The sequence below is a fragment of the Streptomyces sp. NPDC054757 genome (genome assembly GCF_053612185.1).
Map to the genome: position 1 here is coordinate 1 of NZ_JBSHBW010000029.1, position 57,671 is coordinate 57,671.

The 57,671-nt window shown below is 70.0% G+C and carries 41 protein-coding genes and 5 pseudogenes (1 of these 46 running past the window's edge); 22 read left to right on the forward strand and 24 right to left on the reverse strand.

Features of this window, described 5'->3' with window-relative positions; translation table 11 throughout:
* Positions 1–120: 120 nt before the first annotated feature.
* Positions 121–360 (forward strand): annotated as a pseudogene (locus ACWGKJ_RS27850) (transposase); the annotation flags it as partial.
* A 67-nt stretch (positions 361–427) separates the two neighbouring features.
* Here the strand turns inward: ACWGKJ_RS27850 and ACWGKJ_RS27855 are convergent.
* The gene (locus ACWGKJ_RS27855) at positions 428–790 is read right to left on the reverse strand and encodes a VOC family protein (protein WP_385023285.1); all 363 of its coding nucleotides are present in this window, start codon (positions 788–790) and stop codon (positions 428–430) included.
* A gap of 79 nt (positions 791–869) precedes the next feature.
* Here ACWGKJ_RS27855 and ACWGKJ_RS27860 point away from each other — a divergent pair.
* Positions 870–1,124, forward strand: a pseudogene (locus tag ACWGKJ_RS27860) (WbqC family protein); the annotation flags it as partial.
* Between the two features lie 48 nt (positions 1,125–1,172).
* On the opposite strand, the gene ACWGKJ_RS27865 reads toward ACWGKJ_RS27860, so the two are convergent.
* From ACWGKJ_RS27865 to ACWGKJ_RS27880, 4 genes and pseudogenes are all read right to left on the reverse strand, one after another.
* Positions 1,173–1,382: a DUF397 domain-containing protein gene (locus ACWGKJ_RS27865; protein WP_385023287.1), complete on the reverse strand. Its 210-nt coding sequence runs from the start codon at positions 1,380–1,382 to the stop codon at positions 1,173–1,175.
* A gap of 27 nt (positions 1,383–1,409) precedes the next feature.
* Complete coding sequence (locus tag ACWGKJ_RS27870) at positions 1,410–1,619, reverse strand: DUF397 domain-containing protein (RefSeq protein ID WP_385023289.1); 210 nt, start codon at positions 1,617–1,619, stop codon at positions 1,410–1,412.
* A pseudogene (locus ACWGKJ_RS27875) lies at positions 1,601–2,441 on the reverse strand (helix-turn-helix domain-containing protein). Before ACWGKJ_RS27875 ends, ACWGKJ_RS27870 begins: the two are co-directional and overlap by 19 nt.
* A 126-nt stretch (positions 2,442–2,567) precedes the next feature.
* Complete coding sequence (locus ACWGKJ_RS27880) at positions 2,568–3,914, reverse strand: MFS transporter (RefSeq protein WP_385023291.1); 1,347 nt, start codon at positions 3,912–3,914, stop codon at positions 2,568–2,570.
* 150 nt (positions 3,915–4,064) lie between these two features.
* Between ACWGKJ_RS27880 and ACWGKJ_RS27885 the strand changes: the two genes are divergently transcribed.
* A complete protein-coding gene (locus tag ACWGKJ_RS27885; protein ID WP_385023293.1) occupies positions 4,065–4,955 on the forward strand; it encodes a LysR family transcriptional regulator in 891 nt (296 codons plus the stop codon).
* A gap of 105 nt (positions 4,956–5,060) precedes the next feature.
* Here ACWGKJ_RS27885 and ACWGKJ_RS27890 read toward each other — a convergent pair whose 3' ends face one another.
* From ACWGKJ_RS27890 to ACWGKJ_RS27925, 8 genes are all read right to left on the reverse strand, one after another.
* Positions 5,061–7,574, reverse strand: a complete 2,514-nt coding sequence (locus ACWGKJ_RS27890; RefSeq protein ID WP_385023295.1) for a SpoIIE family protein phosphatase — start codon at positions 7,572–7,574, stop codon at positions 5,061–5,063.
* Between the two features lie 154 nt (positions 7,575–7,728).
* A complete protein-coding gene (locus ACWGKJ_RS27895; protein ID WP_385023297.1) occupies positions 7,729–8,133 on the reverse strand; it encodes an ATP-binding protein in 405 nt (134 codons plus the stop codon).
* 302 nt (positions 8,134–8,435) lie between these two features.
* Positions 8,436–8,843: a (deoxy)nucleoside triphosphate pyrophosphohydrolase gene (locus ACWGKJ_RS27900; protein ID WP_385023299.1), complete on the reverse strand. Its 408-nt coding sequence runs from the start codon at positions 8,841–8,843 to the stop codon at positions 8,436–8,438.
* Positions 8,844–8,919: 76 nt separating this feature from the next.
* Positions 8,920–9,102, reverse strand: coding sequence for an SPOR domain-containing protein (locus ACWGKJ_RS27905; RefSeq protein ID WP_385023301.1), 183 nt, complete (start codon positions 9,100–9,102; stop codon positions 8,920–8,922).
* Positions 9,103–9,424: 322 nt separating this feature from the next.
* Positions 9,425–10,177, reverse strand: coding sequence for a GntR family transcriptional regulator (locus ACWGKJ_RS27910; protein ID WP_385023303.1), 753 nt, complete (start codon positions 10,175–10,177; stop codon positions 9,425–9,427).
* Positions 10,178–10,369: 192 nt separating this feature from the next.
* Positions 10,370–10,921, reverse strand: coding sequence for an isochorismatase family protein (locus ACWGKJ_RS27915; protein ID WP_385023305.1), 552 nt, complete (start codon positions 10,919–10,921; stop codon positions 10,370–10,372).
* 8 nt (positions 10,922–10,929) lie between these two features.
* A complete protein-coding gene (locus ACWGKJ_RS27920; protein WP_385023307.1) occupies positions 10,930–12,381 on the reverse strand; it encodes an MFS transporter in 1,452 nt (483 codons plus the stop codon).
* A gap of 188 nt (positions 12,382–12,569) precedes the next feature.
* Positions 12,570–13,016, reverse strand: coding sequence for a MarR family winged helix-turn-helix transcriptional regulator (locus ACWGKJ_RS27925; protein WP_385023309.1), 447 nt, complete (start codon positions 13,014–13,016; stop codon positions 12,570–12,572).
* 123 nt (positions 13,017–13,139) lie between these two features.
* Between ACWGKJ_RS27925 and ACWGKJ_RS27930 the strand changes: the two genes are divergently transcribed.
* Both ACWGKJ_RS27930 and ACWGKJ_RS27935 read left to right on the forward strand, forming a co-directional pair.
* Positions 13,140–13,472 carry a YkvA family protein gene (locus ACWGKJ_RS27930; RefSeq protein ID WP_385023311.1) on the forward strand — a complete coding sequence of 111 codons (333 nt, stop codon included), beginning with the start codon at positions 13,140–13,142 and terminating at the stop codon, positions 13,470–13,472.
* A 34-nt stretch (positions 13,473–13,506) separates the two neighbouring features.
* Entirely contained in the window at positions 13,507–14,535 is a 1,029-nt protein-coding gene (locus ACWGKJ_RS27935) for a transglutaminase domain-containing protein (protein ID WP_385023313.1), read from the forward strand.
* A 63-nt stretch (positions 14,536–14,598) separates the two neighbouring features.
* On the opposite strand, the gene ACWGKJ_RS27940 is transcribed toward ACWGKJ_RS27935, so the two are convergent.
* Positions 14,599–15,219 (reverse strand): TetR/AcrR family transcriptional regulator, encoded by a 621-nt coding sequence (locus ACWGKJ_RS27940; RefSeq protein WP_385023315.1) that lies wholly within the window; start codon positions 15,217–15,219, stop codon positions 14,599–14,601.
* 358 nt (positions 15,220–15,577) lie between these two features.
* On the opposite strand from ACWGKJ_RS27940, the gene ACWGKJ_RS27945 reads away from it, so the two are divergent.
* On the forward strand, positions 15,578–16,531 hold the full coding sequence (locus tag ACWGKJ_RS27945; protein ID WP_385023317.1) for a cyclase family protein: 954 nt from the start codon (positions 15,578–15,580) through the stop codon (positions 16,529–16,531).
* A gap of 44 nt (positions 16,532–16,575) precedes the next feature.
* Here the strand turns inward: ACWGKJ_RS27945 and ACWGKJ_RS27950 are convergent, their stop codons facing one another.
* The 4 genes from ACWGKJ_RS27950 to ACWGKJ_RS27965 form a co-directional block, all read right to left on the reverse strand.
* Positions 16,576–17,460 (reverse strand): class I SAM-dependent methyltransferase, encoded by an 885-nt coding sequence (locus ACWGKJ_RS27950; RefSeq protein ID WP_385023319.1) that lies wholly within the window; start codon positions 17,458–17,460, stop codon positions 16,576–16,578.
* 322 nt (positions 17,461–17,782) lie between these two features.
* Positions 17,783–18,403 carry a helix-turn-helix domain-containing protein gene (locus tag ACWGKJ_RS27955; RefSeq protein WP_385023321.1) on the reverse strand — a complete coding sequence of 207 codons (621 nt, stop codon included), beginning with the start codon at positions 18,401–18,403 and terminating at the stop codon, positions 17,783–17,785.
* Between the two features lie 63 nt (positions 18,404–18,466).
* A complete protein-coding gene (locus ACWGKJ_RS27960; RefSeq protein WP_385023323.1) occupies positions 18,467–19,090 on the reverse strand; it encodes a TetR/AcrR family transcriptional regulator in 624 nt (207 codons plus the stop codon).
* A 187-nt stretch (positions 19,091–19,277) separates the two neighbouring features.
* A complete protein-coding gene (locus ACWGKJ_RS27965; protein ID WP_385023325.1) occupies positions 19,278–19,973 on the reverse strand; it encodes a DUF3159 domain-containing protein in 696 nt (231 codons plus the stop codon).
* Positions 19,974–20,205: 232 nt separating this feature from the next.
* On the opposite strand from ACWGKJ_RS27965, the gene ACWGKJ_RS27970 reads away from it, so the two are divergent.
* Together ACWGKJ_RS27970 and ACWGKJ_RS27975 are read left to right on the forward strand one after the other, a co-directional pair.
* Positions 20,206–22,104 carry a S9 family peptidase gene (locus tag ACWGKJ_RS27970; protein ID WP_385023327.1) on the forward strand — a complete coding sequence of 633 codons (1,899 nt, stop codon included), beginning with the start codon at positions 20,206–20,208 and terminating at the stop codon, positions 22,102–22,104.
* Between the two features lie 94 nt (positions 22,105–22,198).
* Positions 22,199–22,852, forward strand: a complete 654-nt coding sequence (locus ACWGKJ_RS27975; RefSeq protein WP_385023329.1) for a GOLPH3/VPS74 family protein — start codon at positions 22,199–22,201, stop codon at positions 22,850–22,852.
* 71 nt (positions 22,853–22,923) lie between these two features.
* On the opposite strand, the gene ACWGKJ_RS27980 is transcribed toward ACWGKJ_RS27975, so the two are convergent.
* Entirely contained in the window at positions 22,924–24,006 is a 1,083-nt protein-coding gene (locus ACWGKJ_RS27980; protein WP_385023331.1) for an Lrp/AsnC family transcriptional regulator, read from the reverse strand.
* A 172-nt stretch (positions 24,007–24,178) separates the two neighbouring features.
* Between ACWGKJ_RS27980 and ACWGKJ_RS27985 the strand changes: the two genes are divergently transcribed.
* The 4 genes from ACWGKJ_RS27985 to ACWGKJ_RS28000 all read left to right on the forward strand — a co-directional run bounded on the left by ACWGKJ_RS27985 (position 24,179) and on the right by ACWGKJ_RS28000 (position 30,100).
* On the forward strand, positions 24,179–25,081 hold the full coding sequence (locus ACWGKJ_RS27985; RefSeq protein ID WP_385023333.1) for a polysaccharide deacetylase family protein: 903 nt from the start codon (positions 24,179–24,181) through the stop codon (positions 25,079–25,081).
* Between the two features lie 512 nt (positions 25,082–25,593).
* Complete coding sequence (locus tag ACWGKJ_RS27990; RefSeq protein ID WP_385023335.1) at positions 25,594–26,898, forward strand: MFS transporter; 1,305 nt, start codon at positions 25,594–25,596, stop codon at positions 26,896–26,898.
* Positions 26,898–27,749, forward strand: a complete 852-nt coding sequence (locus ACWGKJ_RS27995; RefSeq protein WP_385023337.1) for an SDR family NAD(P)-dependent oxidoreductase — start codon at positions 26,898–26,900, stop codon at positions 27,747–27,749. The genes ACWGKJ_RS27990 and ACWGKJ_RS27995 overlap by 1 nt, the downstream gene beginning before the upstream one ends.
* Positions 27,746–30,100, forward strand: coding sequence for a 2-dehydropantoate 2-reductase (locus tag ACWGKJ_RS28000; RefSeq protein WP_385023339.1), 2,355 nt, complete (start codon positions 27,746–27,748; stop codon positions 30,098–30,100). Before ACWGKJ_RS27995 ends, ACWGKJ_RS28000 begins: the two co-directional genes overlap by 4 nt.
* An 80-nt stretch (positions 30,101–30,180) precedes the next feature.
* Here the strand turns inward: ACWGKJ_RS28000 and ACWGKJ_RS28005 are convergent, their stop codons facing one another.
* A complete protein-coding gene (locus ACWGKJ_RS28005) occupies positions 30,181–31,599 on the reverse strand; it encodes an ATP-binding protein (protein ID WP_385023341.1) in 1,419 nt (472 codons plus the stop codon).
* A gap of 507 nt (positions 31,600–32,106) precedes the next feature.
* Here ACWGKJ_RS28005 and pglW point away from each other — a divergent pair.
* The 5 genes from pglW (at position 32,107) to pglX (ending at position 44,257) form a co-directional block, all read left to right on the forward strand.
* Entirely contained in the window at positions 32,107–36,783 is a 4,677-nt protein-coding gene (pglW, locus tag ACWGKJ_RS28010) for a BREX system serine/threonine kinase PglW (RefSeq protein ID WP_385023343.1), read from the forward strand.
* A gap of 77 nt (positions 36,784–36,860) precedes the next feature.
* Entirely contained in the window at positions 36,861–37,388 is a 528-nt protein-coding gene (locus ACWGKJ_RS28015) for a hypothetical protein (protein ID WP_385023345.1), read from the forward strand.
* On the forward strand, positions 37,385–38,788 hold the full coding sequence (locus tag ACWGKJ_RS28020) for a KGGVGR-motif variant AAA ATPase (protein ID WP_385023347.1): 1,404 nt from the start codon (positions 37,385–37,387) through the stop codon (positions 38,786–38,788). The genes ACWGKJ_RS28015 and ACWGKJ_RS28020 overlap by 4 nt, the downstream gene beginning before the upstream one ends.
* A complete protein-coding gene (locus ACWGKJ_RS28025; protein WP_385023349.1) occupies positions 38,785–40,317 on the forward strand; it encodes a hypothetical protein in 1,533 nt (510 codons plus the stop codon). Before ACWGKJ_RS28020 ends, ACWGKJ_RS28025 begins: the two co-directional genes overlap by 4 nt.
* Before the next feature lie 103 nt (positions 40,318–40,420).
* Positions 40,421–44,257, forward strand: a complete 3,837-nt coding sequence (pglX, locus tag ACWGKJ_RS28030) for a BREX-2 system adenine-specific DNA-methyltransferase PglX (RefSeq protein ID WP_385023351.1) — start codon at positions 40,421–40,423, stop codon at positions 44,255–44,257.
* A gap of 65 nt (positions 44,258–44,322) precedes the next feature.
* Here the strand turns inward: pglX and ACWGKJ_RS28035 are convergent, their stop codons facing one another.
* Both ACWGKJ_RS28035 and ACWGKJ_RS28040 read right to left on the reverse strand, forming a co-directional pair.
* Complete coding sequence (locus ACWGKJ_RS28035) at positions 44,323–44,526, reverse strand: DUF397 domain-containing protein (RefSeq protein WP_385023353.1); 204 nt, start codon at positions 44,524–44,526, stop codon at positions 44,323–44,325.
* Positions 44,523–45,375 (reverse strand): annotated as a pseudogene (locus ACWGKJ_RS28040) (helix-turn-helix domain-containing protein). The gene ACWGKJ_RS28035 and the pseudogene ACWGKJ_RS28040 overlap by 4 nt, the downstream one beginning before the upstream one ends.
* A gap of 276 nt (positions 45,376–45,651) precedes the next feature.
* Here ACWGKJ_RS28040 and ACWGKJ_RS28045 point away from each other — a divergent pair.
* From ACWGKJ_RS28045 to ACWGKJ_RS28065, 5 genes are all read left to right on the forward strand, one after another.
* Positions 45,652–46,140, forward strand: coding sequence for an ATP-binding protein (locus ACWGKJ_RS28045; protein WP_385023355.1), 489 nt, complete (start codon positions 45,652–45,654; stop codon positions 46,138–46,140).
* A 76-nt stretch (positions 46,141–46,216) separates the two neighbouring features.
* Entirely contained in the window at positions 46,217–50,125 is a 3,909-nt protein-coding gene (locus tag ACWGKJ_RS28050) for a hypothetical protein (protein WP_385023357.1), read from the forward strand.
* Positions 50,122–52,854 (forward strand): BREX-2 system phosphatase PglZ, encoded by a 2,733-nt coding sequence (gene pglZ / locus ACWGKJ_RS28055; protein WP_385023359.1) that lies wholly within the window; start codon positions 50,122–50,124, stop codon positions 52,852–52,854. Before ACWGKJ_RS28050 ends, pglZ begins: the two co-directional genes overlap by 4 nt.
* Positions 52,851–54,182 (forward strand): BREX system ATP-binding protein BrxD, encoded by a 1,332-nt coding sequence (gene brxD / locus ACWGKJ_RS28060; protein WP_385023361.1) that lies wholly within the window; start codon positions 52,851–52,853, stop codon positions 54,180–54,182. Before pglZ ends, brxD begins: the two co-directional genes overlap by 4 nt.
* Positions 54,179–56,344 carry a DEAD/DEAH box helicase gene (locus ACWGKJ_RS28065; RefSeq protein WP_385023363.1) on the forward strand — a complete coding sequence of 722 codons (2,166 nt, stop codon included), beginning with the start codon at positions 54,179–54,181 and terminating at the stop codon, positions 56,342–56,344. Before brxD ends, ACWGKJ_RS28065 begins: the two co-directional genes overlap by 4 nt.
* A gap of 6 nt (positions 56,345–56,350) precedes the next feature.
* Here the strand turns inward: ACWGKJ_RS28065 and ACWGKJ_RS28070 are convergent.
* Both ACWGKJ_RS28070 and ACWGKJ_RS28075 read right to left on the reverse strand, forming a co-directional pair.
* Positions 56,351–57,099, reverse strand: a pseudogene (locus ACWGKJ_RS28070) (transposase).
* A gap of 492 nt (positions 57,100–57,591) precedes the next feature.
* Positions 57,592–57,671, reverse strand: partial view of a tyrosine-type recombinase/integrase gene (locus ACWGKJ_RS28075; RefSeq protein WP_453315848.1) — the end only. It continues 1,129 nt past the right edge of the window; only the last 80 of its 1,209 coding nucleotides appear in the window; its start codon lies off the right edge, out of view — the gene reads right to left on this strand; the stop codon is at positions 57,592–57,594.

Consider the following 57,671-nt stretch of genomic DNA (forward strand, 5'->3'; position numbering starts at 1 on the left):
ATGACCAAGAAGGACATCGTCCGCTGCCTGAAACGGTTCGTCGCCCGCGAGGTCTACCGACACCTGCCCCACCCCCAGATCACCACCGAACAGCTCACCCAAGCTGCTTGACGATCTATAGGAGCTTCCACGAAGATCCACCTCGCCGCCGACGACCGCTGCCGCCCACTGGCCTTGCACCTCACCGCCGGACAGGCCGGTGACGCGCCCGCCTTCACCGACGTCATGGCCCGCCTGCGCGTTCCTCGTCGGCGAGGACGGCCCCGCACCAGGTCGGACCTGGTCCTGGCCGACAAGGCGTACTCCTCCCGCGCGATCCGCGAGCACCTGCGCAAGCGCGGCATCCGGGCAGTGATCCCCGCCACCGTCTGTCTGGCCGGACGCTACATCGCCGGTACCTTCCCCTGGTCTGCCCGATCCTTCATCCTCAGACGTGACTGTGGACGTTGATGACACTTCCGTCGGGTGCCTGAACAAAAAAACGTCGGATTCCCCATGGTTCCGTGGTCAAGGGATAGACCACCTGGTACGCCTGGCGCTCGGCTGCGGCGTACGCGGCGTCAACGTCCTCGACTTCGACCGCCAGTGTCGAATAGGCGGTGTGCGGGTCCCATGAATCTGCGGCAGGGGAGACCACGGTCATCTGTGCCGTCGGGTTACCGGGCGAGGCCAACATCAAGAAGCCGGGCTCGTCCATGCGCACGTCCATGCCCAGGAAATCGCTGTAGAAGCTTCGGCTCTCTTCGATGTCCTGGGTGACGACGTTGGGCATGATGCGACGGATCGTCATACTCGCACTGTAGCGGAGGACGCTCCCACAGCTTGATCCGAACGAGAGGCTCCAGTTCCGCCGCGACGGCAGAAGCCCGCACTGGTCCACGCCCGCTGCCGTGATCGCACCCGTCCTGGAACTGCCGGCGGTTACCGATCGCACGGCTGTGATCGCGGAAGCCTCCACCCGACTTCTGCTCGACCTGCTCGGCTGGCGAGGCTCCGTCGTCCACAGCAACGCACACCCCGTCCGCGACGGCCGCTCGGAGAGAGTCGTCGACCTGGCGAGGGCGGTCAGCGCCGACTCGTACCTGTGCGGAACCGGTGGGGCTCGCTACCTACGCACTCGCTGAACGTCGAGTAGAAGGCGGAGCTGGGAACACCGGCGGGGGAATGTGCGGTCAAGCCCTCAACTCGCCGTCCCGCAGCGCGGAGACGAACGACGACCAGCGGTCCGCGGCGAAGGCGAGCGCAGGACCGTCCGGGTTCTTGCTGTCACGGACCGGTACGACTGCGCCACAGCCGTCGGCAACCTCAAGGCAATCGCCTCCCGTCGAATTGCTGAAACTGCTCTTACGCCACCTGATGACGCTCAGATCGAGGGGTCGCACGGCACTTCCTCCTAGACGCGCAGAGGGTCAAGCCCTCAACGCTCCGTCCCGCAGCGCGGAGACGAACGACGACCAGCGGTCCGCGGCGAAGGCGAGCACAGGGCCGTTCGGGTTCTTGCTGTCACGGACCGGTACGACTGCATCACAGCCGTCGGCAACCTCAACACACTCGCCGCCATCCTGATTGCTGTAGCTGCTCCTACGCCATGCGGCGGCGCTCAGCTCGATGGATCGCACGGCAGTTCCTCCAACATGCGCAGGATGAGTTTCCGCGACTCGGCTGGTGTCAGGGCCAGGTCACGAACGGAATCGTACCTGAGCTGCAAGTTCTCAACAGTGCTGATTTCTTCGATGAGTTCGCCACCCAGCCCGTTCTCGACGTACGCAACCGTACGCCCCTCCGGCAGCCGGAGAAATATCAAGGTCACGTTCGCCAGACCGTGCAGCCCGGCACTCATCGGCAGTACCTGGAGCGCCACTTTAGGGCGCTCGGCCATCTCGGCCAGGTGCTCCAGCTGCTCCCTCCATGCCTTCACATCGCGGCAGGGTGTGCGCAGCACCGCCTCGGAGAGAATGGCGCGGAAGGGAGGTGCAGCTGCACCCTCCAGGAGATCCTGTCGCCCCATTCGGGCCGCCACCTGCTGTTCCAGTTCGCTGCCCTCGGAGCCGCCGCTCTCCAGAAGCTCGATGGCGTACCCCGGGGTCTGCAGAAGTCCCGGCACTACGCCTGGCGCGAAGTGCCACAGGCTGGTCGCGTCCGACTCCAGGGACATGTACTGCCGGTACCGCTCACGGAACTGCGTACGGTCCCCCGAAGCCAGCTCCCAGGACCAGCAACAGCCCCTGCGTACCGTAGTAATGGTCCAATGCCTGGACGACTTCGGGCCCGCCCAGCGTCTCGCCCTTCTCCATCTTCCCGAACAGCGAGTAGTCCCAGCCGAGCCGTTCGCCCAGCTGCCGCAGATTGACGCCCCGCTCGGCGCGCAGTTTCCGTAACTCCTCCGCGAACCGCTGACGCGGCTCCTTGCTGCGGCTCGTGACAAGGCGTCGCTGTGGCATGGCGCTCCTTCCGGGGCGCCCTTCCCACCCGGACGGTTTCCACCGTAACGCCCCCACTACGCACCGTAATTCATCGAAGGCGGGCCCGTCAGCGGAACCGGCGCCGGCTCACGCGCCGGGGTGACGTCAGCCGGGAAGGCGGACCACCAAGGCGACGAGTACGAGCACGGCCACCCCCATGCACGCGGACCCGGCGACCGTCGCCAGCGCGCGCAGCCGGGGCCGGTCGCGCCACCAGGTGCGTACCGGGGCCGTGTCGCACGCCCACACCAGGCACAGCAGGGCCGCCAGCACGGCGCCCAGTGCGCACACCCCGTTCCAGCCGGCGTGCGCGTGGACCACGCCGACCAGGGCCGAGCCGATCGCGCCGCCCGCGAAGTAGCAGGTCATGTACGCGGAGGTGATACGGCCACGGGAATCGGGCCGCAGGGCGTAGATCAGTGACTGGTTGGTGATGTGTACGCCCTGGTGCGCCAGGTCGAGCAGGACGATCCCGGCGATCAGCGCGGCCAGGCTGTGCGCCCCCAGCGCGAGCACGCCCCAGGAGACGAGCAGCAGCAGGGCGCTCGCCACCGTGGTCAGGCCGGTCCGGCCGCGGTCGGCCAGCCGGCCGGCCAGCTGGGCGGCGATCGCCCCCGCGGCGCCGGCCAGGCCGAGCAGCCCGATCTCGGCGTCCGGCCAGCCGTAGCCGGGCCCGGAGAGCAGGAAGGCGAGGGAGGTCCACAGCGCGCTGAAGCAGGCGAAGGCCAGCAGGCCGATCAACGCCCTTACCCGCAGCACCGGTTCCTCCACCAGCAGCCGGGCGGTGGAACGCAGCAGCCGCGGGTAGGTGAGCCCGGCGGATCCGCGGTAGCGCGGGAGCGCCCGGTGGAGGGCGGCGGTCAGGAGGAGCATCGCGACGGCTGCGGCCCAGTACACCGTGCGCCAGCCGCCGACCGTGGCCAGCGCCCCGGACGCGGTGCGGGCGAGCAGCATGCCGAGTACCAGCCCGCTCATCACCGTACCGACGGCCCGGCCGCGCTGTCCGGGGGCGGCCAGATCGGCGGCGAACGGCACCAGGACCTGCGCCGTCACCGACAGCAGCCCGGTGAGCGCGGTACCGGCCAGGAGCATCCCGGTGTTCGGGGCGGTCGCGGTCAGCGCCAGCGAGCACGCCGTGGCCAGGGTCAGCCCGCAGATCAGACGGCGGCGCTCCAGCAGATCGCCCAGCGGCAGCAGCAGGACGAGACCGACCGCGTAGCCGATCTGAGCGACTGTCACCACGAGCGAGGCGCCGGTGGACGACAGCCGCAGTTCGCGGGCGATGGTGTCGAGGAGCGGCTGGGCGTAGTAGTTGCTCGCCACACAGAGGCCCACGGCGACGGACATCAGCAGCAGCGTGCCGCGTCCCGCACCCGCGGAGGCGTCCGGGGGCGGACGGAGCTCCGGGGTGCCTGGCGGGGAGAGCGGTGGCGGGGTCGGGGAGGAAGCCATGTCCGTTTCCTTCCGGGAGTGCTCGTACGCGGGCCCTCGCGGAGCACCTGCGGAGCGGGGCGGTTCCGGCTCCCGTTCAGCCTGGCCGGGCAGCCAGGATGAGTCCAACAGATGGTTGCCATCACAGCGATCGCGAATCACGATGGATCCATGGAACTGCGCCAGCTCGCCTACGCGATCGCGGTCGCCGAGACCGGGAGTTTCACCCGCGCCGCACACCGCTGCTTCGTGGTGCAGTCGGCGCTCAGCCACCAGATCGCCCGCCTTGAGGACGAGTTGGGCACCCGCCTCTTCGAACGCACCAGCCGCCGGGTGCGGATCACCCCCGCGGGCGAGGCGTTCCTCGGACCGGCCAGGGAGGCCCTGGCCGCCGTCGAGCGGGCTCGCGGTGAGGTGCTCGCGTGCGGCGGCGAGGTGCGCGGGCGGCTGAGTATCGGCACCATCACACCGCTGGCCGCCGTGGACCTGCCCGATCTGCTCGCCGCCTACCGGGACCGGTATCCGGCGGTACGGGTCACGCTCCGCGCCCGTCTGGTCAGGGACCTGGTGCGGGAGGTGCGCGAGCACACCTGCGACATCGCCTTCGTCGACGGCGGGCCGCAGAGCCTGGCCGGGCTCGCGGTGCGGGTCCTCGCGTACGAGGAGCTGGTCGCCATCGTCCCGCACGGGCACCGACTGGCCGGGGCGCCCCGGACCACCGCGGCCGGGCTGGCGGACGGGCCCATGGTCGACATGCCGCCGGGGTCGGGCATCCGCCGCCACAATGACACCGCGTTCGCCGCGGCCGGCGCCCCGCGTACGGTCGCCTTCGAGGCGGACACCATGGGCCTGCTGGAACAGCTGGTGGCGCGCGGCCTCGGCACCGGGCTGGTCTCCGCGCCCACGGCCGCCCGGATGGCCGGGGTGAGCACGGTGGCCGTCAGCGATGTGCCGCCCCGGGCGGTCCAGGCCGTCTGGCTCGACTCCGGGGCGTCACCTGCGGCGCGCGCCTTCCTCCAGCTGCTGCGGGAACGGACACCGGACGCGCCGGTACCAGAGTGAGCGGGCGGGCGAGCGGGGCAGGGCCACCCGCGCCCACCGCGCCTCCCCCGGCGCCCTCTCCGTAGGTGCCAGGCGCCGTCGTCCTCAGTACAGCTCAGCGCCCTCTCAGTACATGCTCAGCAGCTGCTCCACGCTCAGCTCGGGGGTCGGCGCGCCGTCCGGCAGGGCGAGTTCGAACCAGACCGTCTTCCCGCGCGGGGTCCGCCGCGAACCCCAGGCCGCGCTCAGCATCCCGACCAGCTGGAGCCCACGGCCGCCCTCGTCCGTGTCACGGGCGCGGCGGCGGCGGGGCTGGACCAGGCCCGCGTCCCAGACCTCGCAGACCAGGGTCCGGTCCAGCAGCAGCCGGAGCCTGATCTCGCCCTCGCCGTACCGCAGGGCGTTGGTGACGAGTTCGCTGACCAGGAGTTCGGTCGTATCGGTCAGATCGTCCAGGCCCCAGGCGGCCAGCTGTTCCCGGGCCAGCTCGCGGGCCCGGCCCACCGAGCGCGGTTCACGCGGCAGCTGCCAGTCGCCCACCGCGTCGGACGGCAGCCCCTGGATACGGGCCATCAGCAGGGCGATGTCGTCCTCGCCGTGCTGGGTGTCCAGCGTGCTGAGCACATGGTCGCAGACGTCTTCGAGCGGGCGCTCCGAGTGGGTGAGGGCGTCCCGGAAGGCGCTCAGCCCCTCGTCCAGCGGGTGTTCGCGGGACTCGACGAGACCGTCGGTGTAGAGCGCGAGGAGCGCGCCCTCGGGGATCTCGACCTCGACCTCCTCGAACGGTTCGCCGCCGACGCCCAGCGGCATGCCGGGCGGTACGTCGAGCAGCAGCGCCGGTTCGCCCGGTTCGACCAGGACGGGCGGCAGATGTCCGGCGTTGGCGAAGGTGCAGCGCCGGGTGACCGGGTCGTACACCGCGTAGACGGCGGTCGCGAGATAGACCTCGGAGAGGTCGGCCTCACGGGTCTTGTGCGCGGCGCGCGACGCCTGCTGGGCGCCGCTGGGAGTGCCGAGACCGCGGGCGATCTCGTCCAGCGCTTCGAGGACTTCGGCGGGCTCCAGGTCGAGCAGGGCCAGCGTCCTTACGGCGGTGCGCAGTTCACCCATGGCGACGGCGGCCCGCAGCCCGTGTCCCATGACGTCGCCGACGACCAGGGCCGTACGGTGTCCGGGCAACTCGATGACGTCGAACCAGTCGCCGCCGACCTCGCTCGCCGTGTTGCCCGGCAGATAGCGGCAGGCGATGTCGAGCCCGGCCGCCTCGGGGTCGCCGGGCGGCAGCAGGGAGCGCTGGAGTATCAGGGCCCGCTCGTGCTCGCGCCGGTAGAGCCGGGCGTTGTCCATACAGACCGCGGCGCGCGCGGCCAGTTCCACGGCCAGCGAACGGTCCCGCTCCCCGAACGGCTCGCTGCCCTTCGTACGGGAGAACTGCACCAGGCCGACCACCGTGTCGTGGGCGACCATCGGCACGGCCAGGGTGGACTGCACATGGCTGCCGGGCGAGCCGGGCACCGAACGGACCTTGCCGGTGCGCAGGGCGCTCGCACACGGCGAGTGGAAGGCGTAGCGGTGGACGGCGCCGAGTGTCGGCCCGTCGTCCGAGCCCTTCAGCAGGACGTCGGAGACCGCGCTGGCGTAGGCGACCCGGCGCAGCTCGGCGCTTCCGTCGGCGCTGCCCTTCGGGGCCTCGTCACCGGCCAGCAGCCCCTGGTAGAGGTCGACCGACGCCAGGTCGCAGAAGCCGGGTACGGAGACGTCGAGGAGCTCACGCGCGGTGGTCTCCAGGTCGAGCGAGTTCCCTATGCGGGCGCCCGCCTCGTTGAGCAGGGCGAGGTTGCGCCGGGCATTGGCGGCCTCGCGGGCCGCGACATGACGGCGTGTGACATCGGTGCCGAGTCCGGCGACCCCGATGGGGACGCCCGCCCCGCCGTGTACGCGGTAGAGGTTGACCGACCAGTGCCGGCGCTCGGACGAGCCCGGCGGCGAACCGATCAGCTGGAGGTCGGTGACGGGGCGTCCGGTCTCCAGGACCCGCTTCAGCGCCGCGGTCATCCGGTCGGCCTCGGCGCGGGCGAGATAGTCGTGGACCGTACGGCCGCGGTGCTCCGCCACCTCGTCCCCGAAGAGCTCAGCGAACCGCTTGTTGACCCGGCGCACGGTGAGGTCGGGACCGAACAGGAGGAAGCCGAAGGGAGATTGGCCGAATATGGCCTGCGAGGAAGCGAGGTCGGACTCGATGCGCCGCAACACCCTGACATCGACGACGATGCAGACGGCTCCGCGTCCGCCGTCCGCCGACTCCGTGGGCATCACATACAGCTCGGCGAGCCCCTGGGTCTCCGGCCGGTCCGGCATCCGGAAGGGGACGAGACCGGTCCACTCCTTGCCGTCGAGGATCTCGCCGACCCTGCCGTGGCCTCTGCCGCGGACCTCCGGGGGCAGGAAGACCTCGACCGGGTCCACGCCCACGGCGTCCCGGGCGTCCACTCCGAACAGCTCTTCGGCCCGCTTGCTCCACTGCTCCACCAGTCCGTCGGCCCCGATCGAGAACGACGCAACCCTGATGTAGTCATAGATCGAACCGGGCGGACTGCTCTGCCATACGACATCGCCCGTCGCACCGGATATATCGCTCACGCGACCGTCCCCTCCAGCTCACCACGCACCGAACCGACCAAGGTGGCACCCGCAGTATTCAGCACTACGGACCGAACCGGCACGGCGTTCACTATCACAGCACGGTCTCAGTCACTTTCGGACACTCCAGCTGCGATCGAGTCCCACCCCTCTCCTAACCAGGCTGGGCCAGCTCGAACCACACGGTCTTGCCCGATCTGCCGCGCGCCGTCCCCCAACGCTGCGCCGAGCAGGCCACAAGCTGCAACCCCCGGCCGCCCTCGTCATCGGGGCCGGCCGTCCGCTCGGCGGGCGGATCCGGATGCGGATCGGAAACCTCCACCCGGAGCGTGGCTTGATCCAGTCGCGCGACCCGGACGCCGATGGGACCGGACGCATGCCGCATGGAGTTGGTCACCAGCTCACTGACCAGCAGCGCGGCGACGTCACCGAACTCACCGTCCAGCTCCCAGCCGCGCAGCGCGTCCCGGACAGCACGGCGGGCGACGCGTACGGCATCCGGCTTGGCGGGGAAGGACCACTCGGCGCATTCGCCTTCGGTGCCGATCAAGCCGATCACTTCCCCGGGCCGACCATGGACATGCGCTCTGACAGTTCGGCGGCTCCGGCAGTTCTGACAGCCCTGACAGCTCTGGCAGCTCTGACAGCTCTCGCAAAAAGCCGCTAACCAGCACATACCCTGTATCGGGCTCAGATATCGGCCATACCGCGCCAGATGACATACAGGGGCACGAACGGCCCACATGAAAGCCCGGACCGGTGCCCAGCAGGCCGGAATCAGCCGTGCGGCAGGCCGGATCATCCATGCGGCAGGCCGGAATCAGCGCCCACAGCCCGGTTCAGCCGTCCAGCAGGTCCGGCTCAGCCGTGCAGCCCGGCTCTCAGCCGGCGTGCCGCTTCGGCCACGGCGGGGCGGTCCTGGTCGAGCCAGTCCACGGTGTCGATCTCGTCCGGGCCGAGCCAGCGCAGCGCGTCGTGGTCCTCCAGCGGACGGACCTCACCCGAGACCAGCCGCGCGGTCCATACCTGCAGCACCAGCCCCCGGCCGAGCGGCCACGCGCCGGGGATGCGCTCCAGCGGTTCCGTCTCTACGCCCAGTTCTTCGCGCAGCTCACGCACCAGCGCCTGCTCGGCGCGCTCCCCCGGCTCGACCTTCCCGCCGGGCAGCTCCCAGCGCCCCGCCAGCTCGGGCGGCGCGCTGCGGCGCGCGGCGAGCAGCCGCCCCCGGTCGTACAGCGCTCCACCCACCACGACACGATCAGCAGCCATGGTGCGAGCCTACCGAGGCCGTCCGGACCCTCACCGGGGCCGGGCGGGTCCCCGGTCCACGCCTGCGTCGGGCCTGCTACTGCACGCTCTGGCCGATACGTTCGATCCAGTACATCTGCCGGTGCCCGCGGGCACCGAGGGTGTCGGCGGTCTTCTGCGCCTCGTCCCGCGTCGCGTACCTTCCGACGCGATAGCGATTGCCGTTGTCGTCCTCACGTATCACCTGCCACAGGAGCATGGCGTTTGTGCTGTCCGTCATCGCGTGCCCCCGTCGTACGCCGGCGTGCAGGCCATTTCTGATCCCCAGGAAACCGCAGTCCGCATATGCCCGAGCCTACGCCTGACCCTTACTGACTGATTACGTGTTTTCACAAAGAGGTACGCATCAAGCCACTCTGCAATTTCCATTGAGCACGAGACGGAGCGTCAGACGGCCGCCGGGCACATCGCTCACACACTCCGGACACACACTCCGGGCATGACGAAGACGCCCTGACGCCCACCCAAAGGGGCAGATGTCAGGGCGTGTTCAGGCGGGACCCGGCCAACTCCCCTTCAGGGGCGGCCACCGGTCCTGCGGTTCACTTCACCGGCAGGTGGTACGCGACGCGGTAGCGGTCGGCCGGGACCACGATGTCCGCCGTCTCCACCGCCCGCCCCGACGCGTAGTACGTACGGGAGATGACGACCACCACATGACCGGGCACCCCCCCGAGCGCGAGCAGCTCCTCGGCCAGTCCGGGCCGGGCGCCGACCTCCTCCGTGACGTTGTCGACCACGACGTCGATCGCGGCCATCCGCTCCACGACGCCGCAGCCGCCGAGTGGACCCTCCTCGGGGAGCATCACCGGCGTGCGCCCGGTGATCGCCAGTGGCTCCCAGGAGGTGGACAGCATCATCGTTTCGCCTGAGTCGCGGTAGACGTACCGCGTGCGCATCACGCGCTCGCCCGCCTGGATGCCGAGCCGCAGCGCGATGTCGGTGCCCGCGGCCTCCTGCTCGCTGCGGGACTCCCAGGTGCCGCGCACGCTCTCGTCGGCCTGCTCCTGGCGGAACGGTGTCGCGCCCTCGGGCAGCCGGTAGCCGGAGCGGGCGATACGGCGCGGGACGAGCCGCTCCCGTACATACGTGCCGGAGCCGGAGCGGCCCTCGACCAGGCCCTCGGCCATCAGCACCTTGCGCGCTTCGAGGGCCACCGTGTCGGAGACCCCGTACTCCTGCCGGATCCGGGCCTGCGAGGGCAGTCGCGTATGCGGTGGCAGCGAGCCGTCGGTGATCTTCTGCCGAAGATCACTCGCGACACGCAGATAGGCCGGCTGCTCACCGAAAGTCACTGGCCACTCCCATGCAGGTTGACAGACCGCAACAGCGTGACAACCGTGGGTTGTTGACCGCAAGCAGGGGCCAGGGTTTCACCCGAAGTGATGAAATTGCGTCTGTTCCCGCCGGGAGTACGGCGGCCCCGCGACCGCGGATGCGGCGTGCGGCATCCCTGCCCCGCGCCGCATCCGCGTCCGCGTCCGCGCTCAGCCGAGCAGCTTGATGACCGCGTCGGTGGTGTCCGTCTCGCCGAGGCGCGGGAAGATCCGCTCGACGGCGTTGCGGTGGGCCTCGGGGTCCATGTCGGTGACCGCGTCGGTGGCGACGGTCACGTGGTATCCGTGCTCCTGCGCCGACCGGGCCGTCGACTCGACGCCGATGGCCGTGGCGATCCCGCCGAGCACGACCTGGGTGACACCGAGACGGCGCAGCCGCATGTCGAGGTCGGTCCCGTAGAAGGCGCCCCAGGTCTGCTTGGTGACGACGATGTCGCTCTCCTGCTGGTTCAGCTCGGGCACCAGCTCGGCCCAGTCGGCCGGGGGCGTGCCCTGCCGGGCGGGCGTCTCGTTGCGGCCGGGCGCACCGCCCGTGACACGTACGAGGACGACCGGCAGGTCATGGGCGCGGAAGGCTTCGGCGAGGCGCGCGGCCCGCTCGATGATCTCGCCGGCGGGGTGGGCGGTCGGCAGCCCGACGATGCCCTTCTGGAGGTCGACGAGGATCAGCGCGGTCCGGGCGTCGAGGGTGGTGGCTGTCATGGCGTGGCTCACTTTCGGTTACGGGCACGGAGCGCCCGGTCGGAGACGGTCAGGGCGACGAGCCCCAGACCGAGGACAAGGGAGACGGCGGCCATCAGATGCAGCCCGCCGTCGCTCGCCCGCTGCCCGTAGGCGAGGGCGATGAGGCTGGAGGCCGTGATGGCGCCGATGTACTGGGCGGTCCGCTGGAGACCGGCGGCCGAGCCGACGGTGTCGGCGGGCGCGTACTGGTAGACGGCGGCCTGGTTGCCGGTACCGATCAGCCCCTGCGGGATGCCGAAGCAGGCCCCGGCGATGAGCAGGACGGCGACAGGGGTGGCGCCGGAGGTGAACATCAGCAGGGCGCTGCCCGCCGCGACCAGTACGGCGGCGGTGGTGAGGGGTGCCCTGATCCCCTTCGTACGGGCTCCGAGCAGCGAACACACCAGCGCGGCCACCGACATGGGGAGCATCAGCAGACCGGTGTGCAGGGACGAGTAGCCGCGGCCGTCCTCCAGCCACTGGGTGAACCCGTACATCACGCAGTAGATGACGAGGTAGCTCAGACCGTGCCGCAGATAGGTGCGGGCGAGCGCGCTGTTGCGGCCGAGCATCCGCAGATCGATGAAGGGGCTCGGGCAGCGCAGCTGCCACCAGGTGAGGACGGCGGCGAGCACGGCGACGGGACCGAGCAGCCACCACTCCGGGTGGGCCAGGTCGAGGAGGAAGAAGACGAGGGCGGTGAGGGTGCCGGTGAAGAGCACGATGCCGAGCGGGTCGAGCCCGGCCGGTTCACGCCGGGCGCCCCCGCCGTCGGGTGCGGCCGTGCGCCGGCCGCCGTCCTTGGGGATCCACCGGACGGCGCAGACGCACGCGATGCACGCGAGCGGCACATTGACGGCGAAGATCGCCCGCCATCCCCAGGTCGCGACGAGCAGCCCGCCGAGGGTGGGGCCGACCGCGGCGCTGCCCAGCCCGGCGAAGGAGAGGCGGCCCAGGACCGGGCGGGGGGTGGGCCGGCCGAGCCTGCGCGACTCGGCACGCAGCACGGCCATGGCCGCCGGGTAGGCGGCGGACGTCCCGATGCCGAGGAGCAGCCGGGAGACGATCAGCCAGCCGAAGCCGGGCGCGGCCGTCCCGACGAGTCCGGAGGCGGCGACGACGGCGAGCCCGGCGAGGAAGACACGGCGCGGACCGATGGAATCGGCGAGCCGGCCGAGCACCGGCTGCGCGACGGCGCTGGCCAGGTAGAGCACGGAGACCAGCCAGACGGTGCTGGAGGCGCCGATCCCGAAGTGGTGGCCGATCGACACCAGGGCCGTGGAGATCATGGTGGTGTTGAGCGGATTGAGCAACGAGCCGAGCAGCAACGGGGCGGTGAGCCGGGCCCCGAACCCCGGGTCGGGGGCGGTGGGGGGCGTGGCGGTGCCGGCGGCTGTGCCTGTGCCGGCGCCTGTGCCAGTGCCAGTGCCGGTGGACATGTCCGGCCTCGTGGATATGTCGGCGTCGGGGGACGTGTCCGTGCCGGTGCACGTGTCCGTGCCGGTGGATGCGTGTGTACCGGTGGACGTGTCCGTGCCGATGGACGCATTCGTACGCGTGGATGCGCCCGTACCCGTCCCCGTACCCGCGCCCGAACCCGCGCCCGTCTCCGCCTCGCCGCGGGACGTCACCGCTGCACCAGCCGTTCGAGCAGCGCGACGGCGTCGGTGAGCGTGCGCCGCTCCGATGGGTCCAGTTCGTCGCTGATGGCGAGCGCGAGCCAGCCCCGCTTGTCGGCACGTACGCCTTCGAGCGTGTGATGGCCGAGTTCGGTGACCGACATGACGGACTGCCGGCCGTCCGTCGGGTCGGGGGTGCGCTCCACCATGTCCCGGGCCTCCAGGGCGGCGAGCGTCAGCCGCATCGACTGCGGCCTGACCAGTTCGGCGCGGGCCAGCGCTGCCGTGGTCATCGGCCCCTCCCGGTCCAGCAGGGAGAGCGCCGACCGCTGGGACTGCGTCAGCTCCAGACCGGGAGACGCCTGCCTCAGCCTCCTCGCCACCCGTCCGAGTGCCACCGCGAGTTCGGAGGCGATCTGCTCGGGGCTGGGTTCGCGGGGGGAGGTGGTGGCCATGGAGGTCACCGTAAGAGGTCGACAGGCAGCCTTGCAAGTTTCCCTGCCCATCCACCCTCGCCCGCATGCGGCGCCCGGGGGCGGCCCAGCGTGGCGTTCCGGGCGGCGGGTACCCGTACAGCCATGGACCTCCACTCGAAAGTGCTGCTGGCCGTCATCGCGCTCGCACTCCTGGCGACCCTGGTGGTCGCGGTGGTCCTCGTCGTACGCCTGTTCCGCGCCCGGCGCTTCCTGCGTGACGCGGGCATCCCCCTCCAGAACAAGCTGGCCTTCTGGGGAGCGCTGATCTACACCATCAGCCCGGTGGATCTGCTGCCCGACCCGGTGTACCTGGACGACATCGGCGTCCTGCTGTTCGCCCTGCACTCGCTCGAACGGGCGGCCCGCCGGGGAGTTCCGCGGAAGCCTGGACACCCGGCCGGGAAATTTGACACGGTGGGGCCGCCGGCCCCGTAATCGAACGTGCGGCCGAATACTTCGGGGGTCCCACATGCCATCTACCGGCAAGCCGTCCATCAGCGAGCCCAAGCCCCACGCCCGTCCGTCATCGGCTGGCCTGTCACCCATCGACCAGGCGCCGGAACCCGCCGAACTCGCGCCGGATGCGGTCGGCCTCGCGCCGGATGTGGCCGCGTACTACACCGCCCAGAGCACGTTCTCCAGCCCCGGCACACTCGCGCCGCTCTACGCCGCACTCCCCGCCGACCCCGCTCAACTCGCCAAGGTCGCAAGGGACTTGACGATCCACCGGCTGGAGGGCGACCTCTTCGGTCACGCCATCCCCGAGGACCGCATCCACCACGACGCCGAGACGCGCTACACCGACGACATCCTGCGCCTCATCACCGCCCGGAACGGCGCACCGCTGACCGTGCCCCGGGCGCCCGGCGACCGCTTCGTGGGGGTCTGCCGCGACATCGCGCTGCTGCACTGCTCGTTCCTGCGCCACACGGGCGTCCCGGCCAGGCTGCGGTCCGGCTTCGCCGACTACTTCGGCACGGACGGCTTCCACCACGACCATGTGGTCACCGAGTACTGGGATGCCCGGCGGGGCTGGCTGCTCGCCGACGCGGAGCTGACCGACCCGGCGGTCGCGGCGCGTTACGCGGTGCCGTTCGACCCGATGGACGTTCCGCGCGACCGCTTCCTGGTGGCGGGCGAGGCATGGCGGGCCATCCGCGCGGGCGAGGCCGACCCGAAGACGTTCGGACTGCTGATCCCGGCGGCCACCCTGACCGGCATCTGGTTCGTGGCGGGCAACGTACGACTGGACCTCGCGGCGCTCAACCGCACCGAGACGCTGCTGTGGGACGTCTGGGGAACGGGTGCGGGGGACGACGAGGGGATGACGGAGGCGATCTGCGGCCTGTACGACGCGGTGGCGCGGGTGGCGGGCAACGAGGTCCTGTTCGAAGCGGCCCGCAGGCTCTTCACCGAACAGGACGGCCTGCGCACACCCCGCACCGTACGGTGCCTGGCCGCGTTCGAAGGTCCGCACGAGGTGGAGCTGCGGGCCTGAGACCAGGACCGGGCGGCTCCACTCAGGACCGGGTCCGAGGGGCATCAGGGCCCGGCGGCGCCCTCAGGACCGGGTCGCACCCTCAGGGCCGGGCGGTGCCGAACCGCTCGGCCCGGTACCGAACCCCTCGTCCAGGATGCGGCAGGTCTCCTCCAGGAGCCGTTCCCGTCCGGCCGGATCGGTGTCCGACGGATTCATCGTGACGGTGAGCGCGGCGACAGCGGTCACCGCGCCGAGCCGCACCACATGGGCGTCGACCGGCAGGCCCAGGCGCTCGGCCATCCCCGCCTCGACGGCCCGGACGACCTTACGGGTGAGCTGGGTCGCCTGTGCGGCCACGTCCGGATGGTTGGCCATCACCTCCCGGACGACGGTGGCCCGGCTGCCCGGCTCGGAGGGGAAGGCGGTGGCCGTCATGGCCCACAGGGCCGCCCGCACCGCACTCTCGGACGGGGGCCGGTCCACGATGAGGCCGGCGATATAGGCATCGTCGGAGGCGTCCCAGGCGAGGAAGACCTCGTCCTTGGTGGCGAAGTGATTGAAGAAGGTACGGCGGGAGACTCCCGCATCGGCACAGATGTCGTCGATGGTGACCTGGTCGGCGCCGTGCCGGCCGGCCAGTTTGGTCGCCGAGTCACGCAGCCGCGCGGTGGTCGCCCGCTTCCGGTACTCACGCTGGCTCACTGCCTGCCCCTCTCCCGGGCCCTTCGCACGACTCGCCGCCCGGCCCGCCGCATGGTCCTGCGGCTGGCCTGCCTGACCTGCCTGGCTCGGCGTCTGACCTGGCTGGCTCGCTGCATCCCGCCGGGATTCCATCCGTCACTCTTCTGTCCTGTGCCCTGTCGACCCTGCGTCCTGTCGACTGGCCGAGTTCACCAATCGACTGGCCGAGTTCACCAAACGTAGCCTTTTGCACTCATTGCACCCCCAGGGTACCCTCACCACCAGAGTGCAATGAGTGCATCTTTTCTGTCACCAATGGTGCATTCAGTGCACTGGAGACCTCGCGGGGCACTGCCGCCCCCGAGGAGAAAGGCACGACATGTTCGACACAGAAGACACGGAAGACACACGGGACAGGACCGCGTACACGTTCAAGGAGACCGGCCGGAAGCTCTCCAACTGGGGGCGCTGGGGCGACGACGACGAGCGGGGCACCCTCAACTTCGTGACACCGGACACCGTGAAGCAGGCGTTCGAGGCCGTACGGACCGGTGAGCGGTACGAACTGAGCATCCCGGTGGGCGACAGCGGGCCGCAGACCGGCTGGATGCGGCGGATCAACCCCGTACACACCATGACGGTCACCCCGCACGACTTCACCGCCGCCGAGGGCCTGGTCATCAGCGACGACTTCATCGCAATGCCGCTTCAGTCCGGCACCCAGCTCGACGGCCTCACCCACGTCGGGTACGACGGCGCCTTCTACAACGGCGTACCCGCCGACGCGGTCACTCCGGCGCGCGGGGCCACCCGCAACGCGATCGACGCGACCCTTCCCGGCTTCGCGGGCCGCGGCGTCCTCCTCGATGTCGCCGCCCTGGACGGCGGAGCGTGGCTGGAACCGGGCCGCGCCATCACCGTGGCCGATCTGGAGAACGCCGAGAAGGCCGCCGGCACCCGGCTCGGCAGGGGCGACGCGCTGCTCGTCCGCACCGGCTGGGTGCACAAGGGGCTCACCGAGGGCTGGGAGAAGTGGCTGGACGCCGAGCCCGGCCTCGCACCGGAGTGCGCGGCCTGGATCCACGACCGCGAGCTGGCGATGGTGGCGGCCGACAACTGGGGCGTCGAGGTCCAGCCCACCACCGGCGGCCTCATCCCCCTGCACGCCGTCCTGATCAGGGACATGGGCATGATGCTCGGCGAGATGTGGAACCTCGACGCACTGGCCGCGGCCTGCCGCGCCGACCACACCTGGGACTTCTTCCTCACGGCCACCGCCCTGCGCATCACCGGCGGCGTCGGCTCCCCGGTCAGCCCGGTGGCGATCCGCTGAGCCCGGCCCCGAATCAGGGGTGTTGGGGACCGTTCACGGAGGCATCAGCCGCTGCGGCGCGCGGCCCAGACCGTGCGTTCGGTGCGTACCGCGAGGTCGTCGCGGCGCAAAATGCTCTGCGGGCTTTCGGTGTCGAGCAGCCGGTCGAGTGCGGCGAGGTCCTCGGCCGGGAGTGCGTCGGCGACGGTTCCGCGGATACGCCGCAGGCTGCTGAGGGCGTACGCGCCGATGGCCTCGTTGCGGGACCCCGGGATGTCGACGGTGACCGTGCGTTCGGCTTCGACGGTGAATCCGGCGGCGGTGAGCTTGGGGCCCCAGTCGGCGCCGCGGTGGGGCACATGCTCGGCATGATGGCGCTCGCTCGCCGTGTGGCAGCGTTCTTCCAGCCCCGGCCGGTCCTCCGGGGCGTTCTCAGGCAGGAAGCGGGGGAAGCCGGCCAGTTCGACGACCGCGAACAGCCCGCCGGGCGCGAGGGCGTCGTGGACCGCACGCAGCGCGTGGTCGGGGCGGGCCATGTGGTGCATCGAGGCTGATGCCCACACCAGGTCCGGCGTGCCGAGGCCGGGCCAGACCTCCTCGTCGAGGTCGGCCGGGACCGTACGGACGCGGTCCGCGACTCCCCGGGCGGCCGCCTTCTCCCGCAGCCGCTGGAGGTGCTCGGCGGAGGAGTCGACAGCGGTGACGCTCGCTTCGGGGAAGCGGTCGAGGAGTGCGAAGGTACCGGCCCCGGTCCCGCAGCCCAGATCCACGATCCGGCGCGGGGGCGCGTCCAGGGGCAGCCACCGCGTGATGCCGGCGATGTGCTCGGCGAGGACTTCCGCGTCCAGGTCGAGGATCTCCGCCTGGCTGTCGACGCCGGGCTGCTGGTGGTGGGGGTGGTCGGGCTGGGCGGCGGCGTGGTGGGATGAGTGCGTGTGTACGTGAGGCATGTGGCCACGTTAAATCGGCCATGCGCACACGGCACGAGAGCTTTCGGTATCGGCAAGAAGATGGCCGTACGGCGGGCGGGACGCGCAAGACCGGGGCCCGGTGGGCGCTGCGTACGGCGTCGGGGTGTGGTCGGCGTTGAGCCGAGGTGCGATCCGTACGGCGTCGGGGTGTGGTCTGCGTTGAGCCGAGGTGCGATCCGTACGGCGTCGGGGTGCGGTCCGCGTTGAGCCGAGGTGCGATCCGTACGGCGTCGGGGTGCGGTCCGCGTTGAGCCGAGGTCGGCGTGTGGTCCGTACGGCGTCGGGGTGTGGTCCGCGCAGGTCAGACGTCGGTGCCCGGGTCGCCGTCCGTATCCCGGTCACCGTCCGGGCGTCGGCCGCCCTCGGCGCGCTGGTGGCCGCGGCGCGCGTCGCGGTCGAAGATCCCCAGGACCTCGCAGGGGCCGCCGTCGGCACCGATGGCGTGCGGCAGCATCGTGGGGAACTCGGCGGCCTGATGGGCTTCGACGCGGAACCGCCGGTGCCCCAGCATGAGGATCGCGGTGCCGGACAGGACGACAAGCCATTCGTGGCCCGGGTGCGCGCGCATCCGGGACGGGTTGTCCGGGGGCGGTTCGGTCATCCGCTGGCGTACCACGGTCATGCCCGGGTCGGACTTCACGAGCCAGCGCATCCGCCCACGGGCACCATCGATCACAGGGCTGGTGACGACGTCGTCGGGGGCCGTCTCGACGAGCTGGTCCAGGGTGGTGTCCAGGGCGCGGGCGAGCGTCACCAGACTGTCCAGCGCCAGCCGGCGCCGACCGTTCTCGATACGGCTGAGCGTGGACTGACTGAGCCGGGCCCGCCCGGCCAGCTCCTCAAGCGACCAGCCCTGCGCCAGCCGCAGGGCACGGATGCGCTTACGTACGAGACTGTCCAGCTCGGCATCGTCTTGCGTCATGGGCAGTACCGTATGCCTCACATGCAAGCCGAGGGCGGCTGCGTCACCCGCCACCCGCTCGTCTCAGTGGGCGACCGGGTCTCCCACGGCCCCTCCGGTGGCTCTGCGGATGGCCGCCGCCACGCGTGCGGGGGCGTCGGAGAACTCCGCCGGATCGGCTCCGTCGAGGAGCGCCGCGCCGATGTCCTCGTTGAGGACCCGGAAGGCGGCGGAGGCCGCGGCGGCGTGCAGGCGCACCTGGAGATCGGTGGCCGGCTGCCCCAGCCGTTTCGCGATGATCCCGGCCATCTCGCGCTCGACCTGGTCGCAGGCCATCAGCCAGGCGGTCCGCAGAGCCGGTTCGGTGTCCGCCAGCCGGATCATCCGCATCGCGAGTGCGTTGTCGGCCAGTTCGACGGCGCCGGCCTCACGGCCGTAGCGGCTGACCTCCTCGCTGAAACGCTCCTCCAGCGAGAGATGGGCGGGCCAGTCACGCAGCGTACGCATCTCCCACTCCAGGCCCTGCGTCACGATGGGTTCGGCGCAGCTCTCCTTGCTGCGGAAATGGCGCCAGATGGTACGGGTGGACAGCCCCACCGCTTCAGCGATCTGGTCACCGCTGGTGGCATCCACGCCACGCTCCCAGAACAGCCGGGACGCCTCCCGGGAGATCTCCAGGCGCAGCCGGTGACGTCGCTGCTCGCTCATTCCGCCACCACTCCCGGCCTTCGCCGCCATGCCGATTGCCTCCCGCTCGTATCCCGTTCGCACATCTCGTATCCCGTCCGCACATCCAGTGCCAGAATGACACTGAGTGACACCCGAGTGCCACTCCGGCGTACGCACCGCTCACCGGCACCCGAGCACGCTGAGGCCATCGGCCAGGGGTCCGGCGTCACCGCTGCGGGCCGACGGACGGCGAGCCGATGGCCGCCAGCCGCTTGTTCGAGCGCCGGACGGCCCAGGCGACGACGAGGAAGGCCAGGGCGAGCAGGGGGAAGCCCATGGCTATCTTGGCGAAGCCCAGCGAGCCGACCTGGTCGGTCTCGTAGAAGTACTGCTGGACGGCGAACCGGACACCGAAGACGACCGCCAGCACCAGGGTGGCGATGTCGTAGGAGATCCGCGAGTGCCTGTCGGTGCGCCAGGCGCTCCCCTTGCGCGCGGTGACGTTCCAGACCACACCGGCCAGCGGCCAACGCACCAGGACGGACAGGACGCAGAGGACCGCGCCGGCCAGGCTCGCCCAGATCCCGATGAGAAAGTAGTCCTTGGCGGAGCCGGTCAGCCAGACGATGCCCACGGCGATCACGACGCCGAACATGCCACCGATCGCCGGCAGCACCGATTCCTTGCGCACCAGCCGCTCGACGCCGATGGCCACCGCGACGGAGAGGGCGGCGACGATCGACACCTTGAGCCCGCCGAGGTTGTTGGCGACGACGAACGCCAGCACGGGCAGCGTCGAGTAGACGACACCCCTGACACCTCCCATCTGGTCGAGCGCCGAAGGCCGCTGCGGCTCCGCCTGCTCCGTCCGCTGCTCCGTCCGCACGCCGGACTCTGTCTTCGAGAAGCCCTTGGTCTTCACCGTGATCAGTCCTTCCGAGTTCCTCTGGGGCAAAGGGCAGGTTCGTTTGTGTCACTTAATGACAGCACGACAGTTAGCGACAGGTCAACACCCCCAGGACCGCCGGACGAGGCGCCGCCGCGAGACACCCTTGCCGCGCCTGTCATTTAGTGACACTGTCATTAAATGACAGAAAGTCGTCCCCCCTGCCCGCTGTCCGGCAGCGGAGCCCCACCCCAGAGGAAGGACCGGTATGGCACTGCGGGAGACCATCTCCGTCGAGGAGCTCTTCGGGCCACCGCCCCGCGCGCGGACGACCCTCTCCCCCGACGGTGAGCGGATGGCGTACCTGGCGCCGTGGAAGAACCGCCTGAACGTCTGGATCGAGAGCGTCGACGCCCCGGGGGACGCGAGGCGCGTGACCGCCGAGGACCGCGGGGTGCTGAGCCACCACTGGACCGACGACCCGCGGTGGCTGCTCTTCACCCGGGACCAGGACGGTGACGAGAACACACACATCCACCGTGTCGATCTGACGGACCCGGAGGCCCGCGCGGTGGACCTCACGCCCTTTCCGGGGGTGCGGGCCGTGGGTCTGGACCTGCCCGCAGGGCGGCCCGGCAAGGCGGTCACCCAGCTGAACCTCCGCGACCGTGCCCAGTTCGACCTGGTCGAAGTGGACATCGCCACGGGTGACATCCGGACCCTCGCCCAGAGCACCGGCGGACATGTCGACGGATGGCTGTACGGCGAGCGTGACCTGTTCGCGGTGGCGACGACGGCCGACGGCGCCGTCGAGCTGTCGCGGTGGGACCCGTCGACGGAAGCGCTGGATCCCGTGGCGCGGTTCGACGGCGGTGACGCCCCGCTGGGCGTCTACCCCATGGAGATCACGCCGGACGGCACCGGGGTGTGGCTGGGTTCGAGCCGTGGCGGCGACCGCCTCCGGCTGGCCCGGCTCGACCTGGCCACCGGCGAGGAACACGAGGTCGACTCGCACCCGCGCTACGACCTGGACATCCGGGCCCGGGTCTTCCCCGCCCTGCCCTCCCCCCTGATCCGCAGCAGGCGCACCGGTGAGCTGCTCGGGGTGCGCTATCTCGGCGAGCGGCAGACGATCCACGCCCTGGACCCGCACTTCGCCGCGGTACTCAAGAATCTGGAGAAGCTGTCCGACGGCGATCTCGCCGCGCTCTCATCCGACGTCGAAGGGCGGCGCTGGGTGGCCGGTTTCACCCACGACCGCGACCCCGGGGCCATCTTCCTCTACGACCACACCACGGATGAGAGCCGCCTGTTCCACCGGGCGAGGCCACATCTCGATCCCGGGTCGCTGGCCCCGATGCATCCGGTGACGATCACCTCCCGGGACGGTCTGGCCCTGCCCTCCTATCTGACGCTGCCGGTCGGCGGCGAGCAGGAGCGGCTGCCGCTGGTGCTGCTCGTCCACGGCGGTCCGTGGACCCGGGACAGCTGGGGATACCACCCCGTCGTTCAGCTCTTCGCCAACCGCGGCTGTGCGGTGCTCCAGGTCAACTTCCGCGGCTCCACCGGCTACGGCAAGGCGTTCACCCGGGCCGGCATCGGAGAGTTCGCGGGCCGGATGCACGACGACCTCATCGACGGCGTGCGGTGGGCGGACGACCGGGGATACGCCGACCCGGACCGCGTGGCGATCATGGGCGGCTCCTACGGCGGGTACGCGTCCCTGGTCGGCGTCACCTTCACCCCGGACGTCTTCGCCGCCGCCGCCGTCGACGTCGTCGGCGTCGGCGTCACGGATCTCGCCCACTTCCTGCGCAGCCAGCCCGACTTCGTCAAACCGATGGTCGCCCACAACTGGTTCACGTACGTCGGTGACCCGGCCGACCCGGAGCAGGAGGCCGACATGCTGGCCCGCTCCCCCATCAGCCGCGTCGACCGGATCCGCACCCCGCTGATGGTGGTGCACGGCGCCCATGACGCCCGTGTGGTCCGCGCCGAGTCCGACCGCTTCGTCGAAGCCCTGCGCGCACGGGACATTCCCGTCGACTACACCGTCATGGAGGACGAGGGCCACGCCATCGAGAACCCGGAGAACGTGATCGCCCTCTACACCGCGGTGGAACGCTTCCTCGCCGGGCACCTGAAGTTCGGGACCCACCCGGCATGAGGCCACCCGGCTCCGGATCGGGCTCCGCCCCGGTGCGGCCCGCACCCCTCAGCCATCCGTCCCGGCCGACCACTTCCTTCCCCTGGGGGACCACATGATCCAGACACTGCCGCAGCGGCTCTATCTGCTCTGTTACACCGTGGACAAGGGCAAGTTCCAGCTTGAGAACCTGCAAGGACGGGGCCAGTTGCTGCGTGCCGGCGCCCTGACCGAACTGGCCCGCGACGGACTGCTCGACGCGGCCGGGAAGAAGGTCGTCCGAAAGCCCGGGAAGGCACCGGAGGATCCCTTCGCCGCCGCGGTCTGGGACGACCTGCCCGACAGCACCCCGAAGGGCTGGCTCAAGTTCGTCCACGACAAGGCCCACACCGCGGAGACGCCCGTACGCGACCAGCTGCGCGCCGCCGGGGAGGTCTCCGTCTCGCGCGACCGGGCGATGGGGGTCATCCCTGTCGAGCGGGTCACCGTCACACACCCGGAGAAGGTCCGCGCCCTTCAGGAGCGGGTACGTGCCACCGTGCTCGACGGCGCCGACCCGGCGGCGGTCCCGACGGAGGAGCTGACCATGGCCGTGTTCACCGTCGAGCTGGAGGTGACCAGCGTATGGAGCCGTGCGGAGCTGCGCACCCACAAGCAGGCGGTCACGGCACTCGCGGCGCGGTACGACGAGATCGTCCCCGGTCTGCGCAAGGCCCTGCGCGACTCGTACCTGTCGAGCCGGGCGGTCGGCGGCGGCTGGAGCGCCTGACCGACGGGCCGCCGGTCGCGCTGCCGGCCGGGCCGGACCGACCCGCCTCCGCGTCGATCGGCGAAGGCGGATCACCCCGCCTCCGCGACCCCGGTCTCTCCGTCGCACCACGGGTCGATGGGCGCGCTCTCCAGACGGCGCCCCAGTTCGTCGAGGATCCAGCCCTGGCGCTTCACCGTCCGCAGCACGATGCCGTGGTCGACGATCTCAAGCCCCGGGCACTCCGCCCCGATCCGCTCCTCCAGGTCATGGGCGCTGTCCACGGAGTGCAGCCACGTGGAGAGCAGGATGTTCGTCTCGCCGCTGGTCGCCGTCAGCAGCCGGACACCCGGCAGCCGGCTGAGCCGCTCACAGATCTGGCGCCGCTGCTGGACCGCAACCCGCGCCCACATGAGCGAGGTGACCGGCCACCCCGTGATGTGCTGGGCGATCTCGCAGCGGAACGCGACGGCGCCCGTACGCTCAAGCCGGGCGAGACGGCGACGGGCCGAGGTCTGGCTGGTGCCCGTACGTTCCGCGAGATCGGAGACGGGCAGCCGGCCGTCCGGGGCGAGGGCCAGCAGCAGGTCTCTGTCCGGACCGTCCAGCGTGCCGGGCAGGGCCTGGCGCGGTGCCGTCTCGTCCGCGGCGGCCTGGAGCAGCAGCTGCTCCGAGCGGGGGAGCGCGTCCAGCCGCCAGTCGCTCCCGGAGACCAGGATGCGCGTGGTGATCTTGGTACTGACCCGCACCACACCGGGCAGCCGGCTCACCCGCTCCAGGATGAACCGGGAAAGCCCCGGCAGATCCCGGGTCACGGCGTTGACGTGGATGTCCCGTCCGCTGGCCAGCTCCATCACGGACTTCGTACGCGGGTCCCTGGCCAGGGCGAGCGCCACCGCGTGCCGGGCCGACGGCTCACAGTCCACGTCGATGAACGCGTTGCACAGGGACCGCCAGAGTCCGGGGCTGCCGGTCGCCGTCACCCAGGCCAGGCCGCGGTCCGAGATCCGCCCCCAGCGGCGCGCGACCGTCACCGCGCTGAGCCCGAGCACCTCGCCGATCGCCGTCCAGGAGGCACGTGGCGCGATCTGCAGGGCATGGGCGATGGCCATGTCCGTCTCGTCCAGCTCGGCCTGGAGCGCGACGGCGGAATCCTTCACACGGAGACGATCCATGGCGATTCTCTTCGATTTCGTGGGTCGGTGAACGGGAGATGCCCACGATGGGCTACCAGCAAGGGGCCACGCAAGAGTGTCGAACGGAGCACTGCCCATCGGGCGGACCCCGGGCCGCCCACAGACCCCGGACAACCCAGCACACACACCTCTCAGGAAAGGCCGGATTCCGATGGCGGAGAGTGAACAGCAGCCGTGGGAATGGGACGAGCCGACCTGGCGCGGCCATGTCGAACACGTACGCGCCGGGCGCTCCCTCGCCCCGGACACCTGGCCCGGCGGCGCCCGCTGCGCGGTGGCCGTCTCCTTCGACTCGGACCACGAGACCCCGGCCCTGCGCGACGGTGAGACGCGACCGGCGAAGCTCGCGCAGGGCGAGTACGGCGCCCGCGTGGCCGTGCCCAGGATCCTTGACCTGCTGGAGCGCCACCGCGTTCCCGCGAGTTTCTTCATGCCTGCCGTCTGCGCGCTGCTGCGCCCGCAGGAGGCGAGGGCCTACACGGCCGCCGGCCACGAACTGGGCATCCACGGCTGGATCCACGAACGCAACACTCTGCTCACCGCGGAGACCGAGCGCGAACTCCAGTTGCGGGCCGCCGACACCCTGGAGCGGGCCGGCGGCGTACGTCCTGTCGGCATCCGCACACCGAGCTGGGACTTCTCACCGCACACCCTGGCGATCACCCGTGAGATGGGCCTGCTCTACGACTCCTCGCTGATGGCCGACGACGAGCCCTACGAGCTGGTCGAGCACGGCGAGCCGACCGGCGTGGCCGAGATCCCCGTCGAGTGGATCCGCGACGACGCGCCCTATTTCATGATGGACCGCTTCGCCTCGCTGCGGCCCTACATCGCGCCGCGCGACGTGCTCCGGATCTGGCAGGACGAGTTCGCCGCCGCGTACGCGGCCGGCGGCCTGTTCCAGCTCACGATGCACCCGCACATCATCGGACACCGCTCGCGTCTCGTCGTACTGGACGAGTTGCTCACACACATCGGCGAGCACGACGGGGTGTGGTTCGCCACCCACCGGGAGATCGCCGAGTACTGCCTCGCACAACTTCCGGCCGGCTGACCGCACGGGTTCGTATCAGCTTCCGTACGGCCTCCGTGTCGGCTTCCGTACGAACTGGCCTCCGTACCGGCCTGCGTACGGGCCTTCGCGCCGGCCTCCGTGTCAGCTTCCGTACCGACCTCCGCACTGGCCTCCGCGTCAGCTTCCGTACCGTCCCCCGCATCGACGACAGCCGCCGTCGATCACCACCCCGGCGACCGCGCCACCATCGGCCACCACCATCGGCCGCCACCATCGGCCGCCAGAGGCGACGGCGGCACTCCGCCCACCCCGTCTGCGCCCAGCGCACATCCCCGTATACGTCGCTTCTGGGCGCACACCGGCATCCCGGCGCCCACCCCCGCATCCCCGCCCCGGCACACAGGCCCCAGCCCCACACGGGTCCCAGCCCCACAGGCCCCAGATTCCAGGCCCGAGGCCCTCAAGACCCGGACCCGGGAGCCGAGTTCCCTCCCCCGCTCCCTCCCCCGCTCCGTCCCCCGTGACGTTCCAAGGAAGGCGAGGAATTCCTCGTGCCACTCGACACCGCCGCATCCGGTATCGCCCCCTCGCCCAAGCTGACAACCCGGCAACGCAAGGCCCTTGTCGCCGGAGCCGTGGGCAACACCGTCGAATGGGTCGACTGGGCCCTCTACGGGATCTTCGTGAAGATCATCGCGGATGTCTTCTTCCCGAAGGCCGACGGAACGGTGGCGCTGCTCTCCACCCTCGCCGTCTTCGCCGTCGGCTTCGTGATGCGCCCGGTGGGGGCCGCCGTCCTCGGTGCGTACGCCGACCGGCACGGCCGCAAGAAGGGGCTCGCCCTCACCATCGGCCTGATGGCCGGGGCCGGTTTCGTCATCGCGCTGACCCCGGGCTACGAGACGATCGGCATCGCGGCCCCGGTGGTCCTGGTGCTGTCGCGGCTGGCCCAGGGGTTCTCCGCCGGGGGTGAGTTCGGCTCCTCATCCGCGTTCCTGGTCGAGTCCGCTTCGCCCGGCAGGCGCGCCTTCGCCGGGTCCTGGCAGCAGGTGTCCGTGGCGGGCGGCGTTCTGATCGCCTCCCTGCTCGGCACCGCCTTCACCTCACTGCTCAGCGAACACGCCCTGCACACCTGGGGCTGGCGGGCCGCCTTCGTGATCGGCGCGCTGCTCGGTCTGGCCGGGCTCTGGCTGCGTGTCTCCGTCGATGACACCGAATCATTCACCGAGGCCAAGGCCGGCGGACAGGCCAGGAAGAACCCGTTGCGGGCGATGCTCGTCGAGCACCCGGCCGCCGCACTCCGGGTCGCGGGCATCACGATCGCCGGCACCCTGACCTATTACATCTGGGTCACCTACCTGCCGACGTACGCCAACCTCACCACCGGCATACCGCTGAAGCGGGCGCTGCTCTCCCAGACGCTGTGCCTGGTCGTCTTCGTGGTGCTGCTGCCCTTCGCGGGCCTGCTCTCCGACCGGCTCGGACGCAAACCCACCATGGCGGGCTTCGCGGCGGGCTTCACCGTCCTGGCCTGGCCGATGCTGCACGTCCTGACCGACAGCTTCCTTGTGCTGTTCCTCGTGCAGCTCACCGGCATGCTGCTGATCCTCGGCTACTCGGCGAACTGCGCGGTGATCATGGCCGAGCAGTTCCCGCCGGAGGTACGCGCCACCGGCATAGCCCTCCCGTACGCGCTGGCCGTCGCCGTCTTCGGCGGTACGGCCCCGTACGTCACGACCTGGATGAGCGACTCCGGCCACGCCGACAAGCTGTGGCTGTACGTCTCCGGTTCGGCCCTGATCTCCCTGCTCATCTACCTGACCATGCCCGAGACGAAGGACAAGGAGTTCACCTGATGGCGCATGTACTGGTCACCGGCGCCGCGAGCGGTATCGGACGGGCCGTCGCCGGGCACTTCGCCGCCGCCGGCCACCGGTTGACGCTCGTCGACATCGACGCCGTTCCGCTCGCGGACGCGGCGAAAGCACTGGACGCGGCCCACCAGGTCCGTGACCTGTGCTCGGCCGAAGGGCCGGCCACCGCGGTCGACGACGGATGGCAGGCCCAGGGGCCGGTGGACATCCTGGTCAACGCGGCCGGTGTCTACCCGTCGCTCGACATGACCGAGGTCACCGCCGCCGACTGGGACCGCGTCTTCGCCCTCAACACCCGCGCCCCGGTGCTCGCGACGGCCGAACTGGCGCGGCGCGCCATCGCCGCAGGCCGTACCGCGTCGGTGGTCAACATCTCTTCCGGCGCGGCCCTGCGCGCCCGGCCCGGCGGGGGCCCGTACGCCAGCTCCAAGGCGGCGCTGGAGATGGCGACCCGCGCGGCCGCCCTCGAACTGGGCCCGCACGGCATCCGCGTCAACGCCGTCAGCCCCGGCTTCGTCGGCGTCGACAGCACCTGCAACCCCGTCACCGACGAGTACGCGGCGGCCGTCTCCGTCAACCCGCTGGGGCGGCCCGGCACTCCGGCGGACATCGCCCGCGCGGTCGTGTGGATCGCCGGACCCGACGCCTCCTGGGTGACCGGCGAGATCCTGCGCGTGGACGGCGGCAGCGGCACCGGCGCGACCCACCTGCCCCGACTGTGGCCCCCGCGGGCCACCTCGCCCGCCGACGGCTCGTACAGCGGCGCTTCCTCCACGGGTGCCACCCCCACCGACTCCCCCCACCCGGACACCACGAAGGGACACATTTCATGACCGGCGATGCCTACACCGTTGTCGGGGCGGGCGCCATTGGCGGCACCCTCGCCCACAGTCTCGCAGCGGCCGGACACCCGGTCACCGTCATCGACACCGACGCCGACCATGTGGCAGCGATCCGGGCGAACGGGCTGACCATCCTGCGCGACGGGGAACGCGAGAGCGTCCGCCTCGACGCGGCCACTCCCGACACGTACCAAGGGCCGCCCCTGGGCCGGGTCCTGCTCAGCGTCAAGGCCCACGCGACCCAGAAGGCCATGCGCTGGATCGCGCCGCGCCTCTCCCCCGACGGCTATGTCGTCTCCGTACAGAACGGCTTCAACGAAGCGCTCATAGCCGAACACGTCGGCGCCGGACGTACCGTCGCCGCCTTCGTCAACATCTTCGCCGACCTCGTCGAACCGGGCGTGGTGCGTGACGGCGGGCCCGGCGCCTTCGTCATCGGCGAAGTGGGCGGTGCGCCGGTCTCCGCCCGGGTACGCGACCTGGTCGCCGATCTCCAGGCGTGGGGGCCCGCCCGCGCCACCGACAACGTCGACGGCCATCTGTGGGCGAAGGCCGCGTTCGGCGCGATGCTCTCGGCCACCGCACTGGCCGACGCGCCCATGGCGGACCTCATGGACCGCCACCGCTCCACCATGTACGCGCTGGCCGCCGAGGTGTACGCGGTGGCGGACGAGGCCGGCGCACGCCTGGAGTCCTTCGACGCCTTCGACGCGCCCGCCTTCCGGCCCGACAACGACCCCGCCCTGCGCGACGCCGCGTGCGACCGGCTGACCGCGTGGCTGCGCACCCAGCCCAAGGACCGCAGCGGCATCTGGCGCGACCTGGCCGTCCGCCGCCGTCCGGTGGAGGTGACGACGCATTACGCACCGGTCATCGGTCAGGCGCGGCGCGCGGGCCTGGACGCTCCGGTGCTACGGGCCGTCCTGGACGGTCTGCGGGAGCTGGAGCAGGACCCGTCCACCATGTCCGAGTCCCGGCTGGACACCCTCGACCGCCTCGCCGTGCCAGGTCGTACCGCCGGACCGGAAGACCCAGGGCACCACACCCACCCCACCGAACCGAAAGAGCCAGGGCACCACGCCCACCCCACCGGCCCGGAAGACCCCAAGCGCCACACCCACCCCACCGAACCCGAAGAACCGGGGCACCACACCCTCCCCGACGGCCCCGTACTCACCGACGCGCAGGCGGTGCTCGTCCACGCCTGGCTGGACGAGCACCGCGACGCGATGGCCGCCGACCTCGCCGCCTACACCTCCCACGAGAGCTCCAGCGACGACACCGCGTCCCTCGCCGCCTGCCTCGACTGGCTGCGCGGCTGGCTCGACGCCTCCCTCGGCGCACCCGTCAGCGAGGAGGTGAGCCCGCGCGAGGACGCGGGCGACATCCTGGTCCGCCGCTACGCCGGCACCGGCGGCCCGTCAGCAGAGGCCCCGCTCCTGCTCCTCGGCCACTACGACACCGTCTGGTCCACCGGAACCCTGCCGGACTGGCCCTACCGCCGGGAGGGGGACAGTATCTCCGGCCCCGGCGTGTTCGACATGAAGGCCGGACTCGTCCAGGCCGTCTGGGCGCTGCGCGCGCTCACCGCGCTCGGCCTGCCACGTCCCGAGTGCACGCTGCTGCTCAACGGGGACGAGGAGACCGGCAGCAAGGCGTCAAGCGGCGTCATCGTCGCCGAGGCGCGGAAGTCCCGGGCGGCGCTGGTCTTCGAGGCGAGCGCGGACGGGGCGGTGAAGACGACCCGTAAGGGGGTCGGACTCTTCTCCCTCACCGTCACCGGTGAGGCGTCCCACGCCGGACTCGACCCGACATCCGGCGCCAGCGCCATCAACGAGATCGCCCGCCAGGTGCTCGCACTGGAGGCCCTCGCCGACCCGTCGGCCGGAACCACCCTCAACGTGGGCGTCCTGCACGGCGGCACCCGCAGCAACGTCACGGCGGCGGCGGCGACCGCACAGCTGGACATCCGGGTCGCGACCGACGACGAACGCGCCCGCATGGACACCGCCCTGGCCGGACTCACCCCGTACGACCCCCGGACCAGCCTGCGGCTCGACGGAGGCTGGAACCGCCCCGTCTTCGAACGCACCGATGGCGTCGCCCGCATCTTCACACTCGCCAGGTCCTGCGCCGCACCACTCGGCCTGGACCTCCGCGAAACAGCGGTGGGCGGCGCCAGCGACGGAAACTTCGTCCTCGCCGCGGGCACCCCGGTCCTCGACGGCCTCGGCGCCGTGGGCAACGGCGCCCACGCCCGCAGCGAACACGTCACACTCACCGGCATGACCGAACGCTCGGCCCTGACGGCGGGTGTCCTTGCCGCTTTCGCCACGGGCTGAGGGGAGCCGAGGGGCTTCTCCGCAGCATCTGCGGCCCCACCGCGCTCACGAACTCCCGCGCCTCGCCGGCGATCCGCCACTCACAGCGGCCAAGCGGTCAGCAGATCACCGGGGCCGTAGGCTGCATCGAGGCCCGGAGATTCGACGCCGCTGCGTGAGACCGCCATGACTGGAACGGACTCGCCGGTGAGGGCGGCCCGGTGCCGATGGAGAGCTGCCAGGTCGTGCCGGTCGAACGGCGACTGCTCCAGCCACTTGACGGAGCCAACAAAGAGGAGCTCCTTGGCGATGGGGGCGCGATCCGCCCCGACGATATCGATCTCGACGTCGTTGGTACGGGTCCAGTAGCCGCCCACTGCGGGGGCTGTGGGCAGCCGATCATCGGGCAGTATCCGCGCCAGGGCCTCGCGGACAAGGGGCTCGACGGCCCGGCCGCGCCAGCTGGTCCAGCTTTCCCGGATCCGCGCCAAGGTCAGATCGCCCCGCCCCCGCTCGATCTCCTCCATGGAGGGGCCGAGCAGGTGCAGCCAAAACCGCGGGTAGGGATCTGCCACCCGGTAACGGCGGTCCTTCGACGGACGCAGCGATACGGGCAGCTGCGCAGCGACGATCCGCTTATCCGTGAGCAGCTCCAGCGCTCGTTGCAGCGGCGTGGCCCCGATCCCGTCGGCTGCACGACCGATATTGGTGAAGGTCCGCTCACCACTGCCGATAGCCGCCAGCACCGTACGCGCCTGAGCCTGCGGGGGAAATTCGGCAGCCAGCGAACGTTCGGCCGACACCAGCAGGGCCGAGACCGGGTCGCTCAGCGCCTCACCGAGAAAGTCCCACAGCCCTGCGCCCCGCGGCCACTCCGCGCAGATCAGCGGCAGACCGCCAGTGACCAGCGCGGCATCGAAGGCTTCCGCCGGATCCAGCCCGAGCATCCGCCCCACCTCCGCGGGGTTCAGCGGTCCCAGCACCATCTCCCGGCCGCGCTGGTGGAAGGGTCGTCCATAGCTGTTCAGCGCCTCCATCATCGACAGATCGGAGCCGATGAGGACCAGCAGCACCGGCTTCGTCTCCAGCACCCGATCCCAGGCCCGCTGCAGCATCCCCTCAAAGGCTCCGCCGGCGACCATCAGGTACGGCACCCCATCGATGACCAGCACGCTCGCCCGGTCGGCGGGCAGTGCAGCAGCCAGCACATCGAACGCGGCATCCCAGCTCTCCGGCCGTGCGGCGGCCACCAGCCCCGCCAACGGCAGCGTCGACGCTTGGGCGTCCCGGGCCAACCGTGCCAGATCATCCCTGGGGGACGCACCGGTCGCCGCGTAGAACAAGAACGGGGCTCCGGAGTGCTCCGCAAACCGCTCGACCAATCGCGACTTGCCCACCCGGCGCCGCCCACGCAACATCACGCACCGACCGGGCCGCTCCCCGCCAACCCCGGCCGCCACCTTCTGCAGCTCTCGCTCCAGCGTCGCCAGCTCCTGCCGACGGCCTACGAAATCCACCACGCCTATCAACCTCCAGGCATGGCACTAACAATGATGTTAGTAACATGAAGGTTGGCGTGCGCAGTCTTCGTCAGCCGTCGTTCCCAGTCGCGTTCTGTACTCAGAGGCCAAAGGTCCGACCCCGAAGAGCCGGACCCTTCATGACCTGCACATTTGCCAGATCAGCTACGTGGTGACATGTCACCCGCTATACGTTGAACCGGAATCTCTGTCTCAGAGCTCCCACCTGCGGAAACACGGTTCTGGAGGGGTTCCTCCCAGCACGATCCCAGCACGGCCTCTTTCTCCCAGCACCATGCGGCTCAGGAGCCCCCATGGCCACCCGGACGGTGTGTGTCGGTACTGGTGCTCTCCTCCTCCGAGGGTTGGGGTCCTGCGTTGAGTGGCGCGGGCCTCATGGCCCGCTGTAGGGCCTCCCGGCAGCGATTCCCAGGCGTTCGGCAACAGGTGTCCGTAGACGTCGGTCGTGGTGTTGACCGAGCGGTGGCCCAGCCAGAGGGAGACCTCGTGGATCGGGACGCCGTTGGCCAGAGCGGTCGATGCGAAGAAGTGCTGCAGGCAGCCGGGAGTGTACTTGGCTATCCCGTCGACATCGGCCAGGCCGGCCGAGGGCTGTGGGTGGAGACGAGCGGCATCACGTATTGCTTCCCGCAGGTTGCAGCGTCCGAACCGTGTTCTCGGCGGTACGCACTGCAGCGCGGCACCGTGGGCAACATCGCTAGTCTTGCCACGTCTTTGGCATTGCCCCACAGCGGAGGTCCTCAGGTGACGCCGACCCATCCCCAGCCCGGCTCTCCGGCGCCCCGTGAGCGCTGGTTCCAGCCGCGTCGGTCCGGATTCCGGTGGGAGCAGGAAGGCTTGGAGCACGTGCGGCAGATCATGCCTGCCGCAGAGCCCTACCGGGCGTGGGCGACGTTCCGGTTCACCGGCGTTACGGGGCGGGTCAACGAGTGCGACCTGCTGATCGCCGTGCCCGGCGGCATCTACTTGCTGGAGCTCAAGGGCCACCCGGGCCGGGTGGTCAATCGAGGCGACACCTGGCAGTTCCACGACGACCGTGTGCGCACGCTTCGCAACCCACTGCATCTGACCGACCTCAAGGCGAAAGAGCTGAAGGCCCAGCTGCAGCGTGCTGCGCGGGCGGCGGGAATCCCCGAGGCGAAGATCCCCTTCGTCAAACCCGCGGTCTTCCTGCACGATCCGGGCCTCGTGAGTGAGCTGGACGAGTTCCAGCGCGTCTCCGTTTACGGACGTAACGACGGCACAAGCGGTCTTCCGGGTATCTGGGACGGTCTACTGGGTCTGCCGCCGGAGCGAGAGAGCTGGCGTGTTACCGCGCAGGACAGCCAGCGCCTGGAAATGCTGATGAAGCGCATTGGCATCAGCCACTCCACCGCCCACCTGCGCTTCGGGGACGACTGGCGGCTCGCCCCACGAGCACTGGACGCCGGTCCCGGCTGGGAGGACCGGCTCGCGGTACGCGACGACGAGCTGGTCAAGGAGAACGGCCGGGTTCGCATCTACCTGGCGGGACAGGCCGCGTCGGCGGAACAGCGCAGCCGGGTGGACCGGGCGGCCAGACGCGAGTATCAGGTGCTCCAGGGCATCAATCATCGCGGTATCGTGCAGGCGGTCCAGATCCGTGAGCACCAGGGCGGTCCGGCCATCCTTTTCCGGCACCGCGAGTCGGACCTGCGGCTCGACTCCTACCTGAACGCGTACGGGGATCAGCTCACGCCCGCCGTGCGCATGGACCTGGTCCGCCAGCTCGCCGAGGCTCTCCGCTACGCCCACAGCCGGGCGCTGTACCACCGGGCGCTCTCCGCCCGGTCGGTCTATGTCTCCGCGGCCGAGGACGGCACTCAGCCGGTACTGAGGATCGTGGACTGGCAGACCGCTGCCCGGGACTTTGACACCACCTCGCATCTCACGCTCGGCCCCACACCGCTCGATTCGGGTCTGGTCGCTGACATCGCGCAGGTCTATCTCGCTCCGGAAGCCTCACGTGAGTTCGCCGATCATGCGGATCTCGACGTGTTCGGTCTCGGCGCGCTGTCCTATTTGCTGCTCACCGGCAAGGCGCCAGCGGAAGCCCGCGGGGCCCTGGTCGACCGGCTGGCTACGGAGGGGGGCCTGCACCCCTATGCCGTATCCGACAGTGTGTCCGCCGCGCTGGACGACCTGGTCTTTCGGGCCACCGCCTCCGACGTGCAGAACAGGCTGGCGTCCACCGAGGAGTTCCTGCGGCTGCTCGACGCGGCGGAAGCGGATGACGTCGCCGCCGGTGCTGTCGAGGTGGAGGATCCGCTCACCGCCAAGGCAGGCCGGCACGTCGACGCCGAGTGGGAGGTCGTGCGGGTGCTGGGAACCGGCGCCACGGCTCGCGCACTGCTGGTGCGGCGGGTCGAGGAGGGGCTGCCGGACCCAACGTCGCTGCGGGTGTTCAAGGTGGCGCTCGACCAGGAGAAGGGTGCCCGCCTTTACGCGGAGGCGAAGGCGCTGCGCGAGGTGGGCGGCAGCCGCATCGTGAAAGTCCTCGCAGACCCGCGCGAGCTGGGTGGGCGTACGGTCCTGGAGATCGAGTACGCGGGCGGATTCCGGCCTGCGGACGACCACGAGCCGGTCAGTCTGGGGTCCCGGCTGCGCAGTGAGGGGAAACTTGGATACGCCCAACTGGAGCGATTCGGCAAGGATCTCTTCGAGGCCATGGACACGCTGGCCGCACGAGACGTCCGTCACCGTGACATCAAGCCGGACAATCTGGGCCTGTTCAAGCGTCGCGAAGGCTCCTGGCAGCTGATGTTGTTCGACTTCTCCCTGGCTGATGCCAACGACCAGGACCTGCACGCAGGCACCCGCGGCTATCTGGACCCCTTCCTTGGTGGCAGCCGCCGTTCCCGTTACGACGATCATGCCGAGTGGTACGCGGCCGCGGTCACCCTGCACGAGATGGCCTCGGGCGAGCGGCCGGTGTGGGGGGATGGACAGAGCGATCCGCTGACTGTGCCGGACGCTCAGCTCTACGTGGCCCGCGAGCTGTTCGACCCGGCACTGGCCGATGGGCTCGCTGCATTCTTCGAGCGGGCGCTGCACCGTGATGTCGAGCAGCGTTATGACAGCCTCGACCGGATGCAGGACGCATGGCGCGAGGTCTTCCGCCGGGCCGACTCCAAGCGCCCGCCTACGACGCCCGCGACGGTGGACACGCAGGCCGAGGACGTGGAGGACGCCCGTGAGCAAGCCGCTGACGCCGCAGACCTGACGACACCCCTGGATGCCGCAGGTCTGTCGCCGCGAGCCGTGTCTGTTGCGGCTGGGCTCGGTGCCGAAACGGTGGGGCAACTACTGGACATTCCTCCCCACGCGATCTCTCGTGCCCGGGGCGCGGGCAATGTGATCCGCAAGGAGCTGAACCGGCGCCACCGTCAGTGGACTCTGGATCTGCGCAAGCGCAGCGCCCACAAGAAGCCCGCCTCGGTGGCGGCCGATGCTCCGGTGGACGTCCTGGAGTCGGTTGAGGGTCTCGCGGCCCGGTTGACCGCTCCGCCGGGCGGGAGCCTCGCGCATGCCACGGTGCTCGCATGGCTGGGCCTGCCGGGGACGGACGGCGCCCGTGATCTGTCGCTGTGGCCGTCCCAGTCCGTCATCGCCACGACCCTAGAGGTCAGCCAGTCCACCGTCTCGCGGCAGCTGAGTGCCGCACTCGAACAGTGGTCGCAGCTTCCCTGGCTGAACGCGATCCGCGACGAGGTGGCGGCGGTTCTCGCTGGGCAGGGCCGAGTGATAACTGCTCAGGAACTGGCCAACGAGCTACGAGCACGGCACGCATCGAACGATGACGCCGGGAGTATCGCGCAGGATCCGGCCGGTCTCCAGACGCAGGCCCTGGCCGTTGTCCGGGCGGCAGCCGAGATCGAGTCCCGCCGCGATGATGCTTCCGCCGCGACGGCCCAGGAGAACGCGGGAGAAGGCGCGGCCAGGTTCTCGTTCCTGCGCCGCGGCGGTGTGATCCTGCTGGCCCTGGTGGACGTGAGCAGTGACGACCCCACACCGGTGGAACTCGCCGATTACGCAACGTCGCTGGGCCTCAAGGCCGAAGAGGTGGCGGCCCGTGATCCGCTGCCGGGTGGGGCCACGGTCCTGCGCGAGCTGCGCGCGGTGCCCGCGCCGGAGGGGATGACTCCGGTGGCTGACACGCGCCTGCTGACGCTGGCCGCGGCCATGGCAGGCGGAGTCGGTGTCACACCGCGCCTCGAACTGTTTCCGTCCTACCTCAGCCTCGCGAAGGCGCTTCGGATCTCACAGGCTGCCGCCGGCGTCCGCTCGACCGTCGGGATCACCACCGACGAACTGCTGGCGCGGGTACGCGCCCGATTCCCCGGTCTTGCCGCACTCGCCGACGTCACCTTCGTGGAGCTGGAGGAGGCGCTGCCCAAGGCCGACTTCCCGCTGGAGTACCGCCGGGGCACACAGCGATTCTTCCCACCGGTCAGGGAGTCCTCGCACAGCCTGATGATGTTCAGCGGCTCCGTCCTGACGAGTACCGGAGCGCTGTATGACGCCGCACAGGGACAGATCGCGGAGGGCCGCGACCCGCGTCGCGTGACAGAGATACGACTCCAGGAGTCGGTGCGCAGAGGCGGATTCCTGGCCCTCACCGTCAAGGGGGCTTATCTGCCGGGTACGGCACAGAGGCTGGCCGTCCTCTTCGGCGTACAGCCCGTTGATCTTGACGAGCTGTTCCTGACCGCTCTGCGGGAACTGGCGGACGAACAACAGATCAGGTGGCGGGCCCTGCTGAAGGCGGACGGCAAGTTTGCTGCGACCGGCCGCATCGGTGCGGCGCTTGCGTCCTACACCAGGCTCGCGGCCGAGCGTGTCGCCTCCCGCTGTACGGATCTCGCAGAGCAGGCAGGCCCTCGTACGGTGCTGCTCGCACACCAGGCTTCCCTGGTGGCCCGCTACTGGGAAGTCGGCGGCCGTGAACTGCTCGTGGGTCTGCAGCAGTCGGCCCGCAGCAGCACCACCGGACCGCACGGGCTGTGGCTGCTCGTGCCGATGGACGACCCGCAGGCCACCCCGGCCCTGGACGGACGGACCGTGGACGTGGTGGACAGGCAGAGCGAATGGGAGGTGCTGGAGGGGCTGTTCATCAGAGAGCTGTCGCTCCATGCGGCAAGCTGACGGGTTGTCGCGTCGGCCGCACCGAGGGCGACGGAGTTCACCGGATCGGAGCAACCCAGCGCTCTATGATCGGCATCGTGCCGGACGACAAAGCCGCGGGTGCACAGCCCGCAGACCCCGCAGAGCCCACGACCGACTACCCCTGCGCGGGGGAGCGGCACTTCACCGACGCCTGCTATCTCCACGATGACGGAAGGCTGTTGACCGCAGACCACCTCTTCGGTCTGGCGGTGGAGTGCCTGATGAAGGGGCTGCTGCTCAGGTTTGGCACGGCGTACGGGGTCTCCATGAGGAGGAAGCCGGAAACGGATGACAAGGACAGCAACCGGCCCTGGTGGGACAATCCCGGCACGGGTAAACGCGAGCCGTTGGGGCACTGGAGCGAGGTCGTCCAGGCGCTGCCGATACTTCTCAGCGGCCGCTCCGCTCCCTCGCTCCACCACGCCGTCGCGAGACTCTCCGCGGACTTCGACACCTGGGTCGTCGACGACCGCTACACCGATGGCGCGCACCTGGAACCGGCCCTCATGACCCTCCGCAGGGAGTCGGCCACCCTCGCCAGCGACCTGCAATTGCACGTGGCATTCACCGGAAGGCTCCCATGACCTACTACGACGTGCCGGTCCGCTTCGACGAGGCCCGTCCGGCAGCTTTCTCGCTCGCCCGTGAAGTGGCGGGCGAGGGCTTCGACGTACTGCTCGTTCGGGACGTCCTGGGCCGATTCTCCCTCCTGGTGGACGACGCCGAGGGGGAGGACGCGAGCAGGGAGCAGGCCGACCGCTGGCGGGAGCTGGCCGAGTCCCGCCTCGGCCGCTACCGCGGGGAGCGTCCCCTCGTGCTGACCTCCGTCACACGCCTGCCGAGGACGCTGACGGCCCCGCCGCACGCCATGGACGTCGTGGAGGCCACCGGCACGACGGGCTCGGTGCGCTTCCTCGACAACACCGTGGTGGGCGAGGACTGGTCCAGGGTCACGCTCCCCTCCACCGACGAGCAGGAAGAGGGGGCGCAGAAGCAGCCCGTCCGGCGCACCGCCCTGTACGGCTTCAAGGGCGGCGTGGGCCGCACCACGGCCGCCGCAGTGCTGGCGCGGGCCCTTGCCGACGACGGGAAGATCGTGCTCGTCGTCGACCTCGACCTGGAGTCGCCCGGGGTGGGACCACTCCTGCTCGGATCGGGCACCCTGTGCCGGCACGGCGTTGTGGATCATCTGGTGGAGTCGGCGCTGGACAACGCTGAAGGGCTGGAGATCGTGGCCCGCTCCGGCTACACCCCCCGCAACAAGGGCGAGCTGTGGATCGCCCCGGCGCGCGGCGCGGGCACCGATGGAGTACGTAACGGATACGTGGACAAACTCAACCGGGTGTACGCGGACGCGGGCGGGGCCCGTTTCGCCGACCGGCTGGCTGCGACGGTCCGCGCCTGCGAGGACGCGGTGGCACGAGGCGACAGCGGGCGCGGCCCGGACGTGGTGCTGCTCGACAGCCGGGCGGGCATTCACGATGTGGCCGCCGTGACCATCTCGCACCTGTGCGACTACGCCCTGCTGTTCGGCGCGGACAACGCACAGACCTGGGCGGGGTACGGCGACCTGTTCGAGGCGTGGGCGGTGTCGGGGCAGGCCGCAGCCATCCGGCAGAAGCTGCGCATGGTCGCGTCGATGGTGCCGGACTCGGCGCACTACTCGAAGGACGTCCACCTCAAGTCCTTCCGCGCGGAGGCATTCAGGACCTTCGGCGTCCTCTACGCATCGCTGACACCGGAAGAGGTCGCCGGTGACGGGAAATCGGCCTGGGACCTGGACGACGACCCGGCACCGCACTCCCCGATCCCGATCCTCTTCGAACCGGGCATGGTCGGCATGAACGTGCCCGACTCCCCCGACTGGCAGGAGCGTGCCTTCGTGGAGGCCGCGTACCGTGACTTCCTGAGCACGGCCGTACCCCTGATCATGGCGGGCCCGGCCGGCGAGGCCCCCGCCGAGCCAGAGGAAGTCAGCCTGTGACCGATCCGCTGTCCCCCGGCGAGTACCGCGGCCTGCTCCTGCACGCGCTGGAGGGCACCGTCGACGCGGACACCCGCCCCCCCACCCCGCACACCCTGTACATGCCGGACGCACACCGCACCGCCCTGTACGTGGACAGTACGGTCGTGCTGGGGGACCGAGGCGTCGGCAAGACCTTCTGGGCGCGCTCGCTCCTCGACGCCGAGCTGCGCGAGGCCGCGGCCGACGAGTACCGCATCTCCCGGCTGCGCCGACTGCGCGTCACCGGTGGTTACGGCATGGACATGTTCTCCCCGCACTATCCGGGCCCGCTGGTCCTGCCTTCCCTGCTTGACGGTGGCGCCCGCCCGGAGGAGATCTGGTACGCCGTCCTGCTCACGGCACTGGGACAGCCCGAGTTGCGGGCGACGGCCGACTGGGCCGCGCGCATCGCATGGCTGCGCACGCATGCCCCGGAGGCGGAGGCCACCCTAGCCCGGGCGGACGCGCGCGCCGCAGCCGAGGACGAGGTGCAGCTGCTGGTCTTCGACGGCCTGGAGCACCTGCACCGCGACTGGGAGACACGCAACCGGCTGATCGCCGAACTGCTCCGGGTGGCGTTGCGGATGCGCTTCGGCACCCGCAACATCCGGCTGAAGGTCTTCCTGCGCCACGACATGTTCGAGGCGGCCAAACAACTTTTCCCCGACGCCTCCAAACTGTCGGGCAACGGCGCCCGCCTGGAGTGGGAGCACGCCGATCTGTACGGTCTGCTCTTCCACCACCTGGGGAACGGGGCCGAAAGCGAAGGCGACGCGATCGACGCGCTGGAGGCGGCCGACGACTCGGCGGCACGCTTCCGCCACTTCACCGGCGGCTGGGACGACCCGGCGCCCTCGGGACCCCTCCGGTACGCGCCTCCGCACATCCTTCGCAATGAGGAGAAGACTCAGCGGCCGCTGTTCGAGCGCATCGCGGGCCCCTACATGGGCACCAACATCCGTCAGGGCCGCCCCTATACCTGGCTGCCCAACCACCTGATGGACAGCAAGGGCCTGATCAGCCCGCGCAGCTTCCTCAAGGCGCTCCACGCCGCCGCCGCGACGACCGCCGCCGCGCACTCCTCGCACCCTTACGCGCTGCACCACGATGCCATCCGCTCAGGGGTGCGGGAGGCGTCCAGGGTCCGGGTCGACCAGGTCAGCGAGGACACGCCGTGGGTGGATCTGGCGATAAGGCCGCTCGCAGGCTGCCAGGTACCGATCTCCCAGGGTGACGTCATCCGCGTGTGGGAGCGGGACAACCTCTCCGCGCGGCTGCGTGAGGACGCGGCCCACTACACCCAGGCCGACCGCCCCGAGCTGGTCCGCACCGGACCCCGCCACCCCGACGACTTTCCGCGCCTCGTCGAGGAGCTCATCGACCTCGGTGTACTGCGTCGCCGGGACCAAGGCCCTGCCGACAAGTTCTCGCTCCTCGACCTGCCCGACATCTACCGCCTCGCCTTCGGCTTGGGCCGCCGCGGCGGGATTCCGCTGGTGGGCCGGTAGGAGCGGGGCACGCCCGTTCGGGGGTCCGGCCTGGCAGGATGGACCAGATGGCGTGTGAGAGCAACCGCGCCGGACCCAGAACGAGAGGACAAGAGGTACTCCGGTGCCCTCCGAGGAAGCCCGTACGACCACCGAAGCGCCGGACGCCCCTGCCGCGCCGCCGCACGCCACCCTCCTCAAGGACCTCCAGAAGCAGGTCGCGCTCCTGGAGGAGGATCTGCGCAGGCGGGCCCAGGAGGACAGTGACCAGACCCGGGCACTGAAGGCGGAGTACGAGGAGGCCGCGGGTAAGCGCACCGAAGCGGCCCGGTACGAGTCATGGCTGGAGGAACGGGTGGTGCAGATCGCCGCCGCCTGGGTCCTTGCCTGTGTCTTCGTCCGCTTCTGCGAGGACAACGGTCTGGTCCCCGACGCCCGCATCTCCGGTCCGGGGGAGCGGCTGGTCGAGGCGCAGGACAACCACGACGCGTTCTTCCGCGAGAATCCCCAGCTGAACGACCGCGACTGGCTCAAGGAGTGCTTTCGCAAGCTGGCCGGTGAGCACGCCGTCACCGAGGGCCTCTTCGACTCCGGTTACAACCCCCTGTGGGAGCTCGACCCGTCCTACGACGCCGCCGCCCGCCTGCTCTCCTTCTGGCGTGAACGCGGCTCGGACGGCCGGCTCCGTCACGACTTCACCGATCCCACCCTCAACACCCGTTTCCTCGGCGACCTCTACCAGGACCTGTCCGAGCACGCCCGCAAGACGTACGCGCTGCTCCAGACCCCGGAGTTCGTCGAGAAGTTCATCCTCGATCTCACGCTGACCCCTGCGCTGGAGGAGTTCGGCCTCGACCCGGTGTGGAAGCACCGCCCCGAGGGCTGGACGGGCGAGACGTACGAAGAGATCGACACCGACGGGGCCCCGATCACCGTGGTGCGCGGTCTGCGCTGCATCGACCCGGCCTGTGGCTCCGGCCACTTCCTGCTTGAGCTCTTCAAGCGGGCCCTGGCGGCGTGGCGAGAGGCCGATCGGGGAGCGGAGAACTGGCTCCTGGTACGCCGAGCCCTGGAGTCGGTCCACGGCGCCGACAAGAACCCCTTCGCCGCCTCCATCGCTCGCTTCCGACTGCTGGTCGCGGCCCTTCAGGAGTGCGGGGAGCAGAGGCTGTCCGCCATGCCCGGCATGCCGATCCGCATTGCCGTCGGGGACTCGCTGCTGCACGGACGAGAGGCGGGCCGCGACACGGACCGGACCCTGGACGATGCCGTACGCGAGGACGAGACGTTCACCTACCGCACGGAGGACGTCAAGAGGCACGTGAAGGAGGCCGACCTGCTGGGGCGCGGCTCGTATCACGTGGTCGTCGCCAATCCGCCGTACATCACGGTCAAGGACAAGACCGAGAACGAGAACTACCGCAAGATCTACTGGGCCTGCTCGGGAAAGTACGCACTGTCGGTGCCTTTCGCGCAGCGCATTTTCGAGCTTGCGGTGCGGGGGAGCGGGGATCACCGGGTGGGTGGCTTCACCGGGCAGATCACGTCGAACTCGTTCATGAAGAGGGAATTCGGGGCGACGCTGATCGAGTCGTTCTTCCACGGGGGGCCTTACAAGGATCCGCAGACGCGGCGCAGGCGCGACTTCCCGGGAGTGGAACTCACGCATGTGCTGGACACGTCCGGGGCGTTCATCCCTGGGCACGGTACGCCGACAGTGATCTTGGTGGGACGTAACCGGACAGCTTTGCAGCGGGAGCCGATTCGGGCAGTGCTGGGGGTGCGGGGGGAACCTGGCCAGCCGGAGGACCCGGCGCAGGGCGTGGTGTGGCAGGCGATTGTTTCGCAGTGGCGGAAGCCGGGGGTGGGGTCTGAGGAGTGGGTGACTGTTGAGGACCGGCCTCGATCCGACCTGGCCTCATTTCCGTGGAGTTTGTCGGGGGGCGGGGCGTCCGGGCTGATGAACAGGGTGGAAAGGGCACCTCGTAGACTCGGTGCGCTTCTCGACGGGAAGATCGGGTTCGCGAGCTTCCCTGGTCAGGACGAGGTGTTCTTCCTGACCCCGTCCTGGTTCCGTCAACGGCCAGATGCGCTGGAACTGCGTCGTCCTCTGGTCACAGGCGATGTCGTACGAGACTGGGACATCGATGCAGAGGCGCCGGCTCTGGTGCCGTACGACGCGGATCTTGAGCCCATCGCGTATGAGCCGCAGACAAGGTGGGGACAGCATCTGTGGACCATGCGCACACAGCTCGGGTCCACGACCGGGTTCGGCGGCAAGACACGCGCCGAGTCCGATGAGCCGTGGTGGACGTGGTATCGGTGGGTGGCGGATCGGTATCGGACACCGCTGACTATTGCGTATGGCGAAGTCGCCACTCATAACCACTTCGTGCTGGACGGGGGCGGAAAGGTTTTCAAGCAGACCGCACCCGTGATCAAGCTGCCCGAGTCCGCGAGCGAGGAGCAGTATCTTGAATTGCTGGGGGTGCTGAATTCCTCAGTAAGCTGCTTCTGGATGAAGCAAGTGAGTCACGTCAAGGGTGGCAGCGGGATTGGGCGAGGCATTCAGGATGAAGCCTGGGAGAACCGCTACGCGTTTAACGGGACTCGTCTACAGGAGTTTCCTGTCCCGGCTGAACTGCCTCTTCTGTGGTCCCGTCAACTCGATTCCCTTGCTCAGCAATTGGCCAGCCAGGAGCCCGCTGCCTTCACATCTCCAGGCGTCGCGGCTCCCACCCGCGAAACCCTCGAAGCCGCCAAGGGCGAGCAGGAGCGGATTCGCGCGCGGATGATCCTGCTCCAGGAGGAGCTGGACTGGACCGTGTACGGGTTGTACGGGCTGCTGACCCCCGCCGAGGTCGCTCGGACCACGCTGCCCGGCGACCCTATGGAGATCGTCGACGCTAACGTGCCTGAACTCAAGCTCGGCCAGCGGGCGTTCGAGATCGCTCTGGCTCGCAGCGGGATGGAAACCTCCTGGTTCGAGCGGCACGATTCCACTGATAATCGGACCACCGAGGTCCCCGTCGAGGGCTGGCCCGAGCCCTACCGGCAAATCGTTCAGGCACGTCTCGATCTCATCGCCGAGAACAAAGACATCCGCCTCATCGAGCGGCCGGAGTTCAAGCGCCGCTGGTCCACCAAGAAGTGGAAGGACCGCGAGGCCGCCGCCCTGCGGTCCTGGCTGCTCGACGCCTGCGAGCGTGAGGAGCTGTGGTTCGAGGAGCGGGACGGACTCGACTCCCCCCGCCCGCTCACCATCTACCAGCTCGCCGATGCCCTCCGTCACGACCAAGACGTCCAAGACGTCGCTGCGCTCTATGCTGCCGACCACCTCGGCGCGCGCGACGTTCCGACCTCCACGGTCCTGGCGGCCGTCGTCGAGTCCGAGCACGTCCCCCACCTGGCCGCCCTCCGCTACAAGGAGTCCGGTCTGCGCAAGCGTGCCCAGTGGGAGGCGGTGTGGCAGGAGCAGCGCAAGGAGGACGAGGACGGCGAGCGGCGCGACATCAAGCCGCCGCCCAAGTACACCTCCGCCGATTTCCTCCAGCACAGCTACTGGTCGAACCGCGGCAAGCTTGACGTCCCCAAGGAGCGGTTCGTTTCCTACCCGGGTTCATCGCCGGACAACGATCCCTCCCTCCTGATCGGCTGGGCGGGCTGGAATCACCGCCACCAGGCCGAAGCCCTCGTCAATCTTCTCAACGACCGTTTCAACGTGGATGGTTGGTCCAAGGAGGACCCTCGCTACGTTCCGCTCCTCGCCGGACTCGCGGAGATCATGCCGTGGGTCAGGCAGTGGTACAACGCGTACGACGAGGAGTGGGAGGGGAACCCGTCCGAGGACTTCGACAGCGCCCTCACCGCTGGCCTGTTCGGCCGTGACCTCTCCCGGGCGGACCTTGAGGCATGGCGTCCGGAGAAGAAGGGTCGGGGTCGCCGCAAGGGTGGTGACTAGCTCCAGCTCTGAACACGGCTGAGGGACCGGGGCTCGATGTCCCGGCCCCTCTCCTGTTCAAGGTTTCAGCCGCGCCTGTCCGCCATCTTCAGGAACGCAGCCCACTCCGCGGGGGCGACCGTGAGGACGGGCCCGGCGGCTCGCTTCGAGTCCCGTACGTGAACAAGCGCGTCCGCCCGGGCAACCTCGACGCACTGGCCGCCGTCTCCGGAGCTGTAGCTGCTCTTTGCCCAAAGCAGTTTGGCCGGTTTTCTGCTGTTCGCTGTCACAACTCTCCCAAGAGCTTCTCGATCCAGTCCAGCGACTCCTTTGGAGTCAAGGCCTGGGCCCGCAAGATGCCATACGTGGCTTCGAGATTCTGCACTTTTGCCAGGTCCGCATGCACGATGCTCTGGCTCTGCGCTTCCACGTAGGCCATCCTGCGCCGAGCCTTCGAGAGGAGCAACGTGAAGGGGCCTGCCAAACTGGCGTGTTCGTCGCGTTCGATCGGCGTCACTTGGATCTCGACGTTCCGCTGATGCCCCACGATCAGCAGTTGTTCCAACTGGCATCGCAACACCCTGCGTCCGCCCAACGGCCGCCGCAGCGCCGCCTCTTCAATGACGAAGCTCATGAGTGGCGCAGGCCTGCGCGTGAAGATCTTCTGCCGCATCAGTCGCGCCGCGAGGCGTTGTTCGACGGTTACTTCGTCGAGCAGGGGGCGCCACATCTCGAACACAGCCCGCGCGTATTCCTCGCACTGGAGTAGTCCGTTCGCCAAGAGGGCGTCGTAGGCATGCAGCTCAACGGCCTCTGCCTCCAGGTGGGCGAACTTTTGGAAGAACCCGGATACCGCGCCTTCTCCACCTCCCCCTTCATCACCCCAGCACCCCACCCGCCCCCAGCACCCGGTCCAAGTCGTCCACCAGCCCCGGCTTCGGGATGCGCCGCCCCTATTCCACCGACGCGATCTGCGCTTCCCCGTACCCCACCAGTGCCCCCAGCTCCGCCTGGGTGAGGCCCGCCGCCTCCCGGAGCAGCTTCACCTGGCGGCCGAAGCAGCGCAGGAACCCGCTTCCCGCCTCTCCCGCGTCCGCGCCCACCTCCGCCACCGTGTCCGTGTCCACATCAGAGTCCATCAGATCCATGTCCGCCGCCCCTGGCCGTTGAGCCCCAACAGCGCCCACACCCAGGCAAGTTAATCAGCGTACGGACAGCCCTCCCGCCCGCGAGGGCCGATCGCGGAGACTTCTCCCATGTGGGTGACACCACGGACGTGCGGTGGCCCCGTACAACCCCGACAACCGCCCCCACCCGCCCCCACCCGCCCCACCCGCCCCACCCGCCCCGACAGCAGTTCTCCGTACCGGCTCACCCCCTGTCCGTGCCGGTCCCGGCCGCGCCACCGTCGGCGTATGACAACTCCCTCACCCGCTCCCTTCGAGCTGCGCTTCACCTCCACTCCACGAGGTGCCCGGCTCGCCCGGCGCCTCGCCGCGCACTGCCTCGATGCCTGGGGGTACGGCTACGACACGCCCGCTCACCACGATGCGAGCCTCGTTGTCGCGGAGCTCGCTGCGAACGCCGTCACGCACGGTGCGGTACCCGGCCGTGACGTACTGCTGCGCCTCACTCTGCTCCCGGCACAGGGACGACAGGAACAGCTGCGCATCGAGGTCAGCGACACCCGGGGGGAACGTCGGCCCGCCATCCGCACCCCCACCACCGCCATTGCCCCCATGCTCGAAACGGGGCGAGGCCTCCTGATCGTCGCCGCGCTCGCCGAGAGCTGGGGAGTGGAGCCCCGGAGGGGCGCGCCCGGCAAGACGGTCTGGGCGGTGGTGACCTTGATCGCTCCGGTTTCCGTGACCGTCCGCTCTGCGGCCGTACCCCTGGCACCATAGAGAGACGTGGTGTGTGCGGGACGCGGGCGAAGGCCCGGGCCCCGCCGGGAGCAGGTGTGGGGAGCGGAAGCGGCGGATGGCGCGAGGCAGCGGGACCGTACTGAAGGACGTCCTCGACATCAAGGAGGACCTCCACTCCGGCGACTTCAAGGTCGCGCTGACCGAGGGGTTCGCCGGGAAGGCTGCCGGGTCGGTCGACGACTACGTCGTCACCCCGCAGCTCCAGGAGCAATTCCGTACAGCGCTGAAGGTGGTCGGCAGGGCCGTCCGCACGAACGGTTCGTACGCCGCCTACCTGCACGGCTCCTTCGGTTCCGGCAAGAGCCACTTCCTGTCCGTGCTGCACGCCGTACTCAACGGGGACGAGGCCGTTCAGGGCAAGGACCGGCTGCGGGAGGTCGTCGCCGAGCACGCGGACTGGCTGCCCGGCAAGAAGTTCCTGATGGTGCCCTACCACCTGGTGGGCGCGGCCAGCCTGGAATCCGCGCTGCTGGGCGGGTATGTGAAGACGGTGCGCGAGGAGCGCCCGCGTGAGGCGACGCCGCTGGTGTTCCGGGCCGACTCGCTGCTCGCGGACGCGCGGGCGCTACGCGAGAACATCGGCGACGAGGCGTTCATCCGGCTGCTGCCCGCACCTGTGGCCCCCCACCCGGCGGCCGCCACCAGTGACGCCACGGACACCGCCGAGGACGACGAGGACGGGGATCTGCAGCCCATCGGCGCCGCGCCGGTGCTCGGCTGGACCACCGGCGCCCTGGACGCGGCTTTCCGAGCTCCGGCCGGCGACCCGCAGCGGGACCAGCTGCTCACCGCCCTGTTCAGCGGACCCAACAAGTCATACGCGGACAGCGTCAGCGGGGACGCCGCAGCGTACGTCTCGCTGGACGACGGGCTCAGCGAGATGAGCAAGCACGCACAGCGGCTCGGCTACGACGGTGTGGTGCTGTTCCTGGACGAGCTGGTGCTGTGGCTGCAGGCCAGGATGTCCGACCGGACGTTCATCAACGACGAGATCCAGAAGCTCGTCAAGCTGATCGAGTCGAGCAACCCGAACCGGCCGGTGCCGATCGTCTCGTTCATCTCTCGCCAGCGCGACCTGTCCCAGCTCGTCGGCTCCGAGATCCTCGGTTCGGACGTGGAGAACCTCCAGCAGGCCATGGAGTACCTCAAGGAGCGGGTCACCGTCATCGGCCTGGAGGACAGCAACCTCCCAGACATCATCAAGGAGCGCGTCCTCAAGCCGCGCCCGGGGCAGGAGCAGGCGCTCGACGCCGCGTTCGCCGGGGTCGACAGGGCGGGACAGCTGGTCAAGGACGTCCTGCTCGACGGCGAGGGCGCCACGGGGGCCGACTGGGACGACTTCCGGGCCGTCTACCCGCTCTCGCCGGCCCTGCTGAACGTACTGGTCGCCCTCGCCGGCACGCTCCAGCGCGAACGCACGGGTCTCAAGCTCGTCCAGCAGCTCCTGGAGAAGAACGCGGACGCGGAGATCGGGCGGCTGATCCCGCTCGGCGACCTGTGGGACGTACTCGTCGACAACCAGAGCACTGCGTTCACCGCGAGGCTCCAGCAGGAGTCGGAGACCGCCCGCCGCTTTCACGAGCGGGCCCGTCGCTTCCTGCTGGGCAAGTACGGCAGCGCCGACCACCCCGACTTCATCGCCGACGACCGCTTCGTCAAGACGCTGCTGCTCGCCGCGCTCGCCCCCGACGTGCCCGCGCTGCGCCGCCTCACCGCCAGCAGGCTCGCTGCCCTCAACCACGGATCAGTGCGCTCGCGCGCCGTGCCCGTACGGGACAAGGTCGTCCAGCGGATCCGGGCGTTGCAGGGCGAGTTCCCCTCGGAGCTGCGCTCCGAGGGGAGTGACGACCCGGTGTACTCGCTGCACCTGTCGGACTTGGACATCGAGCCGATCCTCGCCGCCGTCGTCGGCGAGGACAAGGCCGGACCGCGGCGCACCTGGCTGCGTGAGCGGCTGTGGGAGGAGCTGGGCCTCACCGGGAAACAGGGCCAGCTCGTCGACGAGAAGAAGATCGTCTGGCGGGGCTCGGAGCGCACCGTGGAGTTCGTGTTCGGCATGGTGCGCGACCCGCGCAGCATCGCCGACGAGGCCTTCGAACCAGCCACCGCGGGGAACCTGCGCATCGTCCTGGACTGCCCCTACGACGAGGAGACCGGCCACTCCCCGGACGACGCCTACCGCCGGGTCACCGCGCTGCAGCGGGCGAACCCGTCCGGCACCCCGGTCCTGGTCTGGCTGTGCGACCACTTCTCCGAGCAGCGCAAGGCCCAGCTCGGTCAGCTCATGCGGATCAACTTCCTGCTGGAACGCGACCGGCTGTCGGAGTACATCCGCAACTTCTCGCCGGACGACCGGGCCAAGGCCCGCCGCCAGCTGGAGCACGGCCGCGAGAACCTCACCCGCACTCTGGTCGAATCCCTGCGCGAGGTCTACGGGCTCGCCGAGGTCACCGAGGGCACCCGGGGAGCGGAGGTGTACGACGGCCAGCACGTGCTGTCGCTGCAGCCCGAGTACCCGCGCCCGCAGCCCGAGGGCAGCAAGCCGTTCGGGCAGGCCGTGAACCAGCTCGCCGACGGACTGCTCACGGCTCTTTACCCCAAGCACCCCGACTTCGGCCCCGGACCTGGCAGCACTCCGAAGGCCGTCACGCCGGGCGAGCTCACCACCGCCCTGGAGTGGATCACCAGGGCCATGGACGAGGGCGGACGCATCGAGGTCGAGCCGAAGGACCTGCGGACCGTCAAGCGCGTCGTGGAGGCCCTGAAGCTCGGCGGCGTCCACGACGGCCCGCTCGTGATCGGCGGCACCGAACTGCGTACCCGGATCAACCGGGCCGCAGCCGCCCACAAGCAGGACGGTGAGCTGGCGGTGGAGGACATCCGCAACTGGCTCAAGGACGACCTCGGTATCGGCGGCCTCAGCAAGCTGGTCTCCAGCCTCCTCATCGCCGCCTACGCCCTCCTCGACGACCGCTCGTGGGCGCTGTACTCCGGCACCGAGACCACGCCCCCGCCGCTCGCCGACATCAGCCTCGGCTGGAAGCTGCGCTCCCAGCAGCTGCCCACCGAGGAGGAGTACGACACCGCCAGGGACCGGGCCGGGCGGCTCTTCGGCGTTCCCGCCAAGCCGGGACTGTTCGCGCGGAACGTCAACAAGCTCGCCGCCGAGGTCATGGCCCGTGTGGAGACGTACGACAAGAGCGTCGGCGGGGTGCGCACCGTGCTGAAGCGGCACGCCGCGCTCCTCGGGCTCGACGACGTCACCGCGACCCCGCGCGGCGCCCTGCTGCGCGAGGCCGAAGCCCTCCTCGCCCGGCTCCGTCGCCACACCGACGACGCCACCGGCCTGGTGAGCGAGCTGGCCTCCGTCTCGTACCAGACACGGGCCCGGGACCTGTCCCACGCGATGGGCAGCGCCGCAGAGGTACTGACCGCCCTGAACGACACCGACTGGCGGCTGCTGGCCAGCGTGCGTGCCCTCACCGGCCGCGACGACAGCATCGGCGACCGGTCCCAGCAGCTCATGGACCGCATCAGTGAGGCGGCACACGCCCCGGAGCGCGAACGGTCACTCGGCCCCGAACTCGACGCCGTCCGCAAGCACGGACTCGGGCTGCTCGACGACGCTCTGAACCTGGAACGGCCCGCTCCCATCCCTGTTCCGGTCGAGCCGACCGCCGAGATCGACGCCGATCGGATCCCGCTCTCCCAGCACGGCAACCCGCCCGTGTCCTCGGACCCGACCAACCTCGTGGGGGGGGAACAGGACCCGCTGACCTGGGACCCCGAGCCCGGACCCGGCACCCTGCCCCGGGCCGGACGGCATGTCATCGCCCCCGGACAGGCCGCGCTCCACGCCGATCTCGACGCCGTACGCGAGGCCATCGAAGCGTTCCGCGCCCTGCACCCGGACACGCCGGTGGAGATCTCCTGGCGTGCACAGCAGGAAGGTGAGACCCCGTGACGGCCACCCGGCCCGTCGCGGGCCGACGCGCCATCGAGATGCTCCTGCACAGCGAGCTCAAGGAGGCCCCGGGACGTCGGCTCGTCCTCGTCGACGCCGTCTGGGACGCCGCTGAAAAGGACACGGAGTTCACCGTCCCGGTGGGGGAGGGGAAACACCGCCGGGTCGTCGTCACCGACCAGGACTCACCGCTCGGTGTCACGGATGCCTGGCACCGGCACATGGGGGGAAGCGACCCGCAGGACGACAGCGTCCTCGTCGTCACCGGCACCGTACCCGCCGAGCAGCTCAGCCTGGACCTGCGCGCCCACGCCGTACATCGCCAGCCGCTGCACGTCGACCGGGCGGAGATCGTCACCCAGCTCTTCGGGGCCTCCGACCTGGACCCGCGGATGCTCGGTGAGCACTGGCTCCTCGACGGGCTGCTGCAGGCCGAACCCCTGGACGGCTGGCCCCGCACCGGTGCCGTCCTTACCCGCGACCGAGCCGTGCGCGCTCTGCTCGACGCACGCCTGGGCCTGGGCAGCGTCGCCTCCGCCACCCTGGACCTGGACGCGGATGCCCTCTTCTCCTGGACCCGCAGCCCGGCCGGACCCGCCCGCTACGCCGCCCTGGCCGACAGCGAACGGAACGGACTGCAGACCTGGCTGACACGCGTCGTCGGCCCGGCCGCTGAGACCCTGCTCACACTGGCCGCCGAGGGCCGCGGCGGCGACGCGCTCCCACTGGGCGCGCTCGCCTCCGCCGCACTGGCCTCCGCGGCCCCCGAAGCCGCGGGGTTCGCCCTCGGGACCTTGTTCGGCCCGGCTCTCGCCTCCTTCGACACGCTGCGGCCGTTCGCCGACGCCGCCACCGGTGTGCTCACCCGCTGGATCGCCAGGGCAGAGGGCGCCGCGCCCACCGATGCCGCCCGCGACCGGGTTCTGGCCGTGCTGGAACGCGCCGACCGGCTGGCCGCCGACGCCCGCCTCACCGACCACGTACGTGGCGACCGACTGCTCCCGTCCGGCTATCTGGGGCGGCTGCGCACCCTGGCTGCCTGCCTCGGCAGTCGCGGTAACGGCGCCATCACACTGGCCGAATCCGCGCTGCGCGACCTGGAATCCCATCAGCTCGCCATGGTCCACGGGGATTCCACTGAGACCGCCCGCACCGCCGTCCGCCTGATGCGCTGGCTCGCCACCGAACCCGCCGCGCCCGCCACCGTCGCCCAGGCCGTGCAACAACACATGTCCTCGTCCGGCTGGGCCGATCTGGCCGTCGCCGTCCTCGCGGAAGGCGACGCCTCCCGCGACACCGCAATCGGCGAGGCGTACCGCAAGCTGATAGGAGCCGCCCGCGTCCGCCGCACCGCCGCCGACGCCCGTTTCGCCGGGCTGCTCGTCACCTGGACCGAGAACGCCTGCCAGCAGGCCGACGGTGGTGCGCTGCTCATCGAAGACGCCCTCGCCAAGGCCGCGGCCCCGTTGTCCCACAACGGCGGACGTCCGCTGATCCTCGTGCTCGACGGCATGAGCGCGGACATCGCCGTCGGCCTCGCCGCCGAGCTGGACCGGCGCGTGTGGACCGAGGTGGTGCCCGCCGCCTCGGGAACCGCAGGACCGCAGCGACTGGCGGCCGTTTCCATGCTGCCGTCCATCACCCGCTACAGCCGGGCCTCACTGCTGAGCGGCCGACCCTGCGAGGGCGGACAGTCCGCCGAGCGCAGCGGGTTCAGCGCCTTCTGGCGGCGCCGCCACCGCGAGGCGCACCTCTTCCACAAGGGCTACGAGGGCCCGCCAGGGCACCGGCTCGCCCCCGAACTGGTTCAGGCCCTCGCCTCGGACGACATCGTCGCGGTCGTCCTCAACACCATCGACGAAGCCCTGGACGACGGCCGGGAGGGAGCCGGTGGCCGCTGGCAGCTCGCCGGCATCGGCAAGCTGCCCGATCTGTTGAACGCCGCCCGGGATTACGGGCGCCCCGTCGTCCTGGTCTCCGACCACGGCCATGTCATCGACCGCACCGAACGAGGCCACCTGCCCGCGGAGGTCACCGGAGTGCGGGGGGCACGCTGGCGTACCGGCGAGCCGAGGGATGGCGAGGTCGTCCTGGCAGGTTCACGCGTGCTCACGGACGGCAAACGCATCACCGCTGCCTGGCGCGACGACCTGCGCTACAGCGCCCGCGCCGCCGGATACCATGGCGGCGCCTCGCTCGCCGAGGTCACCGTCCCCGTGATCACCCTGGTGCCCTCCGGCGGAGCGGTGCCGTCGGGGTGGGTGCTGCTGCCACTCGAGACGATCGAGCCCTCATGGTGGACGGCGTCCGACAGCACTGAGGCCCCTCCGGCAGCCGCTCCCGCCTTCGAAGTCGCACGGGAACAGGCGCCCGTCGCGGTCGGGGCCGGTTCCGATGCCCTCACCCTCGGCCTGCGTACCGTACGTAGCGCCTCGTACAAGTCCCAGCTCGAATTCGTCCGCGGTGCACCCGAGCGGAAGGCGGTCGCCGCGGCCCTGGACGCCTTGGACGCGGCAGGCGGAAAACTCTCACCCGGCGCGGTCGCCGCCGCCGCCCAGTCCGCCACCGGCAAATCTCAGCGCAACCCCGCCCGTTTCGCCACGATGCTGGAACGACTCCTCAACATCGACGGCTACCCGGTGCTCCGTCTCGTCGAGTCCGGGCGCACCGTACAGCTGGACCGCGCCCTGCTGGAGCAGCAGTTCCCGTCCTCGAAAGGCACCGCATGACCCGCCCGGTCCTCGACATCAGCGCCGCGCGCCGCCGCGACGTGGTCGACGCGCTGCGCCGCGGCACCGTCCCGCAGGCAGGGCTCGGGTTGTTCGCCGTCGGCCTCGACCGCTTCGAAATTGCGCTCGACGACGACCTGGCCACCGTCGCTCGGGGTGGGGCCGCTTTCCACGCCCTGCGCGGTGAGTACGGATCCGGCAAGACCTTCTTCGCCCGCTGGCTCGCAGAACGGGCCAAACGGCGTGGACTCGCCGTCAGCGAGGTCCAGATCTCCGAGACGGAGACTCCGCTGCACCGCCTGGAAACCGTCTACCGTCGGCTCACTGAGCGACTGGCGACCGCCACCCACCAGCCATCCGCACTGCGTGCCGTCATCGACTCCTGGTTCTACGCGCTGGAAGAGGAAGTGCTGGCGGGCGGGGAGGCGGCAGAAGACGATGAAGCGGCACTGGCAATCGCAGTCGACGCCCTTCTGGAACAGCGACTGGCCGCAGTTGCCCGTACTACCCCCGCCTTCTCAGCTGCGCTGCGCGGCTACCGGCGTGCCGTGGCGGCAGGCGACGGAGCCCTCGCTGAAGCCCTCATCGCCTGGATAGGCGGACAGAAGTCGGTGGCCGCCGCCGCGAAACGAGCCGCGGGAATCCGCGGAGACCTCGATCACTTCGCCGCCCTCGGTTTCCTCCAGGGTCTACTCACCGTGCTGAGGGACTGCGGACACCCCGGGCTTCTGCTGGTCTTCGACGAAGTCGAGACCTTGCAGCGGGTACGCGGCGACGTCCGCGAAAAGTCCCTGAACGCGCTGCGCCAGCTCCTCGACGAGATCGACACGGGCCGATTCCCCGGCCTCTTCCTCGTCATCACCGGCACCCCGGCCTTCTACGACGGCCAACAGGGAGCGCAGCGTCTCGCGCCCCTGGCCCAGCGACTGGCCACGGACTTCACCACCGACCCGCGCTTCGACTCACCGCGCGCCGTGCAGCTGCGCCTGCCCGGCTTCGACCTCGCCTCCCTCGGCGATCTGGGACGCAGCGTCCGCGACATCTATGCCGCAGACGCCCGCCACCCCGAACGGCTCGCCCAACGCGCGGACGACGCCTACCTGGACGAACTGGCAGGTGCCGTCACCGGCGCGCTCGGCGGGAAAGTCGGCATCGCCCCGCGTTTGTACCTGCGCAAACTGGTCGCCGACGTCCTCGACCGGATCGACGAGTTCAATGACTTCGACCCGAGACGGCACTACGCCCTCACCTTGCAGACGACTGAGCTCAGCGCAGTGGAACGCAACGCGGCTACCAGAGCAGCGGACATCCCTCTGGACCTGCCGTGACACGCCGTCCGCCCGACGACGCAGAATCATGGCCCGCCCCCGACGCGTTCGACCTGCTGGATCCCGTGCTCCAGCACCACGTCGTCAACAGCCTCGGCTGGCCGGCCCTGCGTCCGCTCCAGGAAGATGCCGTCTCACCGCTCCTGGCGGGCCAGGACGCCGTACTCCTGGCCCCCACCGCCGGCGGCAAGACGGAAGCCGCCGTCTTCCCCCTGCTGAGCCGTATGAACCGCAGTGGGTGGAAGGGCACCAGCGTTCTGTACGTGTGCCCGCTCAAGGCACTTCTCAACAACCTCCACCCCAGGCTGGAGATGTACACGGGCTGGTTGGGCCGCACCACGGGCTTGTGGCACGGGGACGTCACCACTTCACGCCGACGCCGTCTCCTGATCCAGCGCCCCGACATTCTGCTGACCACACCCGAATCCCTGGAGTCGATGCTGGTCAGCACGCACGTCGACCACCGCTCCTTCTTCAGCGGCCTGCGGTCGGTCATCGTCGACGAGGTACACGCCTTCGCCGGGGACGACCGGGGCTGGCACCTGCTGGCCGTTCTCGAACGCCTGGGACGAATCGCAGGTCGTCCGCTCCAGCGTGTCGGCCTGTCCGCGACGATCGGCAACCCCGCCGAACTCCTCGGCTGGCTGCAAGGGTCAGGGCATGGCACGCGGGTCGGACGGGTTATCGCACCCCCGTCCCAGCCACCAACTCCTCCGACGGACGCCACCAGTCCCGTCGGCGACATCGAACTCGACTACGTAAGGTCCGTCGCGAACGCGGCACTCGTCATCTCAGCCCTTCACCGAGGCGAGAAGCGGCTGGTTTTCTGCGAGAGTCGTCGTACCGTCGAAGAACTGGGCGAGCAGCTACGCCTGCGTGGAGTCGTCACCTTCCTCTCTCACGCGTCGCTCTCGGTGGACGAACGCCGCCGGGCCGAGCAAGCGTTCGCGGAGGCCAGGGACTGCGTAATCGTCTCCACCAGCACGCTGGAACTCGGCATCGACGTCGGAGACCTTGACCGTGTTATCCAGCTCGACGCCCCCCGCACTGTCGCTGCCTTCCTTCAGCGGCTCGGCCGCACCGGACGACGCCCCGGCACCAACCGCAACTGTCTCTTCCTGGCCCTCAGTGAGGAAGGACTGCTCGCATCAGCCGCGCTCCTGCTCCGCTGGGCGCGCGGCTGGGTGGAACCGATCACGCCTCCCCCCGAACCCCGCCACCTCGTCGCCCAACAGATGCTCGCCCTATGCCTTCAGGAACACCGAATCGGTGAGAATCTGTGGCAGCAGGCGTGGGGAGACATCGGCCTCTTCGGCTCCGGCGCCGCACCTGTCGTACAGCACTTGGTCGAACAGGGCTACCTCGACCAGGACTCGGGCATGTTGTTCATCGGGCCCGAGGCCGAACACCGCTACGGACACCGTCATTTCATGAACCTGACGGCGGTCTTCACCGCCCCGCCCGAGTTCACCGTGTTCAACGGCCGCACCGAGATCGGCCGAACCGACCCCGACCTGCTCACGGAACAAGTCCAGGGGCCACGCAGACTCCTGTTGGCGGGACGCAGCTGGCAGGTCACCCACATCGACTTCAGCCGCCGGCGCTGCTTCGTCACCCCGGTCGATGATGGTGGACGCGCCAGGTGGAGCGGGTTCGGCGCTGAACGCATCCTGTCGTACGAGCTGGCACGGGCTGCGCGTGACGTTCTCCTCGGTGAGGACCCGCCCGTCCGTCTCACCACGCGGGCCACGGCACGCCTGGCCGAAGCCCGGGAGGCACATTTGGAGGTGGTGCATCCTGGCGGAACTGTCATCGCCCGTCGCTCCGACGGAGAAACGCGCTGGTGGACTTGGGCCGGACAGCGCGCCAACGCCACACTGGCTGCGAGCCTGGCGTCAACAGTTTCACCTCACCGCAGGGCCCATGCCCATGGGATCCGTTTGCGGGACGATCTCACGCCCGAAGTCTGGGCGCGTGCCATGGCGCGGGCACACGAAGGATTGTGCCTGCCGGATGTCGACCGGCAGGCGGTGCGCGGTTTGAAGTTCGCCGAGGCCCTTCCATTGAGGCTGGCAGAGGCGACGCTTGCCGCGCGTGCCATTGACAAGCAGGGAGCCAGCCTGATCCTTGACACGCCAGTTCGGTTTCTGAATCTTCACTGAACCTTTTCAGCGGTGCTGCTCCAGGGTGAGGACGGCCTTGGCGATTGACGTCATTCGATTCGGGCTGCAGCGGGATCTCCGGAAGATGCGCCAGGTCTTGAGCCACGCCATGCCGCGTTCGACAGGTGCTCTTGCTCCGGCCAGGGCTCGGTTGACGGTGCGTTCGGTCGCGGTCAGTTCTCCGCCGGGCGATCGCTTCTTCCCGGTGGTCACCCACGGTCCGGCACCTTGGTAGGCACGGTCGGCGAGTACGGGCACCCCTGCCGGGTGCAGATCCGGATGATCCGGTGGGTGCGGGCCGCCGTCAGGTCGTGGCACCGGCCGGGCAGCGCCGGCTAGATCCACAGCACCTTCCCGGCCGGGTCGGTGACGACCTGCACGTTCACGCCGTGGCGGCGGTGCTTGGCGGAGTAGTCGGCCGTGCTGTCGCCGACGCGGTCGCACTCCGCCAGGGTGCCGTCCAGCAGGACGTAGTCCGGATCGTTCGGGCGCAGGACCTTCAGCAGGCCCGGGGCCCGTTCGGCAAGCAGAGCGATGACGGCGCAGGTGTAGGTGTGGGCGGTGCCGACGGAGATACCGAAGCCGCCGGCTATCTGCGCGAGGGTGTCGTGCTTGCGTAGGTCCACCAGGCCGACCAGCGCGCGCTGGTGCGGTGGGAGCTTGCAGCGGCGGTCACCCTCGCGGGTGACGATGAGCATGGTGACCCACTCGACCCGAGCGTGGGGCAGATCGAATGCGGCAGGATAGAGAACCAACGTGGCTCCTGCGCTGATGAGTTGAGACGTCGAAAACCTCCCTCAACAGCACGGGAGCCGCGTGCGTTGCGGGCACCTCCACCGTCACTCGATCAGTGGCCACCCTGAAAATGCTCACTGAGTCAGAGAAGTGCTGAGCTGAAGGAACTGGGTGGTAGAGGGCGGCCGACGGCCCGGCGCGTACTGCTGATCATCATGAACGCAATCGCGCTCGGCAGCCGAGATGTTCGCGTAGACGATGAAGAGTGCCTGACGGCGGTGTCCTTCTTCCGGTGCCCCGAGCGGTTGCTGTGTGGTCGGCTGGCCGACCCTGTTCAGGCGCTTCCGGTAACCAGCATGGTGGTTGGGGAGTTTCTCAGCACCATCCCAGCACGGCCTCTTTCTCCCAGCACCATGCGGTTCAGGAGCCCCTATGGCCACCGGGACGATGCATGTCGGTACTACAGCCTTCTTCCTCTGAAAGTTGAGCCACAGCGTCGAGTGGCGTGGGTCTCATGGCGTGCTGCAGGGCTTTCTACAGCGGTCCCAGGAGCTCGGCAGTAGATGTCCGTAGACGTCCGTCGTGGTGTTGA

What these genes read in the sequence shown, in the direction of transcription:
- ACWGKJ_RS27855 (WP_385023285.1), bottom strand. Translation starts at nt 790, where the DNA reads ATGACGATCCGTCGCATCATGCCCAACGTCGTCACCCAGGACATCGAA.
- ACWGKJ_RS27885 (WP_385023293.1), top strand. Translation starts at nt 4,065, where the DNA reads ATGGAACTGCGCCAGCTCGCCTACGCGATCGCGGTCGCCGAGACCGGG.
- ACWGKJ_RS27880 (WP_385023291.1), bottom strand. Translation starts at nt 3,914, where the DNA reads ATGGCTTCCTCCCCGACCCCGCCACCGCTCTCCCCGCCAGGCACCCCG.
- ACWGKJ_RS27970 (WP_385023327.1), top strand. Translation starts at nt 20,206, where the DNA reads ATGGCACTGCGGGAGACCATCTCCGTCGAGGAGCTCTTCGGGCCACCG.
- ACWGKJ_RS27955 (WP_385023321.1), bottom strand. Translation starts at nt 18,403, where the DNA reads ATGACGCAAGACGATGCCGAGCTGGACAGTCTCGTACGTAAGCGCATC.
- ACWGKJ_RS27945 (WP_385023317.1), top strand. Translation starts at nt 15,578, where the DNA reads ATGTTCGACACAGAAGACACGGAAGACACACGGGACAGGACCGCGTAC.
- ACWGKJ_RS27980 (WP_385023331.1), bottom strand. Translation starts at nt 24,006, where the DNA reads ATGGATCGTCTCCGTGTGAAGGATTCCGCCGTCGCGCTCCAGGCCGAG.
- ACWGKJ_RS27930 (WP_385023311.1), top strand. Translation starts at nt 13,140, where the DNA reads ATGGACCTCCACTCGAAAGTGCTGCTGGCCGTCATCGCGCTCGCACTC.
- ACWGKJ_RS27900 (WP_385023299.1), bottom strand. Translation starts at nt 8,843, where the DNA reads ATGGCTGCTGATCGTGTCGTGGTGGGTGGAGCGCTGTACGACCGGGGG.
- ACWGKJ_RS28045 (WP_385023355.1), top strand. Translation starts at nt 45,652, where the DNA reads ATGACAACTCCCTCACCCGCTCCCTTCGAGCTGCGCTTCACCTCCACT.
- ACWGKJ_RS28000 (WP_385023339.1), top strand. Translation starts at nt 27,746, where the DNA reads ATGACCGGCGATGCCTACACCGTTGTCGGGGCGGGCGCCATTGGCGGC.
- ACWGKJ_RS28050 (WP_385023357.1), top strand. Translation starts at nt 46,217, where the DNA reads ATGGCGCGAGGCAGCGGGACCGTACTGAAGGACGTCCTCGACATCAAG.
- ACWGKJ_RS27995 (WP_385023337.1), top strand. Translation starts at nt 26,898, where the DNA reads ATGGCGCATGTACTGGTCACCGGCGCCGCGAGCGGTATCGGACGGGCC.
- ACWGKJ_RS28020 (WP_385023347.1), top strand. Translation starts at nt 37,385, where the DNA reads ATGACCTACTACGACGTGCCGGTCCGCTTCGACGAGGCCCGTCCGGCA.
- ACWGKJ_RS27975 (WP_385023329.1), top strand. Translation starts at nt 22,199, where the DNA reads ATGATCCAGACACTGCCGCAGCGGCTCTATCTGCTCTGTTACACCGTG.
- ACWGKJ_RS27925 (WP_385023309.1), bottom strand. Translation starts at nt 13,016, where the DNA reads ATGGCCACCACCTCCCCCCGCGAACCCAGCCCCGAGCAGATCGCCTCC.
- ACWGKJ_RS27915 (WP_385023305.1), bottom strand. Translation starts at nt 10,921, where the DNA reads ATGACAGCCACCACCCTCGACGCCCGGACCGCGCTGATCCTCGTCGAC.
- ACWGKJ_RS27950 (WP_385023319.1), bottom strand. Translation starts at nt 17,460, where the DNA reads ATGCCTCACGTACACACGCACTCATCCCACCACGCCGCCGCCCAGCCC.
- brxD (WP_385023361.1), top strand. Translation starts at nt 52,851, where the DNA reads ATGACCCGCCCGGTCCTCGACATCAGCGCCGCGCGCCGCCGCGACGTG.
- ACWGKJ_RS27920 (WP_385023307.1), bottom strand. Translation starts at nt 12,381, where the DNA reads ATGTCCACCGGCACTGGCACTGGCACAGGCGCCGGCACAGGCACAGCC.
- ACWGKJ_RS27985 (WP_385023333.1), top strand. Translation starts at nt 24,179, where the DNA reads ATGGCGGAGAGTGAACAGCAGCCGTGGGAATGGGACGAGCCGACCTGG.
- ACWGKJ_RS27960 (WP_385023323.1), bottom strand. Translation starts at nt 19,090, where the DNA reads ATGAGCGAGCAGCGACGTCACCGGCTGCGCCTGGAGATCTCCCGGGAG.
- ACWGKJ_RS27905 (WP_385023301.1), bottom strand. Translation starts at nt 9,102, where the DNA reads ATGACGGACAGCACAAACGCCATGCTCCTGTGGCAGGTGATACGTGAG.
- ACWGKJ_RS27935 (WP_385023313.1), top strand. Translation starts at nt 13,507, where the DNA reads ATGCCATCTACCGGCAAGCCGTCCATCAGCGAGCCCAAGCCCCACGCC.